This window comes from Pseudonocardia hispaniensis (assembly GCF_042658695.1).
Taxonomy (GTDB): Bacteria; Actinomycetota; Actinomycetes; order Mycobacteriales; family Pseudonocardiaceae; genus Pseudonocardia; species Pseudonocardia hispaniensis.
In genome coordinates this window covers 11,568-69,238 of the sequence record NZ_JBHSQW010000028.1, presented here as the reverse complement: position 1 = coordinate 69,238, position 57,671 = coordinate 11,568, and the positions used below count along the sequence as shown (strand labels likewise).

At 72.8% G+C, this 57,671-nt stretch carries 52 protein-coding genes (1 of these 52 only partly in view); 16 read left to right on the top strand and 36 right to left on the bottom strand.

The features are described 5' to 3' along the window. Together ACFQE5_RS13675 and ACFQE5_RS13670 are read left to right on the top strand one after the other, a co-directional pair. Positions 1–1,065: the 3' portion of an ATP-binding protein gene (locus ACFQE5_RS13675; RefSeq protein WP_379585283.1), read on the top strand. The gene continues 2,010 nt to the left of window position 1, outside the view; the window shows 1,065 of its 3,075 coding nt (coding positions 2,011–3,075); its start codon lies beyond the left edge, outside the window; its stop codon occupies positions 1,063–1,065. Positions 1,066–1,137: 72 nt separating this feature from the next. Next, complete coding sequence (locus ACFQE5_RS13670) at positions 1,138–2,511, top strand: FAD-binding oxidoreductase (protein ID WP_379585282.1); 1,374 nt, start codon at positions 1,138–1,140, stop codon at positions 2,509–2,511. A gap of 18 nt (positions 2,512–2,529) precedes the next feature. Here ACFQE5_RS13670 and ACFQE5_RS13665 read toward each other — a convergent pair whose 3' ends face one another. The 6 genes from ACFQE5_RS13665 to ACFQE5_RS13640 all read right to left on the bottom strand — a co-directional run bounded on the left by ACFQE5_RS13665 (position 2,530) and on the right by ACFQE5_RS13640 (position 12,385). Further along, a complete protein-coding gene (locus tag ACFQE5_RS13665; RefSeq protein WP_379585281.1) occupies positions 2,530–4,887 on the bottom strand; it encodes a [protein-PII] uridylyltransferase in 2,358 nt (785 codons plus the stop codon). After that, positions 4,887–5,225: a P-II family nitrogen regulator gene (locus ACFQE5_RS13660; RefSeq protein WP_379585280.1), complete on the bottom strand. Its 339-nt coding sequence runs from the start codon at positions 5,223–5,225 to the stop codon at positions 4,887–4,889. Before ACFQE5_RS13660 ends, ACFQE5_RS13665 begins: the two co-directional genes overlap by 1 nt. Before the next feature lie 3 nt (positions 5,226–5,228). After that, complete coding sequence (locus ACFQE5_RS13655) at positions 5,229–6,629, bottom strand: ammonium transporter (RefSeq protein ID WP_379585322.1); 1,401 nt, start codon at positions 6,627–6,629, stop codon at positions 5,229–5,231. Positions 6,630–6,886: 257 nt separating this feature from the next. Continuing rightward, positions 6,887–8,428 carry a signal recognition particle-docking protein FtsY gene (gene ftsY / locus ACFQE5_RS13650; protein ID WP_379585279.1) on the bottom strand — a complete coding sequence of 514 codons (1,542 nt, stop codon included), beginning with the start codon at positions 8,426–8,428 and terminating at the stop codon, positions 6,887–6,889. 51 nt (positions 8,429–8,479) lie between these two features. After that, positions 8,480–12,052 carry a chromosome segregation protein SMC gene (smc, locus tag ACFQE5_RS13645; protein WP_379585278.1) on the bottom strand — a complete coding sequence of 1,191 codons (3,573 nt, stop codon included), beginning with the start codon at positions 12,050–12,052 and terminating at the stop codon, positions 8,480–8,482. A gap of 42 nt (positions 12,053–12,094) precedes the next feature. Beyond that, positions 12,095–12,385, bottom strand: a complete 291-nt coding sequence (locus ACFQE5_RS13640) for an acylphosphatase (protein WP_379585277.1) — start codon at positions 12,383–12,385, stop codon at positions 12,095–12,097. A 22-nt stretch (positions 12,386–12,407) separates the two neighbouring features. On the opposite strand from ACFQE5_RS13640, the gene ACFQE5_RS13635 reads away from it, so the two are divergent. Both ACFQE5_RS13635 and ACFQE5_RS13630 read left to right on the top strand, forming a co-directional pair. After that, complete coding sequence (locus ACFQE5_RS13635; protein ID WP_379585276.1) at positions 12,408–13,106, top strand: CAP domain-containing protein; 699 nt, start codon at positions 12,408–12,410, stop codon at positions 13,104–13,106. 138 nt (positions 13,107–13,244) lie between these two features. Then, positions 13,245–14,276 (top strand): magnesium and cobalt transport protein CorA, encoded by a 1,032-nt coding sequence (locus ACFQE5_RS13630; RefSeq protein ID WP_379585275.1) that lies wholly within the window; start codon positions 13,245–13,247, stop codon positions 14,274–14,276. Here ACFQE5_RS13630 and ACFQE5_RS13625 read toward each other — a convergent pair. From ACFQE5_RS13625 to ACFQE5_RS13570, 12 genes are all read right to left on the bottom strand, one after another. Continuing rightward, positions 14,254–14,931: a TetR/AcrR family transcriptional regulator gene (locus ACFQE5_RS13625; protein ID WP_379585274.1), complete on the bottom strand. Its 678-nt coding sequence runs from the start codon at positions 14,929–14,931 to the stop codon at positions 14,254–14,256. The two genes, ACFQE5_RS13630 and ACFQE5_RS13625, sit on opposite strands and share 23 nt — an antisense overlap. A 38-nt stretch (positions 14,932–14,969) precedes the next feature. Next, positions 14,970–16,235 carry an MFS transporter gene (locus tag ACFQE5_RS13620; RefSeq protein WP_379585273.1) on the bottom strand — a complete coding sequence of 422 codons (1,266 nt, stop codon included), beginning with the start codon at positions 16,233–16,235 and terminating at the stop codon, positions 14,970–14,972. Beyond that, entirely contained in the window at positions 16,228–16,500 is a 273-nt protein-coding gene (locus tag ACFQE5_RS13615) for a hypothetical protein (protein ID WP_379585272.1), read from the bottom strand. The genes ACFQE5_RS13620 and ACFQE5_RS13615 overlap by 8 nt, the downstream gene beginning before the upstream one ends. 133 nt (positions 16,501–16,633) lie before the next feature. After that, positions 16,634–17,515: a bifunctional DNA-formamidopyrimidine glycosylase/DNA-(apurinic or apyrimidinic site) lyase gene (gene mutM, locus ACFQE5_RS13610; RefSeq protein ID WP_379585271.1), complete on the bottom strand. Its 882-nt coding sequence runs from the start codon at positions 17,513–17,515 to the stop codon at positions 16,634–16,636. 7 nt (positions 17,516–17,522) lie between these two features. Beyond that, positions 17,523–18,272 (bottom strand): ribonuclease III, encoded by a 750-nt coding sequence (gene rnc / locus ACFQE5_RS13605; RefSeq protein ID WP_379585270.1) that lies wholly within the window; start codon positions 18,270–18,272, stop codon positions 17,523–17,525. 12 nt (positions 18,273–18,284) lie between these two features. Beyond that, positions 18,285–18,467: a 50S ribosomal protein L32 gene (rpmF, locus tag ACFQE5_RS13600; protein WP_084795610.1), complete on the bottom strand. Its 183-nt coding sequence runs from the start codon at positions 18,465–18,467 to the stop codon at positions 18,285–18,287. 45 nt (positions 18,468–18,512) lie between these two features. After that, positions 18,513–19,091, bottom strand: coding sequence for a YceD family protein (locus ACFQE5_RS13595; RefSeq protein ID WP_379585269.1), 579 nt, complete (start codon positions 19,089–19,091; stop codon positions 18,513–18,515). A 25-nt stretch (positions 19,092–19,116) separates the two neighbouring features. Continuing rightward, positions 19,117–20,178, bottom strand: a complete 1,062-nt coding sequence (locus tag ACFQE5_RS13590) for a MinD/ParA family ATP-binding protein (RefSeq protein WP_379585268.1) — start codon at positions 20,176–20,178, stop codon at positions 19,117–19,119. 79 nt (positions 20,179–20,257) lie between these two features. Beyond that, positions 20,258–21,007, bottom strand: coding sequence for a DivIVA domain-containing protein (locus ACFQE5_RS13585; RefSeq protein ID WP_379585321.1), 750 nt, complete (start codon positions 21,005–21,007; stop codon positions 20,258–20,260). 119 nt (positions 21,008–21,126) lie between these two features. Continuing rightward, the gene (gene coaD, locus ACFQE5_RS13580) at positions 21,127–21,609 is read right to left on the bottom strand and encodes a pantetheine-phosphate adenylyltransferase (RefSeq protein ID WP_379585267.1); all 483 of its coding nucleotides are present in this window, start codon (positions 21,607–21,609) and stop codon (positions 21,127–21,129) included. A 25-nt stretch (positions 21,610–21,634) separates the two neighbouring features. Beyond that, positions 21,635–22,195, bottom strand: coding sequence for a 16S rRNA (guanine(966)-N(2))-methyltransferase RsmD (gene rsmD / locus ACFQE5_RS13575; RefSeq protein ID WP_379585266.1), 561 nt, complete (start codon positions 22,193–22,195; stop codon positions 21,635–21,637). A 64-nt stretch (positions 22,196–22,259) separates the two neighbouring features. Continuing rightward, a complete protein-coding gene (locus ACFQE5_RS13570; RefSeq protein ID WP_379585265.1) occupies positions 22,260–25,637 on the bottom strand; it encodes a pyruvate carboxylase in 3,378 nt (1,125 codons plus the stop codon). Positions 25,638–25,884: 247 nt separating this feature from the next. On the opposite strand from ACFQE5_RS13570, the gene ACFQE5_RS13565 reads away from it, so the two are divergent. Continuing rightward, on the top strand, positions 25,885–26,655 hold the full coding sequence (locus ACFQE5_RS13565; RefSeq protein ID WP_379585264.1) for a hypothetical protein: 771 nt from the start codon (positions 25,885–25,887) through the stop codon (positions 26,653–26,655). A gap of 13 nt (positions 26,656–26,668) precedes the next feature. Here ACFQE5_RS13565 and recG read toward each other — a convergent pair whose 3' ends face one another. Next, on the bottom strand, positions 26,669–28,888 hold the full coding sequence (gene recG / locus ACFQE5_RS13560; RefSeq protein ID WP_379585263.1) for an ATP-dependent DNA helicase RecG: 2,220 nt from the start codon (positions 28,886–28,888) through the stop codon (positions 26,669–26,671). Further along, a complete protein-coding gene (locus ACFQE5_RS13555) occupies positions 28,885–30,522 on the bottom strand; it encodes a DAK2 domain-containing protein (protein WP_379585262.1) in 1,638 nt (545 codons plus the stop codon). The genes recG and ACFQE5_RS13555 overlap by 4 nt, the downstream gene beginning before the upstream one ends. Before the next feature lie 123 nt (positions 30,523–30,645). Between ACFQE5_RS13555 and rpmB the strand changes: the two genes are divergently transcribed. Then, entirely contained in the window at positions 30,646–30,837 is a 192-nt protein-coding gene (rpmB, locus tag ACFQE5_RS13550) for a 50S ribosomal protein L28 (protein WP_379585261.1), read from the top strand. A 64-nt stretch (positions 30,838–30,901) separates the two neighbouring features. Here rpmB and ACFQE5_RS13545 read toward each other — a convergent pair whose 3' ends face one another. The 11 genes from ACFQE5_RS13545 to ACFQE5_RS13495 all read right to left on the bottom strand — a co-directional run bounded on the left by ACFQE5_RS13545 (position 30,902) and on the right by ACFQE5_RS13495 (position 41,086). Then, entirely contained in the window at positions 30,902–31,468 is a 567-nt protein-coding gene (locus ACFQE5_RS13545) for a DUF1707 domain-containing protein (protein ID WP_379585260.1), read from the bottom strand. Between the two features lie 92 nt (positions 31,469–31,560). Next, positions 31,561–32,241, bottom strand: a complete 681-nt coding sequence (locus tag ACFQE5_RS13540; RefSeq protein ID WP_379585259.1) for a uracil-DNA glycosylase — start codon at positions 32,239–32,241, stop codon at positions 31,561–31,563. 3 nt (positions 32,242–32,244) lie between these two features. Beyond that, entirely contained in the window at positions 32,245–32,769 is a 525-nt protein-coding gene (locus ACFQE5_RS13535; RefSeq protein ID WP_379585258.1) for a gamma carbonic anhydrase family protein, read from the bottom strand. A 10-nt stretch (positions 32,770–32,779) separates the two neighbouring features. Beyond that, on the bottom strand, positions 32,780–33,157 hold the full coding sequence (gene mnhG, locus ACFQE5_RS13530; RefSeq protein WP_379585257.1) for a monovalent cation/H(+) antiporter subunit G: 378 nt from the start codon (positions 33,155–33,157) through the stop codon (positions 32,780–32,782). Then, on the bottom strand, positions 33,154–33,420 hold the full coding sequence (locus ACFQE5_RS13525) for a monovalent cation/H+ antiporter complex subunit F (RefSeq protein WP_379585256.1): 267 nt from the start codon (positions 33,418–33,420) through the stop codon (positions 33,154–33,156). The genes mnhG and ACFQE5_RS13525 overlap by 4 nt, the downstream gene beginning before the upstream one ends. Then, entirely contained in the window at positions 33,417–33,962 is a 546-nt protein-coding gene (locus ACFQE5_RS13520; protein ID WP_379585255.1) for a Na+/H+ antiporter subunit E, read from the bottom strand. The genes ACFQE5_RS13525 and ACFQE5_RS13520 overlap by 4 nt, the downstream gene beginning before the upstream one ends. Then, positions 33,959–35,491 carry a Na+/H+ antiporter subunit D gene (locus ACFQE5_RS13515; RefSeq protein ID WP_379585254.1) on the bottom strand — a complete coding sequence of 511 codons (1,533 nt, stop codon included), beginning with the start codon at positions 35,489–35,491 and terminating at the stop codon, positions 33,959–33,961. Before ACFQE5_RS13515 ends, ACFQE5_RS13520 begins: the two co-directional genes overlap by 4 nt. Continuing rightward, positions 35,488–35,961, bottom strand: a complete 474-nt coding sequence (locus ACFQE5_RS13510) for a Na(+)/H(+) antiporter subunit C (protein ID WP_379585253.1) — start codon at positions 35,959–35,961, stop codon at positions 35,488–35,490. The genes ACFQE5_RS13515 and ACFQE5_RS13510 overlap by 4 nt, the downstream gene beginning before the upstream one ends. Continuing rightward, positions 35,958–36,506: an MnhB domain-containing protein gene (locus ACFQE5_RS13505; protein ID WP_379585252.1), complete on the bottom strand. Its 549-nt coding sequence runs from the start codon at positions 36,504–36,506 to the stop codon at positions 35,958–35,960. The genes ACFQE5_RS13510 and ACFQE5_RS13505 overlap by 4 nt, the downstream gene beginning before the upstream one ends. Beyond that, entirely contained in the window at positions 36,503–38,857 is a 2,355-nt protein-coding gene (gene mbhE, locus ACFQE5_RS13500; RefSeq protein WP_379585251.1) for a hydrogen gas-evolving membrane-bound hydrogenase subunit E, read from the bottom strand. Before mbhE ends, ACFQE5_RS13505 begins: the two co-directional genes overlap by 4 nt. A 45-nt stretch (positions 38,858–38,902) precedes the next feature. Beyond that, positions 38,903–41,086 (bottom strand): malate synthase G, encoded by a 2,184-nt coding sequence (locus ACFQE5_RS13495; RefSeq protein ID WP_379585250.1) that lies wholly within the window; start codon positions 41,084–41,086, stop codon positions 38,903–38,905. Between the two features lie 206 nt (positions 41,087–41,292). Here ACFQE5_RS13495 and ACFQE5_RS13490 point away from each other — a divergent pair, with 206 nt between their 5' ends. Genes ACFQE5_RS13490 through ACFQE5_RS13480 form a run of 3 tightly spaced genes read left to right on the top strand, consistent with a single transcriptional unit; the run spans position 41,293 to position 45,237 of the window. Next, the gene (locus ACFQE5_RS13490) at positions 41,293–42,747 is read left to right on the top strand and encodes an FAD-linked oxidase C-terminal domain-containing protein (RefSeq protein WP_379585249.1); all 1,455 of its coding nucleotides are present in this window, start codon (positions 41,293–41,295) and stop codon (positions 42,745–42,747) included. After that, positions 42,744–43,910 carry an FAD-binding oxidoreductase gene (locus tag ACFQE5_RS13485; protein ID WP_379585248.1) on the top strand — a complete coding sequence of 389 codons (1,167 nt, stop codon included), beginning with the start codon at positions 42,744–42,746 and terminating at the stop codon, positions 43,908–43,910. Before ACFQE5_RS13490 ends, ACFQE5_RS13485 begins: the two co-directional genes overlap by 4 nt. A 7-nt stretch (positions 43,911–43,917) precedes the next feature. Next, entirely contained in the window at positions 43,918–45,237 is a 1,320-nt protein-coding gene (locus ACFQE5_RS13480) for a (Fe-S)-binding protein (RefSeq protein ID WP_379585247.1), read from the top strand. Positions 45,238–45,332: 95 nt separating this feature from the next. Here the strand turns inward: ACFQE5_RS13480 and ACFQE5_RS13475 are convergent, their stop codons facing one another. Further along, positions 45,333–46,304, bottom strand: a complete 972-nt coding sequence (locus tag ACFQE5_RS13475) for a thiamine-phosphate kinase (RefSeq protein ID WP_379585246.1) — start codon at positions 46,302–46,304, stop codon at positions 45,333–45,335. A gap of 145 nt (positions 46,305–46,449) precedes the next feature. Between ACFQE5_RS13475 and ACFQE5_RS13470 the strand changes: the two genes are divergently transcribed. Then, on the top strand, positions 46,450–46,686 hold the full coding sequence (locus ACFQE5_RS13470) for an Lrp/AsnC ligand binding domain-containing protein (RefSeq protein WP_028928351.1): 237 nt from the start codon (positions 46,450–46,452) through the stop codon (positions 46,684–46,686). After that, positions 46,686–47,288 (top strand): DUF3515 domain-containing protein, encoded by a 603-nt coding sequence (locus ACFQE5_RS13465; protein WP_379585245.1) that lies wholly within the window; start codon positions 46,686–46,688, stop codon positions 47,286–47,288. The genes ACFQE5_RS13470 and ACFQE5_RS13465 overlap by 1 nt, the downstream gene beginning before the upstream one ends. 243 nt (positions 47,289–47,531) lie before the next feature. Here ACFQE5_RS13465 and ACFQE5_RS13460 read toward each other — a convergent pair whose 3' ends face one another. The 4 genes from ACFQE5_RS13460 to pdxR form a co-directional block, all read right to left on the bottom strand. Next, complete coding sequence (locus ACFQE5_RS13460; RefSeq protein ID WP_379585244.1) at positions 47,532–48,635, bottom strand: D-alanine--D-alanine ligase family protein; 1,104 nt, start codon at positions 48,633–48,635, stop codon at positions 47,532–47,534. Positions 48,636–48,887: 252 nt separating this feature from the next. Next, positions 48,888–49,751, bottom strand: a complete 864-nt coding sequence (locus tag ACFQE5_RS13455; protein WP_379585243.1) for a PaaX family transcriptional regulator — start codon at positions 49,749–49,751, stop codon at positions 48,888–48,890. Positions 49,752–49,829: 78 nt separating this feature from the next. Then, positions 49,830–50,189 (bottom strand): hypothetical protein, encoded by a 360-nt coding sequence (locus tag ACFQE5_RS13450; RefSeq protein WP_379585242.1) that lies wholly within the window; start codon positions 50,187–50,189, stop codon positions 49,830–49,832. A 108-nt stretch (positions 50,190–50,297) separates the two neighbouring features. Beyond that, positions 50,298–51,677: a MocR-like pyridoxine biosynthesis transcription factor PdxR gene (gene pdxR / locus ACFQE5_RS13445; protein WP_379585241.1), complete on the bottom strand. Its 1,380-nt coding sequence runs from the start codon at positions 51,675–51,677 to the stop codon at positions 50,298–50,300. Between the two features lie 76 nt (positions 51,678–51,753). Between pdxR and ACFQE5_RS13440 the strand changes: the two genes are divergently transcribed. From ACFQE5_RS13440 to ACFQE5_RS13420, 5 genes are all read left to right on the top strand, one after another. Then, positions 51,754–52,476, top strand: a complete 723-nt coding sequence (locus ACFQE5_RS13440) for a pyridoxamine 5'-phosphate oxidase family protein (protein WP_379585320.1) — start codon at positions 51,754–51,756, stop codon at positions 52,474–52,476. Positions 52,477–52,487: 11 nt separating this feature from the next. Further along, positions 52,488–54,653: a prolyl oligopeptidase family serine peptidase gene (locus ACFQE5_RS13435; protein WP_379585240.1), complete on the top strand. Its 2,166-nt coding sequence runs from the start codon at positions 52,488–52,490 to the stop codon at positions 54,651–54,653. Positions 54,654–54,655: 2 nt separating this feature from the next. After that, a complete protein-coding gene (locus tag ACFQE5_RS13430; protein WP_379585239.1) occupies positions 54,656–55,681 on the top strand; it encodes a mechanosensitive ion channel family protein in 1,026 nt (341 codons plus the stop codon). A gap of 84 nt (positions 55,682–55,765) precedes the next feature. Beyond that, positions 55,766–56,149, top strand: coding sequence for a globin (locus ACFQE5_RS13425; RefSeq protein ID WP_379585238.1), 384 nt, complete (start codon positions 55,766–55,768; stop codon positions 56,147–56,149). A gap of 15 nt (positions 56,150–56,164) precedes the next feature. Next, positions 56,165–57,671 (top strand): glycoside hydrolase family 13 protein (locus tag ACFQE5_RS13420; protein ID WP_379585237.1); only part of this gene is annotated, 1,507 nt, incomplete at its 3' end.

The window sequence follows — 57,671 nt, the reverse complement described above, 5'->3', positions numbered from 1 at the left end:
CTCGCCGACTGGCCGATCAGCGAGGTGCGCGACGCGATGGAGCTACGGCTGCGGTCGGCGCTCGGGGTCCCCCTCGTCGCCCGCCGCGGCTACGGGGCCGCCGCGGTCCAGCACAGCTACGAACGCGCGCTCACCTTGCACCGCAGGCTCGGGCGCCGCCCCAGCCCGGCGGTGCTGCGTGGCCTTGCCCTGCATGCGGTGGCCACCTGCCGGTTCGATCGGGCCGCCGAGATGGGCGGTGAGCTGGTGGCAGCGGGATCGGTCGACCACACGGCCCTCGTCGAGGGCGAGTACGTGCTGGGGGTCACGGGCTTCTGGCGGGGTGAGTTCGCCGCCGCCGAGCGCCACCTGACGGCGGCGATCGACGAGTACCGCCCCGAGGAGGCTCCGCTGCACATCGCCCGCTACGCCCAGGACCCGAAGGGCGTGTGCCTGTCCCGCCTGGCCCTCACCCGGTTCTTCCGCGGCGACCTCGGTGCCGCCGACCGGACGATGCGGGCGGCGCTGCGCTGCGCCGCCGAGCTCGGCCACCCGATGACCACGGGCTATGTCCGTGCCTTCGCCGCGATCCTCGCCACCCTCGCCCCCGAGGCGCACGACCTGCCCGCGTCGGTCGCCGCGCTGGCGGCGATCACCTCGACGATGCACATCGGCTACTTCGAGACCATCGCCCGGATGCTCGGGGGCTGGCGGGACGTCCTGGACGGGGATCTCGGCGGCATCCGGACGATCCGCGAGGTCACCGATCTGCTTCGCCGGGAGCAACGACTCCACCTGACGCTGGGGCTGAGCCTGCTCGCGCAAGGCTTCCTGCGGGCCGGCGACCCGGCGGGCGGCCGGTCGGCCATCGCCGACGCCCTGCACTGGACCACCCGCACCGGTCAGTGCTACCTGCTCCCCGAGCTGCTCCGCGTCGACGCCGAGCTACTGGCGCTGCGCGGCGAGCGGACCGCGGCCGTGGCGACGGCCCGCCGCGCGGTGGACGCGGCCACCGCCCAGGGCGCGCCATGGCTGGGCGCTCGCTCCCGGGCCACCCTCGTGCGGGTCGCGATGTCCAGCGGCTGATCGGGAACGCCCCGAGAACGCCCCGTCCGCCATCCTCCGCACCGGCAGTTGGTACCCGAAGCGGAGGCGATCATGACCACCATCACCGAGCTACGCGAGCAGGTGCGCGGTCCGATCCTCGAGCCGGGCGACGACGGCTACGACGAACACCGCCGCGTCCACAACGGCATGCACGACCGGCGGCCCGCGCTGATCGTGCGGGCCACCGCGACCGCCGATGCCGTTGCGGTCGTGAACCACGCCCGCGAGTCCGGGCTCGACCTCGCGGTCCGGGGCGGCGGGCACAGCGCCCCCGGGTTCGGCACCTGTGACGGCGGCGTCGTCCTCGACCTGTCGCTGATCAACAACGTGTTCGTGGACCCGGTCAAGAAGACCGCTCGCGCCGGGGGCGGCGCGACATGGGGAGATTTCAACCACGCGACCCACGCCTACGGTCTCGCCACCACCGGCGGGATCATCTCCACCACCGGGGTGGGCGGTCTGACGCTGGGCGGGGGCATCGGCTACCTCACCCGCGGCTGCGGCCTGTCCTGCGACAACCTGGTGAGCGCCGAGGTGGTCACCGCGGACGGTCGCATCCTCGTCGCGAGCGAGTACGAGAACGAGGACCTGTTCTGGGCGCTGCGCGGCGGCAGCGGGAACTTCGGCGTCGTCACCTCGCTCGAACTCGCCCTGCACGACGTCGAGACGATCTACGGCGGCCCGCTGCTGTACGAGGTCGAGGACGCGCCCGCCGTCATGCGGGCCTACGACACCTACATCCAGGACGCACCCGAGCAACTCGGGGCGTTCTTCGGCTGGCAGCTGGCCCCGCCGCTTCCGTTCATCCCCGAGGACCGCCACGGGGACGTGTTCTGCGCGATCGTGACGTGCTGGAGCGGCCGCCCGGAGCAGGGCGAGCAGGCGATCAAGCCGTTCCGCGACGTCGCCGAGGTCAAGGCCGAGATGGTGGGGCCCATGCCCTACCCCGTGCTGAACGCGGCCTTCGACGGGCTGTTCTTCAAGGGGATCCGGCAGTACTGGAAGGCGGACTTCGTCCGCGAACTGCCCGATGCGGCCATCGCGGCGCATCTCGAACACGGTCCCCGGACCCCGACCGTCGCCTCCACGATGCACCTCTACCCCATCAACGGCGCGGCAGCGCGGGTCGATCCGGACGAGACGGCGTTCGGCCACCGCGACGCGAGGTACGCGATGGTCATCGGTTCGTTCTGGCCGGAGCCCGGCGACGACGAGGCCGACATCCGGTGGGTCCGGGACTACTACGCCGCCGTCCATCCCTACTCCGGGACCGAGGGCGGCTACATCAACTTCATGGCGGCGGACGACGCGGCGCGGGCCCCGGAGAACTACGGCCGCACCTATCGGCGCCTGCAGCAGGTCAAGGCCACCTTCGACCCGGAGAACGTCTTCCACCTCAACCAGAACGTCGAACCGGCGGGCTGACGGTCCACCGGTACGGCGCTACCTCGGCTCGGCCGCGGCGGCCAGCACGGCCTGCTCCACCGCGCGGCGCTCCGTCCCCGCCGGCCCGTGGCCGGGCCGGCACCCGGCCACGCCGAACGAGTCGACGACCGACGAGCCCAGGGTCGACACGCGCGCCCAGCGCAGCTCGACCCCGCAGCCCTCGAGCGCCGCGGCCACCCGGTGCAGCAGCCCGATGCGGTCGGTCGCCCGCAGTTCGAGCACCACGACACCACTGGCCTCGTCGTCGAACCAGAGCACCCGCGGCGGGGCCGGGTCGTCGGCGTCCGGGACGGTCGGGGCGTAGTCGTGTTCCTTGCGGGCCAGGGCGTCGGCGAGCACGAGCGTGCCGTCGAGCACCCGGATCAGATCCGCGCGGATCAACGCGGGATCGGGCAGCCGACCGAACCGTGGGGACACCCGGAACTCGTGGACCGCCACGGTGCCCTCGGTTCGCAGCTCCGCCGCGTAGACCTCCAGCGAGTGCAGGGCCAGCACACCCGCGGCGGCCGAGAGCGGGCCCGGCCGACTCGGCCGGCTGATCGCGGGCGCCGCGACCACGACGCTGGCGGCCTCGGTGCCGCTCATCCGGACCTGGGGCCGCCCCTGGGCGAGCACCGTCGCGGCGAGCTCCCGGTTCGCGACGCTGAGCGGGCCCGGTTCCGGCAGCGGCTCCCCGGCCATCAGCGCCCGGGCGCGGTCGGTCAGGTCACGGATCAGCTTCTGCTTCCACGGGCTCCACACCCCGGGGCCGGTGGCGAGCGCGTCGGCCTCCGCGAGCGTGTCGAGCAGGTCCAGGACCAGACCGTTACCCGCCAAGGCGTCAACGACGCGCGTGACCGTCGCCGGGTCGTCGAGGTCGCGGCGGGTCGCGATGTGCGGCAGCAGCAGGTGATGCCGCACGACGGCGTCGAGGACGGCGACGTCCGGGCCGGGAAAGCCGAGCCGGCGCCCGATCTGGGTGGCCAGCGAGGCGCCGATCACCGAATGGTCGCCCCCACGACCCTTGCCAATGTCGTGCAGCAACGCCGCGACCAGCAGCAGATCGGGCCGCGCCACCCGGGTGGTGAGCCGGGCGGCCTGAGCGCAGGTCTCCACGAGGTGCCGGTCCACCGTCCACAGGTGCGCGCGGTCGCGCGGCGGCAGGTCGCGTACGGCTCCCCACTCGGGGAACAGCCTGCCCCACAGCCCGGTCCGGTCCAGCGCCTCGACCACCCCGACCATGCCGCGGCCCGCCCCCAGCAGCGCCAGCAGCTCGTCGAGCGCCGGGCGGGGCCACGGCTCGCGCAGCTCGGGGGCGGTCCCGGCCAGCCGGTGTAGGGTCCCGGCGGCCACCGGCAACCCGGTCCGGGCGGCGGCGGCCGCCACCCGCAACGTCAGGGCCGGATCACGCACCGCCGACGCGTCCCTGGCCAGCACGACCTCGCCGAGATGTTCGACCACCCCCGAGCCGAGGGGACGACGAACCGGGGTCCGGCGCAGGGCGGCGAGCCCGCGGCGGGGTAGCGCGCTGCGCGCGGCGCGCAGCGCGACCTCCGCGGCGAACGCCACCGAGCGAGCCGCCCCGGACAGCGCCCTGGCCAGCTCGAAACGGTCACCGAGCGCAAGGGCCACCGCGATCTCGTCGGCGTCCTGGGCCCGCATCACGTCGCGGGGCCGACCGGCGAGCCGGTGCAGCTCGGTACGCACATCGAGCAGCAGGGCGTGGGCCGCCGCGACCTCCCCCGTGGGCCGGTCGACCAGCTGCGCCGCGGCGAGCGCATCGAGGAGCTGGACGTCGCGCAACCCGCCGTGACCGTTCTTCAGGTCCGGCTCCACCCGGTGCGCGACGTCGCCCGCCGCCTGCCAGCGCCGCTCGACGGCCTCGGCGATCTCGTCGAAGCGGCCCCGGATGCCGGCCCGCCAGGACCGGCGGATTCCGGCGTGCAGCACGGCGAACAGCTCCGCGTCGCCGGCGATGTGCCGGGCCTCCAACAGCCCGAAGGCGGCGCGCAGATCACCGGCCGCAACCGCGACGGCCTGGTCCGGAGTGCGGACCGCGTGGTCGAGCCCGATCCCCGCGTTCCACAGCGGATACCAGATCCGTTCCGCCAGCGGTTCGATCTCGGACCGCCCGTCGTGCAGCAGCACCAGGTCGAGATCGGAATGCGGGGCGAGCTCGCGGCGACCGAGCGCGCCGACCGCCACCAGCGCCGCGCCCGTACCCAGCCCGGCCGCAGCGCCCCGGGCGGACAACCAGAAGTCGTGCAGGTCCACCAGCGCGGCGCGCAGGGCCTCCGGGCCGAGCCGACGCCTGCCGCCCCGCGGGCGTAGCAATGCGGCCTTCGCCGCGACGAGGTCGTCCGCCGAGCCGAGCATCAGACCGCGTCGCCGCCCCGCTCACCGGTACGGACCCGGACCACGGTGTCGACGGGGGTCATCCAGACCTTGCCGTCACCGATCTTGCCGGTCCGCGCCGCCTCGACGACCGCGTCGACCACCTTGTCCGCGAGGGCGTCGTCGGCCAGGACCTCCACCCGGATCTTCGGCACGAAGTCGACGGCGTACTCCGCGCCCCGGTAGACCTCGGTGTGGCCCTTCTGCCTGCCGTACCCCTGCACCTCGCTGATCGTCATCCCCAGCACCCCGATCTGCTCGAGGGCCGTCTTGACGTCCTCCAGGACGAAGGGCTTGACGATCGCCGTGACCAGCTTCATGACTCAGTTCTCCTTGCCTGCGATGGCCCGGGCCGGGCCGTCGGACGTCGCGAGCCGCGGCCGGGGCGACCCCAACCCGCCGGCCCCACCGAGGCCCGAGTAGTCGTAGCCGGTCTCGGCGTGCTCGGACTCGTCGATACCGATCACCTCGGCGTCGTCGTCGACCCGGAAACCGATGGTGGCCTTGATGAGGTAACCAAGGATCAGCGCGATGAGGAAGGAGTAGAGCATCACGGCACCCGCGGCCAGTGCCTGACGACCGAGCTGGGTGAGACCGCCGCCGTAGAACAGGCCGTTCTCCCCGGGCGCGGCGGCGTTCACGCTGCTGGTGCCGAACAGGCCGATGAGCAGGGTGCCGACGAGCCCGCCGACCAGGTGGACACCGACGACGTCGAGCGAGTCGTCGAAGCCGAACCGGTACTTGAGCCCGACGGCCAGCGCGCAGAGCGCACCGGCGATGACCCCGATGGCCAACGCGCCGAGCGGCGTGACGAACCCACAGGCCGGGGTGATCGCGACCAGTCCCGCCACCGCGCCCGAGGCCGCGCCCAAGGTGGTCGGCTTACCGTCGCGCACCTGCTCGACGACCAGCCAGCCGAGGACGGCGGTGCCGGTCGCGAGTGTGGTGTTGGTGAAGGCGAGCCCGGCGAGGTCGCCGGCGCCCAGCGCCGACCCGGCGTTGAAGCCGTACCAGCCGAACCACAGCAGGCTCGCGCCGAGCAGCACGAACGGGAGGTTGTGCGGACGCATGCGCTCGCGCGGCCAGCCCTTGCGCCGGCCGAGCACGATCGCCAGGGCCAACGCGGCGGCGCCGGCGTTGATGTGGACCGCGGTGCCTCCCGCGAAGTCCTCGGCCTTGAGGACGTTGGCGATCCAGCCGCCGGTGTTGTCCGGCCCGGTGAACCCGTCGAACGCGAACACCCAGTGGGCCACCGGGAAGTAGCACAGGGTCACCCAGCCCGCGACGAACGCCGTCCACGCCCAGAACTTCGTCCGGTCGGCGATCGCGCCCGAGATCAGCGCAGGCGTGATCACCGCGAACATCAGCTGGAACATGACGAACGCGGTGGTGGGCAACGCGTCGTTGCCCGGCCACGGGGTGACCGCGCCCGTCGCCGGGTCGGTCGCCGCGTACCCGACGAGATGCCCGATCGTGTTGGCCAGTCCCGCGAACTCGTTGCCGCCGATGAGGCCGCCGAACGCGTCGTTCCCGAAGGCCCAGCTGTAGCCGAACAGGGCCCACAGGACACCCACGACGGCGAGGCAGATGAAGTTCATCATCAGCATGTTCAGCACGTTCTTGCTGCGGACCATCCCGCCGTAGAAGAACGCCAGGCCGGGCGTCATGAGCATCACGAGCGCGGCGCTCACGAGTACCCAGGCAGTGTTACCTGCGTTGACCACGATTCCCTCCAGCTTCTCGACCAGGCTGGAGGGAATCGTCGGCGCGGTGTGTTTCGGCAACGGGCGCCCGTTGTTTCCGCCGGGTGAACGCACACCGCCCGTCGGTTACGAGGGTATTACGCGGTGCCCGCCCCGTCCCCGGCCGTGATCGACGATTGGGAGCCCGCAGCCGCGCGGATCGCGGCCCGCGCCGCCGAAACGGCGATCATGGGCGGACGCCGGGAGGCGAGACGCCGGAGGCCGAGACCGTTCCCGGGTCAGTTCAGCAGCGCGTCGACGAACGCGGCGGGCTCGAACGGCGCCAGGTCGTCCGGGCCCTCGCCGAGGCCGACGAGCTTCACCGGGACGCCCAGCTCGCGCTGCACCCGGAACACGATGCCGCCCTTGGCGGTGCCGTCCAGCTTGGTGAGCACGATCCCGGTCACCTTGACGACATCGGCGAACACCCGGGCCTGCATCAGGCCGTTCTGGCCGGTCGTGGCGTCCAGGACCAGCAGCACCTCATCGACCTCGGCCTGCTTCTCCACGACGCGCTTGACCTTGCCCAGCTCGTCCATCAGCCCGGTCTTGGTGTGCAGCCGTCCCGCGGTGTCGAGCAGCACGGCGTCCACGCCGTCGGCGGCGGCGCGTTTGACGGCGTCGAACGCGACGCTCGCCGGGTCCGAGCCCTCGGGTCCACGCACGACCGCGGCCCCGGCGCGTTCACCCCAGGTGACGAGCTGCTCGGTGGCGGCGGCCCGGAACGTGTCGGCTGCCCCGAGCACGACGGTGCGGCCGTCGGCCACGAGCACGCGGGCGAGCTTGCCCGTGGTCGTGGTCTTCCCGGTGCCGTTGACCCCGACGATGAGCACCACGGCCGGCCGGCCGTCGTGCGGCAGCGCCCGCACCGACCGGTCCAGTTCGGTGTGCAACTCCGTGGTCAGTACCTCTTTGAGCAGCGCACGGGCCTGGTCGGCGGTGCGCACGCCGCGGGCGGCCAGTTCGGTGCGCAGGGTCTCGACGAGCTCCAGTGTGGTCTCCGGGCCGAGGTCGGCCTGCAGGAGAGTGGCCTCGACGTCCTCCCACGACTCCTCGTCGAGCTCACCCGCGCCGAGCAGGCCGAGCAGGCTCTGCCCGAACCCGGTGCGGGAGCGGGCCAGTCGTCCGCGGAGCCGCTCGAGACGGCCCGCGGTGGGGGCGATGGGTTCGGTGGGAGCGGGTGGGGCCGCGACGGCGGGTGCCGCACCGTTGCCGCTGATCTCCGGGGCCGGGGCGGGAGGGGCCTGCGGGGCGGGTTCGGCCGGGCGTTCCGGCGCGGTGGGTTCCGGGGCAGCAGGCTTCGGCGCGGGCGGGGCCTGCGGGGCGGGTTCGGCCGGGCGTTCCGGCGCGGTGGGTTCCGGGGCAGCAGGCTTCGGCGCGGGCGGGGCCTCCGGCTCGGCGACGGCCTGCTCCGGCTCGGCAACCGGCTCCGGCTCGGCAACCGGCTCCGCGGGCCGGCTCGGCGGCACCTCCACCGGCGGCGCGGAGTCCACCGGCGGCGCGGAGTCCACCGGCGGCACCTCCACCGGCGGCGGCGCGGTGTCGGCCGGTTCCGGCAGGGTCGCGGTCCCCGTCCCGGCGGAGAAGCTGAACCCGCGGTCGGTCTGGTACGTACCGCCGCGCCGCGGCGGGAGCGCCTCCGGACCCTCCTCCGGTCTGAGCTGCTCGGATTCGCGCAGGCTGATCCGGCGGCGCCGGCCGATGACGAGGCCGAGCACGAGGACGATCAACAGGACCGCCGCGACCACCGCCACGACGATCCACAGGGTCTCCGTGGTCACCCGACAAGCCTGTCATGCCGCCCGCTCGGCGCCTCCTCCAGACCGGCGATGCTACGAGGCCGGGCGCAGCCGCTGGGAGATGACGGCGGTGATCCCGTCCCCGCGCATCGACACGCCGTACAGTGCGTCGGCGACCTCCATCGTCGGCTTCTGGTGGGTGATGACGATCAGCTGCGAGGTGCTGCGCAGCTCCTCCATCAGGCCGATCAGCCGCCGAAGGTTGACCTCGTCGAGCGCGGCCTCGATCTCGTCGAGGATGTAGAACGGCGACGGCCGGGCCCGAAAGATCGCGACGAGCAGCGCGACCGCCGTCAGCGACCGCTCACCGCCCGAGAGCAGCGACAGCCGCTTGATCTTCTTGCCCGGTGGGCGCGCCTCCACCTCGATGCCGGTGGCCAGCAGGTCATCGGGATCGGTGAGCTGCAGCCGCCCCTGCCCGCCCGGGAACAGGGTGGCGAAGACGATCTCGAACTCGCGGGCGACGTCGGCGTACGCGGCGGTGAATACCTCGAGGATCTTGTCGTCGACCTCGCGAACCACCGTCAGGAGGTCGCGCCGGGTGTTCTTCAGGTCCTCCAGCTGCGTGGACAGGAACCGGTACCGCTCCTCCAGCGCCGCGAACTCCTCCAGCGCCAGCGGGTTGACCTTGCCCAACAGCGACAGGTCCTTCTCCGCGCGGGTGACCCGCCGCTGTTGGGTGGCCCGGTCATAGGGCATCGCGGGCGGCGCCACGACGTCCTCGCCGCGCTCCTTGGCCGTCTCGTACTCGGCCAGCTCCGCCGCCGACGGCGGGACCGGCACGTGCGGCCCGTACTCGGCGACGAGGTCGTCGACCGCCAGTCCGTACTCGCTGAGGGCCTTCTCGGTGAGCTGCTCGAGACGCAGCCGGGACTGGGCGCGCAACACCTCGTCGCGGTGCACGGCATCGGTGAGCTTCTCCAGCAGCTCGGTCAGCCGTCCGGCGGTGGTACGCGCCTTCTCCAGCGCCTCCTCCCGCTCGGTCCGGGCCGCCGCCGCGGCGTCGCGCTCGGCCGCCGCACCGGCCAGCGAGACCTCCAGCCGCCCGAGGGCGTTCTCCCCCGCCTCGGCGACGACCGCCGCGACCGCCGCGGCACGCTCGCGTTGCGCCCGCGCCTCGGCCGCCCGGGCCCGGGCCTGCCGCTCCGACACGGCCTGCCTGCGCAGCGACTCGGCCCGGCCCGCGATCGCCCTGGCCCGCTCCTCGGCCGTGCGCAGGGTCAGCCGCGCCTCGACCTCCGCCGAACGGGCCTGCGCCAGCGCCTCGGCCGCGGTGTCGCGGACCTCGGTGTCGGGCTCCTCCTCCAACGGCTCACCCTCGGCCACCGCGAGCTGGTGTTCGGCCGCCTCGAGCGCAAGAAGAGCGTCCGACCGGCGCGCCTCCACGGCGTCGCGACGCTCCCGCAGCCGACCCGCCTCCGCCTCCGCCGAGCGCACGACCTGCTCCAGCCGCCCGAGCTGCGCACTCGCGGCCGCCCGCCGCGCCTCGGCGGCGCGGCGCGCCTGCTTGGCGCCGTCGAGCTCGGCCAGCCGCGCGGCCTCCTCGGCACGGGCCCCCTCGAGCGCCGGGCGCAGCCGGGCCAGCTCCTGTTCCGCCGCCTCGCGCGCCTCGACGGCACCGTCGATGGCCGCCTGCAAATCCAGTGCGCTCGCGCCCGCGCCGGAACCGCCACGGGCACGGCCCGCGGCCAGAACGTCGCCGTCGGTGGTGACCGCGGTGAGCGAGGGCGACGCCTCGACGACGGCGCGCGCGGCGTCCAACCCCTCGACGACCACGACGTCGTGCAGCAGCCCGGACACCGTGTCGCTCAGCGGCGGCGGGGCACTGACCAACGATGTCGCCCACCGCCCCGCGGGAGGCTCGCCGCGTCGAACGCCGTTGGGTGCGCCGCCGACCAGCAGCGCGGCGGTCCCGGCATCGGCGTCGCGCAGCGCCCGCAAGGCGGCGACCGCGCTCACCGCCGAGTCGACCGCAACCCCGTCGGCGAGCTCGCCGAGCACCGCGGCGATCGCCGTCCGCGCCTCGGGAAGCACGGAGAGCAGCCCGGACACCGGGCCGAGCACCCCGGCATGGTCGCCGTGCAGCAGCGTGCCGGAACCGTCCTTACGCGCCAGACCCACCGACAGCGCGTCCACCCTGGCCCGCCAGTGCGTTCGCTGCCGCTCGACCTCGCGCTCCCGTTCGGCCAGCTCCGCGACCCGGGCACGCGAGCTCTCGTGCGCCTCGACGGCGGCGGCGACCCGTCCCTGGAGGGCGTCGCCGGAGATGTCCTCGGCGAGTATCCCCAGCTCGTCGCGCGCCGCCTCCAGTTCGAGGGCGGCCTGCGCGGTGCGGTCCAGGGCCTCGGACAGCGCCTCGGACAGCCGCTCGATCTCCTCGGCGGTGGCCGCGACGCCGCTGCGCAGCGCCTCGGCCTTCCCGGCCAGCGTCGCGATCCCGGCCTTGCGGTCGGCGATCGCGCGGACCGCGGCCAGATGCGCGCGTTCGGCCGCAGCCAGGGTGCGCTCGTGCTCGGCGCGCTCCTCCAGGATCTCCGACAGCCGCCGCCGCGCCTGCGCCACCACCGCGACCAGCTCGTCCTCCTGCTCGGCGACGAGGTCGGCCTCGCGTTCGAGATCGTCCGGATCGCGGCCCTGGGCGCGGCCCCCATCGGGCTCGGAGCCGAGGTGCCGGACGCGTTCCTGGGCCAGCCGCACCATGCCCCGCAACCGTTCCGCCAGCGCGGAGAGCCGATACCAGACGTCCTGCGCGGCGGCCAGCCGGGGCGCGTCCGTGGCCAGCGCCGCCTCCAGCCCGGACTGCTGCTCACGGGCCGCGATGAGCTGCTCGGAGACCGCGGCGCGCTGGGCTCGCGCCGCCGCCTCGTCGGCCTCCTCGCGGGCGATCGCGTCGCGCAGGGTCACCAGGTCGTCGGCGGTGAGCCGCAGCCGGGCGTCCCGCAGCTCGGCCTGGACGGCCTGCGCGCGCCGCGCGATCTCGGCCTGGCGCCCGAGGGGTTTGAGCTGGCGACGCAGCTCGCCGGTGAGGTCGGTGAGACGGGTGAGGTTGGCCTGCATCGCGTCGAGCTTGCGAAGCGCCTTCTCCTTGCGTTTGCGGTGTTTGAGGACGCCGGCCGCCTCCTCGATGTAGGCGCGCCGGTCCTCCGGTTTGGACTGCAGGATGGAATCGAGTTGACCCTGACCGACCACGACATGCATCTCGCGGCCGATCCCGGAGTCCGACAGCAACTCCTGGATGTCCAGCAGCCGGCAGGACGAGCCGTTGATCTCGTACTCACCCGCGCCGTCGCGAAACATCCGCCGGGTGATCGAGACCTCGGAGTACTCGATGGGCAGCGCGCCGTCGGAGTTGTCGATGGTGAGCGTGACCTCGGCGCGCCCCAACGGTGGCCGGCCGGACGTGCCGGCGAAGATCACGTCCTCCATCTTGCCGCCACGCAGCGCCTTGGCCCCCTGCTCGCCGAGGACCCAGCTGATGGCGTCGACGACGTTGGACTTACCCGAACCGTTGGGGCCCACCACGCAGGTGATCCCTGGCTCCAGCCGCAGCGTGGTCGACGAGGCGAATGACTTGAAACCCTTCAGCGTCAGGCTCTTCAGATGCACGGCGGACGGCTCCCGGGAATGTGGTGATCTCGAGGCTACCGGTCAGTGCTCGGTGAACCCGTCGAACCCGCCGCGGGCCTCGGTCCATTGCTCCACGACCCGGTCGACGCGCCCGGGCGTCCGGCCGCCGCGCAGGGCGTGCAGCAGCCGTTCGCAGTCGGCACGCAGGCCTTCCGCCACGACGGCGACCCGCCCGTCAGAGAGGTTCTCGACCCGCCCGACCAGCCCGAGCTCGAGCGCTCGCGACCGGGTCCACCAGCGGAATCCGACCCCCTGCACCCTCCCGTGCACCCACGCCGTGAGCCGAACGGCGGATCCGAAGTTGATACTCACAATGCTGCTACGTTACCGCGACGTGATCCGCTGGAGGCGTCGGAACGGCACGGTGCTGCTGGTCGGCTTGGTGACCGGCGGGCTGCTCGCGGGTTTCGGCACCGCGGTCGGCGGATCCGCGCAGCCGACCGCCGCGATCTCCCCACCGGGGAACGCCGCCGCCCTCGGCGAACACGTCCCCGCCACGTCCACCGCGAACCGAACGACACCGGCCGCACCGGCCCCGGCCGGCACCGTCTCGGCGATCCCGGTGCCATCGACCACACCTGCGGTCCCCACTCCCCTGTCCACCTCGGTGCCGCCGACGCGCGAGCGGTTGTCGTCCCCTACCCCGTCCACCGCCGCGCCGGCCCCGGGGCCGGCGGCGCAGGTCGTCGCGCTGACCAACCAGGAACGCGCCCGGCACGGCTGCACACCGCTGCGCGTCGACCTCCGGATCGCCGCGGTCGCGCAGCAGCACAGCAGCGAGATGGCCGAGACCGGCCACTTCGCCCACACCAGCCCCGACGGCACCCGCTTCGACCAGCGGATCCGCGCGCAGGGTTACCCCGCCCCCGGCGCGGAGAACATCGCGCGGGGCCAACCGGACGCCAAGACCGTCGTCGCGGCCTGGATGGCCTCCCCCGGCCATCGGGCCAACATCCTCAACTGCTCGCTCGTCGCCGTCGGCGTCGGGCACGATCCGCGCGGGAACTACTGGACTCAGGACTTCGGCCGCTGACCGGAGATCCTTCCTGATGGTCGGCCGCCCCTGTGAGTGCGTAACAGTGTTAGAACACTGTTACGCACTCACAGGTGGTTGGGACGTGCGGTTACGCTGCGGTACCGGGCAACCACGCGAGTGAACGGAGATCCCGCAGTGACCGTCGTCGACAACGCGGTCTACGTCGATGGAACCCGCGTCGCGTCGCCGACCTCGCTCGACCAGACCTTCGCCGAGCTGCGCCGCTGCCCGGACGGGCGCAGCTTCGGCTGGATCGGGCTGCTGCGACCCGATCGCGACGAGATCGACGTGGTGGCCAAGGAGTTCCAGTTCCACGAGCTCGCCATCGAGGACACCGTGAACGCCCACCAGCGCCCCAAGCTGGAGTGGTACGGCGACACGATGTTCGTGGTCCTGCGCCCCGCCCGCTACGTCGACCCGGTCGAGATCATCGAGCTCGGCGAGATCCACCTGTTCCTCGGTCCCGAGTTCGTGGTCACCGTCCGGCACGCCGCCGAGCCCGACCTCAGCGAGGTCCGCCTCCGGATGGAGGCCGATCCCGAACTGCTCGCCCATGGGCCGTTCGCCGTGCTGTACGCGGTGCTGGACAAGGTCGTCGACGACTACGGGCCGGTGCTCTCCGGCCTGCAGGACGACATCGACCAGATCGAGACCCAGGTCTTCGACGGTGACCCGAGCGTCTCGAAGCGGATCTACCAGCTCAGCCGCGAGGTGATCGCCTTCCAGCGCGCCGTGCAGCCGCTGCAGGACCTCATCGCCGCGCTGCACCAGCGGGTGGGCAGCGAAGGCGCCACCCCCGACCTGGAGCTGAGCCGGGCGCTGCGCGACGTCGCCGACCACGCCGTCAGGGCGCTGGAACGCACGGAGGGTTTTCGCCAGCTGCTCAGCGACATCCTCGTGGTCAACTCCACGCTGGTCGCCCAGCGACAGAACGAGGAGATGGCCCGGCTCGCCCAGGCGGGCTACGACCAGAACGAGCAGCTCAAGCGCATTTCATCGTGGGCCGCAATCCTGTTCGCGCCGACCGTGGTGGCCGGGATCTACGGGATGAACTTCACGCTCATGCCCGAACTGGCCTGGCCACTCGGGTATCCGTTCGCCCTGGCGCTCATGTTCGGGTTGGCGCTGGTGCTGTACCTGCTGTTCAAGCGTCGCGGCTGGCTGTGACGCTGCCCGGCAGCACCCCGTCGAGCAGCCGCCGCAGGTTCTGGTCGAAGTGGTCGGTGACGACGTCCGGCAGGTCCCGGACCGCCGCCGCGAGCGCCGGGTACTGCTCACTCGACGCGTTGTGCACCATCTGCCGGGCGAAGGTGGCCGGCCGGTCGTGGTGGGTCCACAACAGCTCGCCGTAGACGAACTGCCACAGCAACTGGTTGACGGCCACCACGTCCCGACCGGCCACTCCGGCCCGAGCAAGCGCCACGAAGACCCGTTCGACGAGCGGCAGGATCCGCGGGCTGGCCAGCCGCTCGATGACCAGCGGGAGAACCGCCCAGTGCTCGACGGCGAGCGCCGCATGCACGGCGGTCAGCACGGCGACGAGCTCGGCGCGCGGCTCGGTCACCGGGGGCGGGACCTCGATGCCGGCGGCGACCACGTCGAGCATCTCGAGCACCAGCGCATCGCGGTCGGCGACGTGCCGGTACAGCGACATCGGCCCGCAGCCCAGCTCGTCGGCGATGCGCCGCATGGTGACCGCGGACAGCCCCTCGGTCCGGGCCACGGCAATGGCCGCGGCCACGATCGTGGGGCGGTCCAGCCGACCGCGCCCCTTACGCATCGGGCTGCCCCGCCCCGCACGAACCTCCACCACGGTTCTCATCCTGGCTCGTCCTCGGCAGCACCGCGCGCCCGGGCACGTCACGGCCGCGGCACGACCGAGGCCGCCGCCACCACACACAGCACGGCGCACACCCAGATCGGGTGGCCGGGCCCGAACTGGTACAGCCAGGTCCCGACCAGCGGGCCGACGATGAACGTGGCGCCGTTCGTCGCGTTCACCAGGCCGGCCACCGCGCCCTGCTCGGTCGGGCGCAGCCGCAGCGTGGCACCGGTGGTGTAGCCAGGCATCGCCAGCCCGAGGCCGAGCGCGACGACCATCAGACCCGCCGTCATCGACCAGAACGTGTCTCCGAGGGCCAGCACCACGAAACCGACCGCCGCCAGCGGCGTCCCGACCCGCAGCAACCGAACCGGCCCCCAGCCGATCCGCGGCACCAGGACCCCCTGCACGGCGACGAGCACCAGACCGGTCGCGAACCCGGCCGCGCCGACGGTGCCCGCGGCGGCTGTGGCATCGAGCCCGAGCCGGTCCTGGAACAGGAAGCCGAGGACGATCTGCATCACGCCGAGGGACAGGAAGATCAGGAAGCCGGCGAGGAGGTATCGACGCAACCGCTGATCGAACGGGCTCAGCCCGCCGGGCCGCTTCGCATCCCGGTCGGCTGCGGGCGGCCCGCCCGACCGCGCCGGGCGCGGCACCGCGATCGCCACCGCGACCGTGATCACGGCGAGCACCGCGGGTGCGAGGTACAGCGGCGCGAGCAGCGTGACCACGGCCAGCGCCCCGCCCAGTCCCGGCCCGAGGACCAGGGCCAGCGCCGACGCCGCCCCGACCCTCGACACCGCCTTGGTGCGCGCCGCCTCTCCGGCGGTCGCCCGGCTGACATACGCCAGCACCGCCACCGGGACCGCACCGATCCCGGCCCCGAACAGCAGGCTCCGAGTGAGGATCATCGCGGTGAGCACCGCGGGGATCGGCCGCGGCCCGGCGAGCGCCCAGGCAGCGACCGCCGCGAACGCGGCGAGCCCGAGCGCGCTGAGCACCAGTCCGGTCAGCAGCACCACCCGATGTCCCCAGCGATCGCACATCCGCCCCCAGATCAAGCTGGCCAGGGTGAACGCCACCGCCGCCGCGGTGATCACCAGCCCGAGCTGGAACTCGCTGAGGTGGACCTCCCGCGAGAGGGGGGCCAGTACCGGGTTGAGCAGCTGCTGGGCGGTGAACCCGGCGAGCACCGCGCCGAGCAGCAGCGCGATCACCCCGCGGCGCACCGGGCTCGCGGCTGCGGCGCCCGCTCCCTCCGCGGGCGCCGCGGCCTGCGGCCCCGGCGAGGGCTCAGCCACGGCCGCTCACCCCGGCCGCGGCGCCGACCCGCCGGGCCCGGGTCCGTGCCGCCCACATCGCCGCGTAGCGGAACTCGCCCGGTCCCCGCCCGGCGACGGCGGCCCACAGCACCCCACCGCGGGCCGGGGTCGCCGCCGAGCCGACCGAGACCCCCGCGGCATCGGTGCGGGAAGGGCCGCAGGCGGCGATCGCGGGTGCGGTCGCGGGCAGGCCGAACGCGGCCCCGGTATGACGCAGGAACCCCCGCCGGGACCACACCGCCATAGCGTCACCTCGATTGATGAGTATTATGTACGCATTGAGCGAGGTAACCCTAAATCACTACTGGGAGCGATTGTCAATAGCGCTGAGGAGACGGGCTCATGAGACGCGGCCGGGACGGCCCGGCTCGCGCGAACTACCCGTGGGCCCGGCGCGGACGAGGCTGGCAGCGTGGGCAGCTGAACGACGAGCGGTTCATGAACGGCTCGCGCCGGATCGGAGTGCCGCAGCGGCGGCAGGCCCGGTCGGCCTGGCCGTAGACGTTGAGCGATCGGTCGAAGTACCCCGATGCCCCGTTCACGTTGACGTACAGCGCGTCGAACGACGTGCCGCCCTGCTCCAGTGCCTCGGCCATCACCTCGGCGGCGGCCGAGAGCACCGCGCGGCCCTGGGCGCGGGTCAGCGTCTCGGTCGGCCGGGCCCAGTGCAGTCGCGCCCGCCACAGCGCCTCGTCGGCGTAGATGTTGCCGATCCCGGAGACCAGGGTCTGGTCGAGCAGGGCGCGCTTGAGCCCGGTGCGTCGGCGCCGGATCGCCGCCACGGCGTCGTCGAGGCGAAACGACGGGTCCATCGGATCGCGCGCGATATGGGCGACCGGCTCGGGCAGCAGCCCGCCGTCGGCGGCGGGGGTCAACGGGTGCACCGAGAGCCCGCCGAATGTGCGCTGGTCAACGAACCGCAGCTCAGGACCGTCGTCGTCGAAGGCGATGCGCACCCGCAGGTGCTTCTCGCCCGCACGACCGGAGTCCGCGACCAGCAGCTGCCCACTCATCCCCAGATGGGCGAGAACGGCGTCGTCCCCCGCGGCCGAGACGTCCAACTCGAGCCAGAGGTACTTGCCGCGACGGCGGACACCGGTGATGGTGCGCCCGGCGAGCCGGCCCGCGAAGTCGGCCACGCCACCGACATGGCGGCGGACGGCACGGGGATGCCACACCGTGACGGCGGCGATCCGCCGGTGGAGCACATGGTCGGCGAGTCCCCGGCGGACGACCTCGACCTCGGGAAGTTCGGGCACGGTGGGCTCAGCCGGGACCGGACTCGCCGATCCGGCCGTCGGCCTCGGCGGTCAGCGTCCGCCAGGCCAGCTCCGCGGCCTTCTGCTCCGCTTCCTTCTTGGTGCGCCCGTCGCCCGAACCGAGCTCGCGGCCGCCGACGATGGCCGTGGCCGTGAACACCTTGAGGTGGTCGGGGCCGTCCTCGGCGATCCGGTACTCGGGCACGCCGAGGTCGGACGCGGCGGTGAGCTCCTGCAGGCTGGTCTTCCAGTCGAGACCGGCGCCCAGCAGGGGCGCGGAGCGCAGCAGCCCGTCGAACAGTCGGTGCACCAGCCCCCGCGCGGCCTCGAGACCGTGCTCCAGATACACCGCGCCGATCAGGGCCTCGGTCGCATCGGCGAGGATGCTCGCCTTCGACCGGCCACCGGTCAGCTCCTCGCCGCGGCCGAGGTAGAGATAGGCGCCCAGCCCGGCCGGGCTCAGCTCGGCGGCCACCCCGGCCAGCGCGTGCATGTTGACCACGCTGGCGCGCAGCTTGGCGAGCTGCCCCTCGGGCAGCTCCGGGTGGTCCCGGTACAGCCGTTCGGTGACGATGACGCCGAGCACCGAGTCACCCAGGAACTCCAGCCGCTCGTTGGTCGGCAACCCGCCGCGCTCGTAGGCGTACGAACGGTGAGTGAGCGCGAGCGTGAGCAGATCGTCGGCGATCTCCACGCCGAGTGCGCTCAGCAGCGGCCCGCGGTCCTGCACGGTGCCCTGCACGCTTCGTTCCGCCACGCGGACGCGCGATCAGGCCGGGCGGACGACCTGACGGCCGTCGTAGGTTCCACAGGTCGGGCAGGCCACGTGCGGCGGCTTCGGGGCCCGGCAGGCGCGGTTCGAGCAGGCGGCGAGGGTCGGCGCAGCCGCCTTCCATTGCGCCCGGCGCGAGCGCGTGTTGGACCGCGACATCCGGCGCTTGGGTACGGCCACAGCGAAACTCCTCGATGGTGCGTGGGTGTCGGTCGGACGACCGGGTCATTCCGACGGCAGGTGCTCGCGCAGAGCGGCCCACCGAGGGTCCAGTCTCTCATGCCCGTGGTCGGGCCCGAGATCGGCCCGGCGCCCCCCGCAGCCGGGGCACAGGCCGAGGCAGTCCGGCGAGCACAGCGGCGCGAGCGGGAGCTCCAGGATGATCGTGTCCCGCACGGTCGGCTCGAGGTCGATGAGCTCGTCCACCAGCCGCGGAACCTCATCGGCGTCGGTGGTCTCCTCGGTGATGCTGTCCGGGTAGGCGAACAGCTCCGCGACGGCGACCTCGAGGGCGTCATTCATCGGGTCGAGGCAACGGGCGCATTCGCCGGCGAGCTCCGCCGAGACCGTTCCCGAGACGTAGACGCCCTCGGTGACGGCCTCGAGCCGCAGCTCGAGCCGCATCGGCGAGCCCGCCGGAACGGCGATGACGCCCTCGATACCGATCACCCCCGGCGCGTCGGGCGCGACGATGCTGCGGGAGACGGTGCGCATGGCCCCCGGCCTGCGGCCGAGCTCCCTGGTGCTGAATACCCACGGGCTCGCCGCTTCCGGGCGATGCGTGGGGGTGCGGTGCGTAGTCATGACCGCAGCCAGGATAGCCCTCGGCTCAGCCGTCCGGGTCGGCGGTGAACCGGTCGGCGATGAGCGCCGCGAGCTCGAGGAACGCGTCGTGGGTCGGGCGCCGCAGCCGCGACAGCTCGACGCGGCCCCCGGTGGCCAGGTGGGGATCGTGCGGCACCGCGACAACCGCCCGGCAGCGAGCCATGAAGTGGTCCCAGACCCGGCCTCGGTCGACCTCGGCGCTGCTGCGATCGCAGGAGAGGACCACGACGGCGTCGGCGGCCAGTTCGGCGTAGCCGTGCGCGACAAGCCAGTCCAGGGTCTTGGCGGCCCGGCTCGCCCCGTCGACGGTCGGTGACCCGACGACGATCAGGCTGTCGGCCAGCTCGAGCGTGCCCTGCATCGCCGAGTGCACCAACCCGGTGCCGGAGTCGGTGATGATGATGTCGAAGAAGCGGGCGAGCAGCGCGCACACCTGCTCGTACTCCTGACGGCTGAACGCATCGCTCGACGCCGGGTCCTGCGCCGAGGCGAGTACCTGCAAGCGCCCGGCCAGGCTGGTGTAGCGGGAAACGTCGGCCCAGGAACCGATCCGGTCGACGTCGCGCACCAGTTCGCGAACCGTCACCGACGTCTCCCCGGTCAGCCGGTCCGCGAGCGTGCCGGCATCGGGGTTCGCGTCCAGCACGATGGCGCGGTCGCCGCGGTTCTCGGCCAGCGCGAGGCCGACGCCGGTGGCCACCGTGGTCTTGCCGACCCCGCCCTTGAGCGACGTGACCGCCACCCGATGCGTCCCGGCGAGCGCCGCGCGGATCCGGCGCAGCCGGACGCGGCGGTGCCGCTCCGCCTCACTCGGCCCCGGGTTGACCAGCCCCCGGCTACCCGCGAAGACCAGCCGCCGCCAGCCCTCCCCGGGCCGATCGGTGCGGTTGCGGACGATCGTGTCCTCGGTCAGCTCCGCGGCGGTCTCCGGACCGGCCCGCCGCATCGTCCGCTCCCCCACCCGACCCGCCGAGTCGCCGTCGTGAGCCGGGACGGGCGGGGCGGAGAGCCGATGACCGTACCGCTCCCACCAGGTGGTCGGATCAGGCTCGACGCTGCGTGCCACGCACGTACAGTAGCGTGACGAACACGTAGCGTCAGCTCGTCACGGACACGTCGTCTGGATCGAGCCGACAGCGACGGCCTCAGTCGATGAGGTCCATCCCGGTGCCGGAGCGCCCGTGCAGTGCGGACGCGGGCGCGGGCGCGCCGCCCTGCGCGCCGCGCCAGAGTTGGCTGCGGCCCCGGCTGACCGTGCGCAACGCCTTCGAGAGCGTGTCCTCGAACTCGGCGAGCTTCGCGTCGACATAGCCGTCGCATTCCACGCGCAGCCGGTCGGACTCGGTGGTGGCGGCGTCGAGGATCCGGGCCGCCTCGGCGCGCGCGGCGTGGACCACCTCGGTCTGCGCGACGAGCCGGGCCTGTTCGGCCTGCCCGTCGGCGAGGTAGCGGTCGTGTGCCGCGCGGCCGGCCTCGGCGAGCCGTTCGGCCTCGGCGCGGGCCCGTTCGGTCAGGTCGGTGCTCTGCCGGCGGGCTTCCGCCAGGGTGCGTTCGGCCTCGCGCCGGGCCTCGGCGAGGGTCCGCTCGGCTTCGGCGCGGGCCTCGGTCACCGCCTGGTCGGCCTCGGCGCGGGCCTGCGCGCGGAGCCGATCGGTCTCCTCGGTGGCGGTCGAGCGGGCCTCGTCCGCCTCCTGCTCGGCGGCTGAGATGATCTCGTCACGCCGGTCGAGGACGTCCTGGGCGTCGTCGAGCTCGCCCGGGATCGCCTCCCGGATGTCGTCGAGCAGTTCGAGGACGTCGCCGCGGGGGACAACGCAGTTGGCGGTCATCGGGACGCTCCGCGCCTCCTCGACGACCGTGACCAGCGCGTCTAGCGACTCGAAGACCCGGTACACGAGACGCATCCTCGCACCAGGACGCACACAATCGCCGTATTGCCGCGTCGCCCGCGTGTCAAGTTCCGACCGGGTGATTCATGATCACCGACGATGCACGCGGACCGCTGGCGAGCCTGCTACGAACGCTCGGCGATCCGGTCCAGCAGCTGGCGGTGGACGGTCTCCGGCAGCAGGTGGGCGACGTCGCCCCCGTAGGTGGCGACCTCCTTGACCAGCGAGCTGGACAGGAAGCTGTACTCCGGGTTCGTCGAGACGAACAGGGTGTCGATACCCGAAAGCCGCTGGTTCATCTGCGCCATCTGCAGCTCGTAGTCGAAGTCGGTGACCGCCCGCAGCCCCTTGACGATGGCGCGCACGTCGTGGCCCGTGCAGTAGTCGACGAGCAACCCGTGAAACGAGTCGACCGACACGTTCGGCATGTCCGTGGTGGTCTCGCGCAGCATCGACATGCGCTCCTCCACGGTGAACAGGCCCTTCTTGTTCTTGTTGATCAGGACCGCGACGATGACCTCGTCGAACAGTCCGGCCGCGCGGCGGATGATGTCGAGGTGCCCGAGGGTCACCGGATCGAACGAACCGGGACAGACCGCGCGTCTCACCGCCGCACCGCCTTCGCGAATGGCCTCACACGCCGGGACCGTACCGGAGTGCGACGTGCAGCGCCGTGTCTCCGTAATGTCGCTCACGCACACCGCGTAGCGGCTCCGGCCATGCGAACGGGCCCGACCGCACGTCTCGCTCGACCACGACGGTCGCCTCCGGGGCGAGCCAGCCGCCGCGGTCGGCGAGGACCAGCCAGGTCGCGACCTCGTCGTCGCCGACGGCGTACGGCGGGTCGACCAGCACGATGTCGTAGCCGCGGTCGGCGGTACCGGCGAGCACCGTGGCCGCCGGGGCGGCGCGGACCACGCCCCCCAACCCGAGCGCGGCGACGTTGCGCCGCAGCACCGCCGCCGCGCGCCGGTCGGACTCCACGAACAGCGCGGCCGCGGCGCCCCGCGACAGGGCCTCCAGCCCGAGCGCGCCCGAACCCGCACACAGGTCGAGCACGGCGGCGCCCGCCAGCCCCGGACCGGCCTCCAGCGCGCTGAACAGCGCCTCGCGGACCCGATCCGGCGTCGGGCGGGTGCCCCGGGCCGGCACCTCCAGTCGCCTGCCGCCCGCCAGTCCGGCGATGATCCTCATATCCGCTCCGCTGTGAGTGCGTAACAGTGTTCTAACACTGTTACGCACTCACAGGCCGTGCTGATCAGGCCAGTTCCACGAGCAGGTCGCCGCCCTCGACCTGTTGGACCGCACCGATCGCCACCCGGGCGACGGTGCCCGCCCGCTGGGTGGTGATCGAGGCCTCCATCTTCATCGCCTCGATCGTGGCGACGGTCTGACCGGCCGTGACGGTGTCCCCCTCCCTGACCTGGAGGGTCACCACCCCGGCGAACGGCGCGGCGATGTGCCGGTCGTTGCCGCGGTCGGCCTTCTCGGCGGCCTTGACATCGGTGGCGACCGAACGGTCGCGGACGGTGATCGGACGCAGCTGACCGTTCAGCATCGTCAGCACGGTCCGGAACCCGCGCTCGTCGGGCTCGGAGATCGCCTCCAGCTCGATGAGCAGGGTGACCCCCGGTTCGAGCTGCGCGGTGTGCTCGAGTTCGGGCTCGAGGCCGTAGAAGAAGTCCTTGCTCGACAGCACCGAGGTGTCGCCGTAGGTCTCACGGTGAGCCTCGAACTCGGCGGCGGGACCGGGGAACAGCAGCCGGTTGAGCGTGGCCCGCCGGGCTTCGCGAAGGCCGCGGCGGTCCTCGATGCTCAACTCGGACGTCTGCCTCTCCGCGGGGCGGCCGTCCAGCGCCCGGGTGCGGAACGGCTCGGGCCAGCCGCCGGGGGGGTCGCCGAGCTCGCCACGCAGGAACCCGATCACCGAGTCGGGCACGTCGAAACTGCCCGGGTCGGCCTCGAAGTCGGCGGGTTTCACCCCGGCGCCCACGAGGTGCAGCGCGAGGTCGCCGACCACCTTCGACGACGGCGTCACCTTGACCAGTCGCCCGAGCATCCGGTCTGCGGCGGCGTAACAGTCCTCGATCAGTTCGAACCGGTCGCCGAGGCCGAGCGCGATCGCCTGCTGGCGCAGGTTCGACAGCTGCCCGCCGGGAATCTCGTGGTGGTAGACCCGCCCCGTCGGCGAGGCGAGCCCGGACTCGAACGGCGCGTAGACCTTGCGCACCGCCTCCCAGTACGGCTCGAGATCGGAGACGGCCTGCAGGTCCAGACCGGTTGCCCGGTCGGTGTGGTCGGTGGCGGCGACCAGCGCCGACAGCGACGGCTGGCTGGTGGTCCCGGCCATGCTGGCGACGGCCGCATCGACCGCGTCGACCCCGGCCTCGATCGCCGCGACCAACGTGGCGAGCTGGCCCCCCGCGGTGTCATGGGTGTGCAGGTGCACGGGAAGGTCGAAGCGCTCACGCAGCGCCGTCACCAGCGCACGCGCCGCGGGGGGGCGCAGCAGCCCGGCCATGTCCTTGATCGCCAGCACATGCGCACCCGCCTCGACGATCTGCTCGGCCAGCCGCAGGTAGTAGTCGAGGGTGTAGAGCCTCTCCGCGGGGTTGGCCAGGTCGCCGGTGTAGCAGAGCGCGACTTCGGCGAGGGCCGTCCCGGTGGCCCGGACCGCGTCGATCGCCGGGCGCATCTGCTCGACGTCGTTGAGCGCGTCGAAGATCCGGAAGATGTCCATCCCGGTCTCCGCCGCCTCCGCCACGAACGCGTCGGTCACCTCGACCGGGTACGGCGTGTAGCCGACCGTGTTGCGCCCGCGCAGCAGCATCTGGGTGCAGATGTTCGGCACCGCCGCCGACAGCGCGGCCAGCCGCTCCCACGGGTCCTCGGCCAGGAATCGCAGCGCCACGTCGTAGGTCGCCCCGCCCCAGCACTCCAGCGACAGCAGCTGCGGCGCCATCGACGCCAGGTGCGGCGCGACCGCCAGCAGGTCGCGGGTGCGGACCCGGGTGGCCAGCAGCGACTGGTGCGCGTCGCGGAAGGTCGTGTCGGTCACCGCGACGGCCGTCTGGGCACGCAGCCGGGCGGCGAACTCCTCGGGGCCCACCGCGCGCAGCAACTGCCGGGAACCCGAGGAGGGCGCGGTACCCAGGCCGACGATGGGCAGCTTCTCCACCGGCTCGACGACCGCGGGCCGCCGCCCGTTGGGCTTGTTGACCGTGACGTCGGCGAGATAGGTGAGCAACCGGGTGCCGCGGTCGGCGGGCTGCCGGGCGCGCAGCAGCTCGGGGCGCTCATCGATGAAACTGGTCGTCACCTTGCCGGCCTGGAAATCCGGATCGGCCAGCACCGCCGAGAGGAACGGCAGGTTCGTCGCCACGCCACGGATCCGGAACTCGGCGATCGCGCGCCGGGCCCTGCGGACGGCGTTGGCGAAGTCGTGGCCATGGCAGGTCAGCTTCACCAGCATGGAGTCGAAGTGCGCGCTGACCTCGGCACCGGTGTGGGTGGTGCCGCCGTCCAGGCGCACCCCCGGTCCGCCCGGCGACCGGTAGTTGCTGATGATCCCGGTGTCGGGACGGAACCCGTTTGCCGGGTCCTCGGTCGTCACCCGGCACTGCAGCGCGGACCCGAAGAGCTGCACGTCCTGCTGGTTCAGCCGCAGCTGCGGCAGGGTCATCCCGGACGCGATGCGCAGCTGCGCGATCACCAGGTCGCGTTCGGTCACCTGCTCGGTGACCGTGTGCTCGACCTGGATCCGCGGGTTCATCTCGATGAACACGTGGTTGCCGCGCTCGTCGAGCAGGAACTCCACGGTGCCCGCGTTGACATAGCCGATATGGCGAGCGAACGCCACCGCGTCGTTGCAGATCCGTTCACGCAGCGCCGGGTCGAGGTTCGGCGCCGGGGCGATCTCGATGACCTTCTGGTGACGGCGCTGTACCGAGCAGTCCCGCTCGTACAGGTGCACGACATTGCCCTCGGCGTCGGCGAGGATCTGCACCTCGATGTGGCGCGGGTTGACCACCGCCTGCTCGAGGAACACGGTCGGGTCACCGAACGACGACTCCGCCTCACGCATCGCCGCCTCGATGGCCTCGCGCAGCTCACCCGGATCGGCGACCCGGCGCATGCCACGCCCGCCACCGCCCGCGACGGCCTTCACGAACAGCGGGAATCCGACGTCGTCCGCGGCGGCGAGGAGCGTGTCGACGGTGGCGGAGGGCCGCGACGAGCGCAGCACGGCGACGCCGGCCTCCCGCGCGGCCGCCACCGCACGGGCCTTGTTGCCCGTCAGATGCAGGACAGGCTGCGGCGGACCGACGAAGACGATGCCGGCGTCCGCACAGGCCTCGGCCAGGTCCGGGTTCTCGGACAGGAAGCCGTAGCCCGGATAGATGGCATCCGCACCCGCCTTGCGCGCCGCCTTGATCACCTCGTCGACCGAGAGGTACGCGCGCACGGGGTGGCCCGGCTCGCCGATCTGGTACGACTCGTCCGCCTTCGCCCGGTGTAGTGAGTTGCGGTCCTCGTACGGGAAGACGGCGACCGTGGAGATTCCTAGCTCGGACGCCGCCCGGAACGCTCGGATCGCGATCTCGCCGCGGTTGGCGACCAATACCTTGCGGAACATCGGGCTCCCTGGATCTGTCAGGAATGAAGTGCGGGCGTGATAGTTGCATGACCCTAGGCAGGCTCCGACCGCGGGAAGGCGTGCGCGCCTGGATACCCGGCCAGGATTCCCGGCTCTGGCCGATGCGAACCCACCCCCGATCGGGTACCAAGGAGGAATGAGGCGCCCTCTCCGACCAGCAGGATCGTCCGGTCGCGCCCGCCCGCGGTCTCGCCACACCGGCCACATGGGCCGGCCGGGGTTGACGGTGACGCGGGTTCGCCGGCGCTACCCGGCGTGGGGCACCGAGTGGTCGCCGATGCCCGGTCGGTCCCGGGCCCCGATGGTGTGGCTGCTGGCCCCGGCCGCCATCATCGTGATCGGAGGCTCCGCGTTGTTCACGATGCTCGCCTTCGTCCTGTCAGTGGTGTTGTCGATGGCGTTGCCCGCCCTGGTCCTGTTCGCGGCGGCCGGGCTGCTCGCCCGGCGCCGCGCGGCGCTGCACCGCAACCGCGCCGCCGGGCCGGCGCCGATCCCCCGACGCCCCGCCGAGCCGCCGTGGCCGCAGGCCCGAGCCCGGTTCGACGCGCTGCGCCAGCAGTACGCGGCCTACGAGTGCGACCCGATGGAGGTGCTGCGGCTGCCCGCGCTCTCGGATGTGTCGGTGGCCAGCACCGGCCGGTTCGTCGAGGCCTTCGCCGAGGCGCAGGCGCTGGAGACCGACGCCCGGCCGCCGCGCGAGCACGCGGAGGCGTTCATCGCGGCCGTGAACCGGGCCGAGCGGGCCTGGCTGGCCGCGCGGGACGCCGCCGAGCGCATCCGGCTCTCCGGGCTTTCGCCGACCGAACGCAGCAGCGTCGAGCGGGTGATCAAACTGCTGACCACCGCTCGCGACTCCGACAGCGACGCCGAACGGCTGACCGCCTACGCGATGGCCCGCTCCGAGCTGGCTCGCCTGGAACGGGCCGGGGTGATCCACGTGCCGCGGACCGCTCAGGCCGTCCTGGACGCTGCCAGCCGGGGTCAGCTGCCCGCCTAGCCACGGCGCGCGCTCAGACCTTGGAGAGGTATTCGGCCTGGCTCTCACCGACGATCTCGTCGACGAGCCCTCGGAGGTCGGGATGGCCGGCGAGCCCCGGGTCCTGCGCGACGATGTCCGACGCGTACCCGCGCGCGGTGGAGATGATCTCCTCGTGATGCAGCAGTGACAGCAGCCGCAACCCGGACCGCCGGCCGGCCTGCATCGCGCCGAGCACGTCGCCCTCCCGGCGCAGCTCCAGGTCGAGCCGAGCGAGTTCGAAGCCGTCGGTGGTACTGGCGACCGCGTCAAGCCGTTCCCGGGCGCGGGTACCCGCCGGGGCATCGGTCACCAGCAGGCAGACCCCGGGCGCCGAGCCACGCCCCACCCGTCCGCGCAGCTGGTGCAGCTGGGACAGGCCGAACCGGTCGGCGTCGAGAATGACCATGCCGGTGGCGTTGGGGACGTCGACACCGACCTCGATCACCGTCGTGGCCACCAGCACGTCGAGCTCGCCCGCATCGAACGACCGCATGACGGTGTCCTTGTCCTCCGGTGGCAGCTTCCCGTGCAGAACGCCCAGCCGCAGCCCGGCCAGCGGCCCCTCGGCCAGCCCGGGCGCGACGTCGAGCACCGCGTGTGGGGGGCGGCGCACCGCGCCGTCGTCCGCGCCGTCGTCCGCGTCGGCGCCGAGGTCCGGATCGGTGAGGTCGATCAGCTCGGCGTCCTCGTCGTCCGGGGCGCCGCCCTTTCGCGCCGCGTCCCCGCCCACCCGGGGGCACACGACGAAGACCTGGTGCCCGGCCGCGACCTCCTCGTGGATCCGCTGCCACACCCGCTGCAGCCAGGCCGGCTTCTCCCCGGCCGGGACGACCGTCGTGCCGATCGGCGACCGGCCCCGCGGCAGCTCCCGCAACGCGGAGACCTCCAGATCGCCGTAGACGGTCATCGCGACGGTGCGGGGGATCGGGGTCGCGGTCATCACCAGCAGGTGGGGGGTGCGCTCCCCTCGACCGCGCAGGACGTCGCGCTGCTCGACCCCGAACCGATGCTGCTCGTCGACGACGACCAGCCCCAGATCCGCGAACTCGACCTGATCCTGGATCAGCGCATGCGTCCCGACCACGATGCCTGCCGCCCCGGACCGTGCGTCGAGCAGCGCCTGGCGCCGCGCGGTCGTGGACAGGGACCCGGTCAGCAAGGTGACGCGGGTGGCCTGCTCGGCCGAGTCGAGCTCGCCGGCCCGGCCGAGCGGACCCAGGAGGGCGCGCAGCGACCGGGCGTGCTGCGCGGCGAGCACCTCGGTGGGCGCCAGCATCGCCGCCTGCCGCCCGCCGTCGAGGACCTGCAGCATCGCCCGCAGCGCGACAACGGTCTTGCCGGCGCCGACATCGCCCTGCACCAGGCGGTTCATCGGCAGCTCGCGAGCCAGGTCGGCGGCGATCTCGGCGCCGACCTGCTGCTGGCCCTCGGTGAGCGGGAACGGCAGCGCGGCGTCGAACTCGTCGAGCAGGCCGCCGGACGTGGCCGGGCAGGCCGCCGCGGGCCGCTCCAGGGACTGCTGGCGGCGCAGCGCGAGCGCCAGCTGCACCCCCAGCGCCTCGTCCCAGACCAGCCTGGCGCGGGCGGCGCGGTACTCGGCCTCCGTCTCGGGCAGGTGGATCCGGCGCAACGCCCGCCCGAGCTCGGGCAGTCGTTCGGCGCGCCGGAGGTAGCCGGGCAACGGGTCGGCCGGGTCGTCGAGCAGGTCGAGCACGTGCCGGACACAGCGTGCGATGACCGCCGACCCCAGCTTCTCGGCGGCCGGGTAGACCGACACGAAGGGCCGGATGTCCTCCCCTTCCTCGAGGGGATCGAACTCGGGATGGGTGAGCTGCAGCTCCGTGCGGAACCGGGAGACCTTGCCGGCGAACAGCGCGCGCCGTCCCGGGGTGATCAGATGCGCCAGCTTGTGCGGGTTGAAGAACGTACAGCTCAGCCTGCCGCCGCGATCGTCACGGAGAACGACGTTCATCAGCCTGCCCGGCCGGTTGCGCATCGGGCGCACGGTCGCCTTCTCCACCCGGGCGACGACGGTGGCGTGCTCGCCGACGGTGAGCTCGGCGATGGGGGTGAGGGCCCCGCGCGGGACGTAGCGGCGCGGATAGTGCCGCACCAGATCGCCGACGGTGTGCAGGTCGAGCTTGTTCGCCAACGCGTCGGCCGACCGCTTCCCGAGGACGTCCGGCAACCGCGTGCCCAGATCGATGCTCACTCCACCCCCAGCATGAGCGGGTAGTCCGTCTGGCCACCCCGATAGAGCAGCACGTCGACCTCCGGGTGGGTGCGCCGCAGGTCCTCGGCCAGCCGCTCGCCCAGCTCGTCGTGGGCGTCGGCCCCCAGGAGGGCGGTGACGAGTTCGCCGCCAGGTGCCAGCATGCGGTGAGCCAACCACAGCGCACCGACAGCCAGGTCGGGGGCGATGAGCACCACCTCCCCGTCGGACAGACCCAGGACCTCCCCCGGCTGGCAGCGTCCCACCCAGGTCAGCGCCTCGGACTCGGCCACCAGCAGACCACCGGTGCGGGTGGCCGCCGCCGCCTCGGCCATCGCCGCGACGTCATCGTCCGCGTGGCGTCCGGGATCGTGCACGGCCAGCGCCGACAGCCCCTGCAGCACCGACGACGACCGCACCACGACGACCTCCTGACCGGCGCGGCGCGCCTCGGCGGCGGCTCGCTCGGCCGTCATGATGAGCCCGGCGTCACCGGGCAGCAGTGCGACGTGCCGGGCCCTGGTCCCGGCCAGCGCGGCGGCGACCTCGTCCTCGCCGGGAGGCAGACCCGCGCTGAACCTCAGCACGTCGGCACCGGCCTCGCGGGCCAGCTCCGCCGCCTGCGGGGCGGCCACCAACATCAGCACGGCACGCTCGCGCACGAACCGTCCGGGCAGGGCCGCGGCCGCCATCTGGTCAGCGAACCGCAGCACGGTGATCCGGTGCGGCCGTCCGGCTCTGATACCGGCCTCCATCGCCGCGCCGATATCCGTGCAGTGCACGTGCACATGCCACAGCCCGGCGCTGTCCCCGACCACCACCACCGAGTCCCCGACCCGCGCGAGCTCGTTGCGCAGCACGGCCACCCGCGCGTCGTCGCTGCCGTCGAGCAGATACATCACCTCGTAGTCGAACTCCTCCGACCCGCTCTCCCGCCCGGTCAGCAACGCGTCACCGCACCGCGCCGGGCCACCCGCGGCGTCGGCCGCGGGCCGGGTCGACGGTGTACGACCGGTGAGCACCTCGACGAGCGCGTCGAGCAGCACCACCAGCCCCAGCCCGCCCGCATCGACGACGTCGGCCTCGGCCAGCTCCGGAAGCTGGGTGGTGGTGGCGCGCAACGCAGCGGCAGCGGCCTCGGCCGCGGCGGACGCGACCTCCTCCACCGACTCCGATCCGGTTTCGGCCGCGGCCCGCGCGGCCGCGGACAGCACGGACAGCACGGTGCCCGCCCTGGGCCGCGCGACCGCCGCCGTGGCCAACCGTCGGCCCCGCTCCAGACCCGCGTGCAACGCCATCCCGCGGATCGGGTGGGCGGCCTCGGTGAACGCCTCGGACAATCCGCGGAACACCTGTGAGAGGATCATCCCGGAGTTGCCACGGGCGCCGACCAGCGCGCCGCGGGCCAGGGCCGCGGCCGCCGCCGGGCAGGACAGCCCCTGATCGCCGTTGCGCAGCCCACGGTGCAGCTCGTCGTTCGCGGCGCGCATGGTGAGCAGCATGTTCGTGCCGGTGTCCCGGTCGGCGACCGGGAAGACGTTGATCCGGTCGATCTCGGCGCATCGATACTCCAGGGCCGCCGTCGAGGCCGCCGTCCACCGGGTGATCAGGGTGGTGTCGATGATCCGGGCCACACTGCGAGAGGGTAGCGACCGGGCGGTGTTCGGGACGCCGCACGCGCTCGGTACGCTGAAGTCCACTGGCTGGGGCCGATGCCTCGCCTTGAACTGCTCGTCTACCCGCTAGGAGTGACCGACGTGGCTGCCGTCTGTGACGTCTGCGGCAAGGGTCCGGGCTTCGGCATGTCCGTCTCGCACTCGCACCGCCGCACCCACCGCCGCTGGAACCCGAACATTCAGACCGTGCGCGCCCGCCAGGACGGGGGCAACCGCCGCCGGCTGAACGTGTGCACCTCGTGCCTGAAGGCCGGCAAGGTGACACGCGCCTGACGCCGCGGCTCGATTCGGGGCGGCCCCATCGGGGTCGCCCCGTTGTCGTTTCCCCGCCCGCCGCTCAGGACGACCGGCGGCGCCACCAGGACCGCCGCGGATGGCGGATGACGAGGGTGCCCATCCCGGCGCTGCCCACCACGACCAGATGCGGGCCGGAACCCGTCGGCTGCGCCGACACCGTGGTGCTCACCGAGCCCCACGCACTCCGAACCCCGTCGACGTCGGCGGAGCCGCTCTCCGGCAGCACGATCGTGATCGAGCCCATCCCGGTGGCGACGTCGACGTCGATTCGCGGCGGCAACGCGGCCGACTCGCTCAGGTCGAGGTGGATCGAGCCCAGGCTGGTGGTGAGCCGCAGCCGCGGTGGCACCACCCAGTCGCCCGAGCGTTTGATGGAACCCACCTCGGTGCTCAGGTGCACGAAATCCCGGGACGGGACGGGCTCCGGCGCGGCGACGCCGCCGGGCGCGGGCAGATCCGCCAGCGGCACGTCGAGTTCGGCGTACGTCTTCGCGTCGTAGACGGCGGTGAGCCGCTCCTGGAGCTCGGTCAGGGTGATCCGGCCCTCGCCCAGCGCAACGTGCAGCCGCTGCGCGGCGGCTTCCCGGTCGGCATCCGAGGCGCGCAAGCCCTACCCCCCCTGTGCATGCGTAACGGTGTCGGAGCACGGTATCGCGCTCACGACCCGGGTTGAGCTGCGACGTCCGGCGACGACACGGGTCAGGGCAGCGTCCAGTCGACCGGCTCGCCACCCAGCTCGGCGAGCACGTCGTTGGCCCGGCTGAACGGTCGCGAGCCGAAGAACCCCCGGTCGGCCGACATCGGGCTCGGATGCGCCGAGCAGATGCACGGCACGTCCGCGAGCAGCGGCTCCAGGCTGCGCGCGTCGCGGCCCCACAGGATCGCCACCAGCGGCGCGGCGTCCCGGGCCACCAGCGCGCGGATGGCCTGCTCGGTCACGGCCTCCCAGCCCTTGTTCCGGTGTGAGCCCGGTGCCCCCGGCGCCACCGTGAGCACCCTGTTGAGCAGCAGTACCCCCTGCTCGGTCCACGGCGTCAGGTCCCCCGTCGACGGCATCGGATGGCCGAGATCCTCGCGGTACTCGCGGAAGATGTTGACCAGTGACCGCGGCAGCGGCCGGGTCCCGGGCGAGACCGAGAACGACAGCCCGACCGCATGCCCGGGGGTGGGGTACGGGTCCTGCCCGACGATGAGCACCCGGACGTCATCGAACGGCTGGGTGAAGGCGCGCAGCACGTTCGCCCCGGCCGGCAGGTAGCGCCGACCGGCCGCGAGTTCGGCGCGCAGGAAATCCCCCATCTCCGCGATGTCGGAGGCGACCGGCGCCAGCGCCCGAGCCCACCCCGCCTCGACCACCTCGTGCAGTGGTCTACCGGCCACGACTCAGCCCTCCACCAGCCGAAGCTCGGCGCGGAACCGCTTGCCGCGCTGGAGGTAGGACTCCACCGCGGGGAGGCTGTATCCCTCCGGGACCTGGTAGCCCTCCCGGACGCGGGCCGGGACGCCCAGCACCATCGTCCGCGCCGGGATCTGCGTTCCGGGCGAGACCACCGCACCCGCCGCGACGACCGCGCCCTCGCCGACGCCGACCCCGTTCAGCACGACCGAACCGGACGAGATGAGGCATCGGTCGGCGATCGTCGCGCCCTCGATGTGCACGTTGTGCCCGATCGTGCAGTCCTCGCCGACGATCGTCGGCTCGGTGAGCGTGCAGTGCACGATCGTGCCGTCCTGCACACTGGTGCGGGCCCCGATGCGGATGTAGCCGTCATCCCCGCGCAGCACGGCGGTGGGCCACACCGACGCCTGCGGGCCGATCCGCACGTCGCCGATCACCACGGCGTCGGGGTGGACGTAGGCGTCGGGATGGATATCCGGTTCGATGTCACCGAGGGCGTAGATGGGCACGCGGCCGAGCCTACGGCGGCCGCGGTCGCTCGGGCGGACGGGACTCGCCGCCGTCCCCGCCCATCCGCTTCCCCAGCTCGTCGACGATCAGCGTGTCGCGGCGCAGGGTTCCCGTCGAGTATGCCGAACGCCCGACGATCTGGGAGATCACCGGCGAGGTCAGCATCTGGAACAGCACCACCAGGATCAACGTGGACGCGCTCACGAACTCCAGCCGCACGCCGGTGCCGAGCAGGATGAGCATGACGCCGAGCGTCTGCGGTTTGGTCCCCGCCTGCAGCCGGGCGGGCAGGTCGGGCAGTCGCAGCAACCCCAGCGCCCCGAGCAGGCACGAGGTCGCCCCGGCGAGCAGCAGCACGGCCGAGAGGAGGTCGAGGGCGTCGTTCACCGGTGCCGCTCCCACCGCTCCACCAGGCGGGCCGCGGTGGCGGACCCGACGAACCCGACGAGCGCGACCGCGAGCAGCAGCGGGAGGTTCGAGCCGTCCCGATGGATGGCCACGTAGATGGCCGTGGCGGCGACGATCAGGATGACCAGGACGTCCAGCGCCGCGACCCGATCGAGGGTGCCGGGCCCGCGCAACAGCCGCACCAGCGTCAGCAGTCCGGCCAGGCAGAGCATGCCCAGCGCGACGGCGAAGACCGCGGTCATCGGCCGCTCCTTTCGAGGGCACGTTCGCAGGCGAGCAGCTCGTCGGCGGTCCCGAGCGCGGCGATCACCCGCAGCTGCAGCCTGAGGATCTGCCGCCGGGCCCGCTCGGCGTCGGCCACGCTGCGCAGCCCCAGGGTGTAGACGTAGGCGACGCCGCCGCGCTGGTCGATCTGCAGGACATAGCTGCCCGGGGTGAGCACGACGCCGCCTGCCATGACCGTCACCACCCGCCCGGACCGCGACAGCAGGGGCACGACGATGATCCCGGCCCGCGCCCGTGGCCCGTAGCGCAGCGTCTCCCAGCTGACCTGCACCCCGGAGATCACCAGGTCGACGACCAGATAGCCGGCCAGCTGCAGCAGCCGCCACGGGCGGACCGGCATCGCCGGATGCTCCACGGGCAGCGGGAACAGGTAGGCGACCGCGGACCCGACGAGCAGCCCGCCCAGCACGATCTTCACCGACACCGTGCCCCACAGCAGCACCCACACGACCGTGAGCAGGAGAACCTGCGGCACGCGCCGGACCCACGCCGCGTTCATCGCGGTGACTCCGCGCCGAGCACCGCGGTCCGGTAGGGCCCGCGGTCGAGCAGGTCGTGGCCGGCCCGGGCGGTGATCGCGGACAGCGGCCCGGCCGCGACCGCGATCGCGATGCTGACCCCGACCAGCGCCCCGGTGGCGAGGTACATCGGCCTGGCCGTGCGCGCGGTCCCGACGACGAGATCGTCGGTGGGATCGGGATCCGTCAGTGGTGGCCTGGCCGAGCCCCAGAACACCCGCACCCACACCCGCGCCATCGCGTACACGGTGAGCAGGCTGGCGACGATCAGGACGCCGGCCGCCACCACGGCGAGCGTCCCGGCCCCCGCTCCGGCCTGCAGCAGCGCGAGCTTGGCCACGAACCCGGACGTCGGCGGAATTCCGGCGAGGGTCAGCGCCGGGATCGAGAACAGCACCGCCAGCCCCGGTGCCATCCGCGCGAGCCCACCCATCGACTCGATCGACACCGTGCCGGTCCGCCGCGTGATCAGGCCGCTGACCAGGAATAATGTCGCTTGCACCGTGATGTGGTGGACGATGTAGAGCGCGGTTGCGGCCACGGCGTCGGCGTCGAACACCGCGAGCCCGAACAGCATGAACCCGATGTGACTGACGAGCAGGAACGACAGCAGGCGGTTGAGGTCGTTCTGGGCGAGCGCACCGAGCGCGCCGACGATCATCGTGAGCGCGGCGAGCGCGAGCAGCAGCGTCGAGGAGCGGTCATCCGGAAAGATCAACGTCTGGGTCCGCAGCAGCGCGTAGATACCGACCTTGGTCAGCAGTCCCGCGAACAGCGCGGTGACCGGGGCGGGCGCGTTGGGGTAGCTGTCGGGCAACCAGAAATGCAGCGGCACGATCGCGGCCTTGATCCCGAACACGACCAGGGTCAGCAACCCGAACACGGCCTGCAGCCCGGTGGGGAGCTCACCGATGCGGGTTGCCAGATCGGCCAGGTTGACGGTTCCGGTGGCCCCGTAGACCAGTGCGATCGTGGTGAGGAACAGCAAGGACGACATCAGGCTGACCGTCACATAGGTCATCCCGGAGCGGATCCGGGACGCGGTGGTGCGCCAGGTGATGAGCACGTAGGAGGCGGCGAGCATGATCTCGAACGCGACGAAGAGGTTGAACAGGTCACCGGTCAGGTAGGCCAGCGAGACCCCGGCCGACAGCAGCAGGAACACGGGGTGGAAGGTGGTGCTGGCGGCGTCCGGGCCGTAGTCGGCGATGCGCTGGTCGATCGCGTAGATCAGCACCGCGAGCGTCACCAGCGTCGAGATGAGCAACAGCAGCGCCGAGAGCCGGTCGGCGACGAGCACGATGCCCACCGGGGCGGGCCAGCCACCCATCTGGGCGACCACCGGTCCGCCGCGGTCCGCCGCGACGAGCAGGGCCACCGCCACCGCCGACACGGCAGCCAGCACGACGACCCCGATCACCCGCTGCACGCGGGCCGACCGACCGGCCAGAACGGTGAGCGCGGAGCCGAGAATCGGCAGCAGTACCGGCAGGGTCACCAGAGCGTTCACCGCGCACCGCCGTCCGCCACCGGGTCGATCGGGTCGCCGGAGGCCGCGGCGGAGCCGGGATCCTCGGTGTCGTCGTCGCCGGAGGCCTCCTCCTCCATCCCGGCCTCGGGCCGCTCGCGCCGCGCGATCCGACGGTCCTCGAGGTCGTCCTGCACCTCGTCGTGGCCCAGCAGCGCCCAGGATCGGTAACCCAGCGCCAGCAGGTAGGTGGTCAGCGCGAAGGTGATGACGATGGCGGTCAGCGCCAGCGCCTGCGGCAGCGGGTCGGTGAACTCCGATGGCGGGACGATGCCCAGGATCGGGGCCCGGCCGGGCGGGCTGCCGATCAGCTGCAGCAGCAGGTTCGTGCCGTGGCCGAGCACCACGATGCCCAGCAACACCCGCATCAGGGAGCGCTGCAGCAGCAGGTAGAACCCGACCGAGTAGAGCACGGCCAGCACCACCGCCATGCTGAGGTTGACGGTGTTCACCGAGCCGTTTCCTCCGCCTCATGGGCGTCGCGTTCGATCCCGGTGCCCAGCGAGCGGATCAGCTCGAGCACGACACCGACGATGAGCAGGTAGACCCCGACGTCCAGGACGAGGCTCGTCACCAGGTCGAGCTGTCCGAGCACCGGTACCTGCACGCCGAGCTTCGCGCTGGTCAGCGTCGGCAGCCCGAACAGGGTCGGGACCAGCGCGGTGAGAACGGCCAGCGTCAACCCGGCCCCGGCGAGCTGCCGGGGCCGGACGCGCAGGCGCGTACCGATCCGGGCGGCCTCGGAGTCGCCGCCCGCGATATGCCGCAGGACGAACGCCAGCCCGGCCACCAGCCCGCCGGAGAACCCCCCGCCGGGGCTGTAGTGCCCGGCCAGCAGCAGGTAGACCGAGAAGACGAGCACCGTTGGGAACAGCACCCGGGTCGCCATCTCCAGCATCAGCGTGCGACCGGTACCCACCGGGGGCTTACCGGGCAACGCCGGATCCTCGTCGGGGGTGTCCCCCAGCGGCAGACCGGCGTGTTCCGGGCTACTCATCCGAGTAGTTCCTCCTCATGCTCCGGGGTGTCCGCGCCGCCGGTGACCCTGCCGCCGCGCCTGCGGTCGCGGCGGGTGGCCAGCACCAGGCTCACGGTGCCCGCGACCGCGATGAGCAGCACCGTGATCTCGCCGACGGTATCCAGGGCTCGGAAGTCGACGAGGATCGCGTTGACGACGTTGGTGGCGCCCGCCTCCGGAGCGAGCCGGGCGAACTGCTCACTGGCCGTTGCGGGCGCTTCCCGCGCCCCGCTGGCCACCACGCCGAGGGTGGCGACCAGGATCCCGGCGGCCGTGGCGAGCACCGCCTTGGGCACGACCACCCAGCGCGGCGACCGCTTCTGCACGAAATGCGCGGGCAGTCGGCGCAGCACGAACACGAACGCGACGAGGGTCAGCGTCTCGACGAGGAACTGGGCGAGGGCGAGGTCCGGTGCGCCGTCGACGATGAACAGCCCTCCGATTCCGTAGCCGATCGCGCCGACCAGCAGCACCGCGGTGAACCGATGGTGGACCCGCACCAGGGCCAGGGCCGCGATGACGACGATCAGGCCCAGCGGCAGCTGGATCGCCGTGTGGAACACGGCCTGTCCGGCTGGCCGGCGATCACCGGCCAGCAGCGCCCCGCCGGGTAGCGCCAGCACGGTGAGCAGGATGAACCCGAGGTAGGTCGGAAGGGAGCCGACCTGGAGCCGACCGGTCACCCGCATCGCCACCCGCTCCAGGGCCGCGACGGCGAGCTCGTAACCGCGCTGCGCGCTGACCGGGTGGCCGAGCCGCCGGTGCAGCGTGGTGAGCGCGTCGCGGCGCAGGTGCGCCAGCACGCCGAGCCCGAGCGCGATGCCGGAGAACAGCAGCGGCAGGTTCAGCCCGTGCCAGAGCGCGAGATGGTAGTCGCGCTCGACGGCGTCGTGGGCGGGGTAGGCCGCACCGTAGCGGCTCGCGGGCCCGTCGACGATCGCGGTGACCGAACCCAGCACGAGCCCGGCCAGCGCGGTGATCCACACCGGCACGGTGAGCCCGTAGGACGGTCGCTCGGCCGGGACGGCCGGCACCCCCGGCTTGGTGGCGAACGCACCCCACAGGAACCGGGCGCTGTAGCCCACAGTCAGCGTCGAGCCGACGAGCAGGGTGAGGGCGACGAGCCAGCCGCGGGCCCCGCCGTCGTGCAGGAACGCCTCGAACGCGGCCTCCTTGGCGAGGAAACCGAGCAGCAGCGGCAGCCCCGCCATCGACGCCGCCGCCAGGGCCGAGGCCGCCGCGAGGGACGGCACCCGGCGGCCGAGCCCGGAGAGCTTTCCCACGTCCCGGGTCCCGGTGATCGTGTCGACGATCCCGACGACCAGGAACAGCGGCGCCTTGAACAACCCGTGCCCGAGCAGCAGGGCCAGTCCGGCCATCGCGGCGATCCGTCCGCCGGCACCGAACAGCACCATGAGAAAGCCCAGCTGGCTGACGGTCCCGAAGGCGAGCAGCCGCTTGAGGTCGGTTTCGTGCAGCGCGCGCCATCCCCCGACCAGCATCGTGCAAAGCCCGAGCACCACGATCGGCACCCACCACACGGCCCGCTCGGCGAACGCGGGCGACAGCCGCGCCACCAGGAACACACCGGCCTTGACCATCGACGCCGCGTGCAGGTAGGCGCTGACCGGTGTCGGCGCCGCCATCGCCGCGGGCAGCCACGGGTGGAACGGCAGCTGCGCCGACTTGGTCAGCGCGCCGAGCAGGATCAGCACCAGCGCGGCGGTGACGGTGGGGCCCGTGGGCGGGACGGCGACGATCTCGGAGATCCGGTAGGTGCCCGCGGCGTCGCCGAGCAGCACGATGCCCAGCAGCATCGCCAGCCCCCCGAACACGGTGACCAGCAGCGCCTGTACCGCCGCGCGCCGGTTGGCGCGGTGCTCCCCGCTCTGCCCGACGAGCAGGAACGACGCGATCGAGGTCAGCTCCCAGAACACGTAGAGGGTCAGCAGGTCGTCGGCGAGAACGAGCCCGAGCATCACACCCGCGAAGAACAGCAGCAGAGCCGCGGTGCGGGGCGCGTCACGGCTCTTGCGCCCGAAGTACGAACCGCTGTAGGCGAGGATCAGTGCCCCGAGCCCGGATACCAGCACCACCATCACCAGGCCCAGCGCGTCGAGCCGGAGATCGAACGCGAGGCCCAGCTCGGGTGCCCACGACGTCGTCGAGCTCAGGCCCGGCCCGAGTGCCTGCCCGGCGTTGCCCAGCGCCCAGAGCAGCGTCACCGCGGGGAGCAGCGCGGCCACCCGGAATGCGGCTCGCCGGTTTCGCGCCGACACCGCGGGCAGGACTGCGGCCATCACCAGATGCGCGAGGACGAGCCCGAGCACGCACACCTCCCCCACCTGTGAGTGCGTAACAGTGTTTGAACACTGTTACGCACTCACAGGCCTCGACTTCTTGGCCTTCTGCCGCCAGTTGGTCAGGATCCGTTCGGTGTAGCCGTTGGGTTCGGTGCGGCCGGCGAAGACCAGCTCGAGGGCGGCCTGGAAGGACTCGCTGCCCTGCAGATCGGCACTCATCGGCCGGTAGCCGGGCTCGCCGGCGTTCTGCCGGTCGACCAGCGCGGCCATCCGGGCGAAGGTCTCGCGGACGGTCTGGGCGTCGACCAGACCGTGGTGCAGCCAGTTGGCGATGTGCTGGCTGGAGATCCGCAGCGTCGCGCGGTCCTCCATCAGCCCGACATCGTCCAGATCGGGCACCGTGGAGCAGCCGATGCCCAGCCCCACCCACCGCACCACGTAGCCGAGGATCGACTGCGCGTTGGTCTCCAGCTCACGGCGCCGCTCCGGCCCGGTCAGCGCGGCAACAGCCTCCGGGGTGAGCAGCGGCAGTTCCAGCAGCTCGCGGCGCGGTGTCAGGGGACGGGCGCCGATCTCGCGTTGCCGGGCCCGCACGTCGACGCGGTGGTAGTGCAGCGCGTGCAGCGTCGCGGCGGTCGGCGAGGGCACCCAGGCGGTGTTCGCGCCCGCCCGGGGGTGGACGATCTTCTCCTCGAGCATGTCGGCCATCGCCGCGGGCTTGGTCCACATACCCTTGCCGATCTGTGCCCGACCGGCGAACCCGGCGCGCAGGGCGACGTCGACGTTGCGGTCCTCATAGGCGCCCAGCCAGGTCGTCGACCTCATGTCGGCCTTGCGTACGACCGGGCCCGCGGCGAAGCAGGTGTGGATCTCATCCCCGGTGCGGTCGAGGAACCCGGTGTTGACGAAGATGACGCGGTCCGCGGCCGCGGCGATACAGGCCTCCAGGTTGACCGATGTCCGCTTCTCCTCGTCCATGATGCCCACCTTGAGGGTGCGGGGCACCAGAGCCAGCTCCTGCTCGACGGCGGCGAAGATCTCGACGGTCAGCGCGACCTCGTCCGGACCGTGCTGCTTGGGCTTGACGAGATACACGCTCCCGGCGCGGGAGTTGCGGTGCCGACCGAGCCGATTCAGGTCGTACCGCGCGGCGACGGCTCCGACCAGCGTGTCGAGCAGCCCCTCGGCGATCTCGGTGCCCTCGGCGGTGCGCACCGCGGACGTGGTCATGTGATGACCGACGGTCCGCAGCAGCAGCAGCGACCGGCCCGCCAGCGTGAGCGGCGAGCCGTCCGGCGCGCGATAGTCCCGGTCGGGATGCATCCGCCGGCGGATCCTGCGGCCACCCTTGTCGAACTCGGCGACGAGCTCGCCGGTCATCAGCCCCAGCCAGGTGCGGTAGGCCGCGGCCTTGTCCGCGCCGTCGACGGTCGCGACGGAGTCCTCCAGGTCGACGATCGTGGTGACCGCGGCCTCCAGCACCACGTCGGCCACCCCGGCGTGGTGCTGCCGGCCGACCCGATGCTCGCGGTCGAGGGTCAGCTCGACGTGCAGGCCGTGCCGGACCAGCAGCACGGCGGCCGGCTCGGCACCGGTCGCGACGCGGTACCCGGCGAACTGCTCAGGGTCGGCGAGCGCGGTGCGCCCGGACGCCGTCTCGGCGACGAGCCCTCCGTCTGCGACGGTGTAGGCGGTGACCTCCGCGTGGCGGCCCCGCGCCAGCGGGAACAGCTCGTCGAGCACCCGGTCGGCCTCGGCGATCACCTGGGCGCCGCGCCGCTCGTCGTACCCGGGCGTCAGCTCGTGGTCCAGCGGCAGCACGTCGGTGCCGTAGAGGGCGTCATACAGCGAGCCCCAGCGCGCGTTCGCGGCGTTGAGCGCGTACCGCGGGACGGTGGCGGGCACCACGAGTTGCGGCCCGGCCACCTCGGCGATCTCGGGGTCGACCCCGCTGACCTGCACCCGCGCCTCGACCGGCGGCACCAGATAGCCGAGTTCGGTGAGGAACGCCTCGTAGGCCGCCATGTCGGTGGTTCCCGGGTTCGCCGCGTGCCAGTCATCGATTCGCGCCTGGAACTCGTCACGGCGCGCCAGCAGCTCGCCGATCCGCCCGGAGAAGCGCCGCTGCAACCGAGCCAGCGCCGCCCAGAACCACTCGGCCGAGGGCTCGTCCAGCCCCGCCAACAGCTCGTCCTCCACGAAGGCCCGCAGCACAGGGTCGACCCGAAGCCCGCCGGTCGTCTGGTCCGTGCTCACCGCATCCACCTCCCTCGATCGCCGTCCGCTGAGCAGCTACTTTCTATCAGCACGGCGTCGCGATTCCGAATCGTGGAATTCAGCGCCCACGACCTGTCGAATCGGTGACGGCCTTCGCGCGGCTCCGCCTCCGGTCGCCGTCCGCTGCACCGGCCGAACCAGCAGGGACTACGTTGGGCGTCGGCCGTGAGAGTGGAGGTGTACCGGTGACGCTCGACGAAGGGGTCCGCGGCGCGTTCGCCCGCGCGATCGGGGCCGAGAACGTGATCGACGACCCGGTGCGCTGCCGAGCCTACGAATGCGACGGGCTGACCGGCTACCGCGTGGTGCCCGACCTGGTGCTGCTGCCCCGCGACGCCGCGGCGGTGGCGGCCGCGGTGCGCGTGTGCGCCCAGCACGGGGTGCCGTTCGTGGCGCGCGGCGCCGGGACCGGGCTGTCCGGCGGCGCGCTGCCGGTGGCCGACGGCGTGGTGATCTCGCTGTCGCGGCTGCGCCGGATCCTGGACGTCGACCCGGTGAACCGGCGTGCGGTCGTCGAGCCCGGGGTGACGAACCTCGAGATCACCGCCGCGGCCGCGCCGCACGGCCTCTACTACGCGCCCGACCCGTCCAGCCAGCAGGTGTGCACCATCGGTGGGAACGTCGCGGAGAACGCAGGTGGCGCGCACTGCCTCAAGTACGGCTTCACCACCAACCATGTGCTCGCGACCGAGGTCGTGCTGCCCGACGGCGCAACGGTGACGCTCGGCGGCGACTCGCCCGAGCAGGCGGGACCCGACCTGCGCGGGGCGTTCGTCGGCTCCGAGGGCACCCTCGGCATCACCACCAAGATCACCGTTCGGTTGCTGCCGACTCCGGAGACGGTGCGCACGCTGCTCGCCGACTTCGGATCGATCAGTGCGGCGGGCGACGTGGTCAGCGACATCGTCGCCGCCGGAATAGTCCCGGCCGCGGTCGAGATGATGGACACCCTCGCGATCGAGGCCGCCGAACAGGCGGTGCACGCGGGCTACACGGTCGGGGTGGCGGCCGCGCTCGTCGTCGAACTCGACGGGCCGGTCGAGGAGTGTGAGGTCCAGTTCGAGCAGGTCAAACGGATCTGCGACCGGCATGGCTGCACCCGGCTGCACATCGCGGGCTCGGCCGCGGAGCGAGCGGCGATCTGGCGGGGGCGCAAGGCGGCCTTCGCCGCGGTCGGGCGCATCTCGCCGGACTACTTCGTCCAGGACGGTGTGGTCCCCCGCACCCGGCTCGGCGAGGTGCTCGACCGGATCGCCGCGATGGGCGAGGCGGCCGGGTTGCGGGTCGCGAACGTCTTTCACGCGGGCGACGGCAACCTGCACCCGTTGGTCCTGTACAACGCCGCGGCCGGCGAGACCGAGCGGGCCGAGAAGCTCACCGCCAAGATCGCCGAGCTGTGCGTCGAGCTGGGCGGTTCCCTGTCCGGCGAGCACGGCATCGGGACGGACAAGGCGTGCTCGATGCCCAAGATGTTCTCCCGCGACGATCTGGCCGTCATGCAGCGCATCCGGGACGCCTTCGACCCCGACGGCATCTGCAACCCCGGCAAGGTGCTGCCGACACCGCGGCTGTGCGGCGAGCGCCCGGGCCGCTACCGGCCCCACCCCCTCGAGGAAGCTGGAGTGATCGAACGCCTGTGACCGCACCCGCCCCCACCCCGTTGCGCCCCACGGATCTGCGCTCGGTACGCGACGCGGTCCTCGAGACCACGGGCACGCTGGCGATCGCCGGTGCCCGTACCGCCGCCTCGTGGGGCGGCGACCTGCACGCCATCGACGCCGTGCTCGATACGACCGGGCTGGCCGGAGTGATCACCCACAACCCCGGCGACATGACCGTCTCGGCGTACGCCGGCACCCCGTTACGAGATCTCAACGAGACGCTTGCGGCACACGGGCAGCAGGTGGCCTTCGACGCCGCCAGGGTCGCGTGCGGCGCGACGCTCGGCGGACTCGTCGCCACCGCCGACGCCGGCCCGGCCGCGCTGGCCCGCGGCTCGATGCGCGATCTCGTCATCGGCGCCACCGTGGTGCTGGCCGACGGCACCGTTGCCCGCAGCGGCGGGCACGTGATCAAGAACGTGGCCGGTTACGACCTGGCCAAGCTGATGCACGGCTCCTACGGCACTCTCGGGGTGTTGGTCGAGGTCGTGCTTCGGCTGCACCCGGTGCCCAGGAAGGCGGCCACGCTCGCCCTGGACTGTTCGCTCGCCGAGGCAGCCGGATACGCCGCGCCGGTCCTCGACGGCCCGTACGAGGCGGTGGCCGTGGAATGGCGATCGCATTCTCGCGGCGACGGTTCGGGACCGGGCGCGACCGAGTCGGGCAGGCTCCTGGTGCGCGTCGAGGCTACCCCGGACGCGCTCGGCGGGCGGGTGCAGCGGCTGCTGGGCGCACTGGGCTCCGGCGCGGCCGAGGCCGAGCCCGAGGAATGGGCGGCGCACGCCGAACGGGTACGGGGGCGGCCCGGGCAGGCCGTCCTGCGCATCGGCGCCCGGCCCTCGATGCTCCCGGGCCTGCTCGCCGCGTTGCCCGGGGCGGCTACCAACTCCGCCGCCCTCACCGTGGGGCTGGGCACCGGCGTGGCCACCGCGGCCCTGCCCGCCTCCGCCGCGGGCGTGGTGGCCGCGCACCAGGCGGTGCACGCCGCCGGCGGGACATCCACGCTGCGGGAGCGGCCCGCCGGGCTCGGCGCGCCCGCGTGGGGCCCGCCGCCGTCCGCGGTGCGCGTGTTCAAGGCCGTCAAGACCGCACTCGACCCCAAGGCCCGCCTCGGGCCCGGCCGCTTCGACCCGTGGATGTGATCCGTTCGTGACCACCGCCCCCGCCGGCCCCGGTGCCTTCGACGCGCACCGCCCGCCCGAGCGCGACCTGCTCGACGACTGCGTGCACTGCGGGTTCTGCCTGCCCACCTGCCCCACCTACCAGCTGTGGGGCGAGGAGATGGACTCCCCGCGCGGCCGGATCTACCTGATGAACCTCGCCGAGAAGGGCGAGATCCCGCTGCAGGGCCCGTTCCACGAACACATCGATCGCTGCCTGGGCTGCATGGCCTGCGTGACGGCCTGCCCGTCCGGCGTGCAGTACGACCGGCTGCTGGAGTCGGTGCGCCCGCAACTCGAGCGCAACGTCGAACGATCCCGGGCCGACCGGCTCTTCCGGGACGCGATCTTCGCGCTGTTCCCGTACAAACGCAGGCTGCGCGCGGCGGCGCTGCCCGGGGCGCTCTACCAGAGGCTGCGCCGGGTGCCCGCGGTGCGCAGGCTCGCGACGCGGCTGCCCGGGCGGCTCGGCGCCCTGGAGTCGCTGCTGCCGCCGGTGACCGTGCGCGACGCCTTCGCGCGCCTGCCGGTCTTCACCCCGGCCGTCGGCGAACGGCGTTCCCGGGTCGCGCTGCTGTCCGGCTGTGTGCAGGACGTGTTCTTCCACCGGGTCAACGAGGCCACCGTGCGGGTGCTCGCCGCGGAGGGTTGCGACGTGCTGGTACCGCGGGACCAGCAGTGCTGCGGGGCGCTGGAACTGCACGCGGGTCGCGAACCCGACGCGGTGGCCAGGGCCCGGCAGACGATCGCCCGGTTCGACGCCCTGGAGGTCGACGCGATCGTCACCAACGTCGCGGGGTGCGGGTCGTCGATGAAGGAGTACGTCCACCTGCTCGCCGACGACCCGGTGTGGGCCGAGCGTGCGAAGGCGTTCAGCGCCCGGGTGCGCGACGTGCACGAGGTGCTGGCCGACCTGCTCGACGACGGCGGACCGCGGGCGCCTCGGCACCCGTTCCGCGGTCGGGTCGCCTACCACGACGCCTGCCATCTGGGGCACGCCCAGCGGGTCCGCGCCCAGCCGAGGGCGGTGCTGCGTTCCATTCCGGAGCTGGAGCTCGTCGACCTCCCCGAGGCCGAGCTGTGCTGCGGCTCGGCGGGCATCTACAACCTGGTCGAGCCGGACGCCGCGGCGCAGCTGGGCGAGCGCAAGGCGGCCAACGTGCGATCGGTGGCGCCGCGGGTGGTCGTCACCGCCAACCCGGGGTGCCTGCTGCAGATCGGCAAGTACCTCGACGACGACCTGGCGCTGCTGCACCCGGTGCAGCTGCTGGATGCCTCGATCCGGGGAACGCCCGTGCCGCGGCGCTGAACCGGTGGTGGAATGCCCACGCTCGGCTGCGCCGGCACCGCGGCCGAGGCCCGGCTCGACGGGCTGATCCGGCATACGCGGGGTGAGCGCCGCGCTCAGCCTCGTGCGAAGTGGTCCCAGCCCCCCGAACCCGCGTACGGGCGACCGTCGACGAGCACGGCGGGGGCACCCTCGCGAACCGCACCGATCACGGTCCAGCCGGACGGCAGCGCACCCCCCGGCGGGAAGGTCGCGACCAGCGCATGATCCTCGCCGCCGGTGAGCAGCCAGTGCAGCGGATCGGTGCCCAGCGCGGACGCCACCTCGCGCAGCCGCATCGGCACCTCGAGCGCGCCGCTGTGCACGTCGACGAGAACCCCGGAGGCCTCCGCGACGTGTCCGAGGTCGGCGAGCAGCCCGTCCGAGACATCGATCATCGCGGTGGCCCCGGCCAGCGCCGCGGCAGGCCCGGCGGCGTAGGGTGGCTCGGGAACTCGATGAGCCCCGACGACCGCCACCGGCGAGCGGAACCCGCGATGCAGGACGGCCAGTCCGGCGGCGGCCCAGCCGATCCGCCCGCACAGCGCGACGACGTCACCGGGGCGGGCACCCGCGCGGGTCACCGGTTCGCGGCCCTCCAGTGAACCGAGCGCCGTGACGGAGATCACGAGCGTGGCCGACGCCGCCACGTCCCCGCCGACCACGCCGATCCCCGACGCCCTGGCCTCGGCCCAGAGCCCGTCGGCCAGGCCCTCCAGGGTCGCGACCGGCGTCGAGGCCGGGCAGGCCAGCCCGACCAGCAGCGCCGTCGGCACCGCACCCATTGCCGCCACATCGGCCAGGTTCGCCGCCGCGACCTTGCGACCTGCCTGTTCCGGAGTGGACCAGTCGAATCGGAAGTGCACGCCCTCGACGAGCACATCGGTGCAGGCGACGACCCGGCCGTCCGGCGCCGCGACGACCGCGGCGTCGTCACCGGGGCCGAGCAACGTCCCTGGCGACAGCGGCCGACCGGCGGTGACCCGATCGATGAGGCTGAACTCCCCCAGCTCGGCGAGCGTCTCCGGCTGGGTGGTCGCGGGATTCACCCCCTCGGCTCCCCCGGATGAGGCCCTCGACGATATAGGCACAGCGGCCACCTCCGGTACGTTCGGCTTCCGACTTTCCTACCCGACACGACCGCCGCGCCATCGGGATGACGCGACGGACATCCCGACATGGAAGGGGCACGCCGTGGTTCACGCTTACATCCTGGTCCAGACGGAGGTCGGCAAGGCGGCCGCCGTGGCGGCTTCGATCGCCGGCATTCCCGGGGTCATCTCGGCCGAGGACGTCACCGGACCATACGACGTGGTCGTCCGGGCCGAGGCGGACGACGTCGACAAGCTCGGGCAGCTCGTGGTGGCCCAGGTGCAGGGGGTCAGTGGTATCACCCGCACCCTCACCTGCCCCGTCGTCAAGCTGAGCTGATGCCTGTGGCAGCGCCCGAGAGCCGTACCGGACGATGGGAGCGACCCCGGCCGGCGGTCATTGTCGCGATCACGCTACCGGTCCTGCTGGCGGTCGTGGTCGCGGCGATCGCGATCGTCGTCCGGGTCCGCGGCATCGGCGGCCCGGACGCCGCCGCCCCGGCCCCGGCCGAGACCGGGCCGCTGGCGGTGGCCCCGGTCGACGCACCCGGTGCCGGCTCCCCCGAGTGCACCTCCGTGCTGGGTGCCGTCCCGGCCGAGCTGCCGGGCCCCGAGGAGCCGCTCCCCGAGCGTCCGCTGTCGGCTCCGGCCCCGGCCGGGGTGCGTGCCTGGGTGGCCGCGCCGCGCCCCGTCGTGCTGCGCTGTGGGCTGCCGCGGCCCGTGGAGCTCACCCCGTCCTCGCCGCTCATCGAGATCAACGGGGTGAACTGGCTGCAGCTCACCGACATCGCCCCGGATCCGACCCTGAGCAGCTACGTCGCGGTCGATCGGCCGGTCTATGTGGTCCTCACCATGCCTTCCACGGTCGGCAGCGGGCCGCTGCAGGCGGTGTCGGACGCGGTCCGCACAACCCTGCCCCCGACCCCGATCGCCGTCCGCTGACCGCCGTCCCCCTCCCCGCGAGTCGGGGTATTTCCGAGCGCGAGTCGGGGTATTTCCGAGCGCGAGTCGGGGGGACCTTCAGTTCACTCCTCACCCGAGGTCGTGATCATCATTGTGGCGGCGCGAGCCGCGCAGAACGCGGTGGTAGCCACCGAATCGCCGATCACGGTCCCGCCCGGGGCGACCTCCGGGCCCGGGCGCCACTGGCCCACCTCTCGGTCAGTACGCCCGGGCCACGTCGGCTCAGCGCAATCCGGTCCCGCGGGCGAGCGCCGTGTCAACCAGCGTGGACAGCAGCGTCGGGTAGTCCACCCCCGTGACCGCCCACATCCGCGGGTACATCGAGATCGGGGTGAACCCCGGCATAGTGTTGATCTCGTTGATCGTCAGCTCGCCGCGTGGCCCCACGAAGAAGTCGACGCGTGCGAGCCCCTGGCAGTCCAACGCCCGGAACGCGGCCACCGCGAGCTCGCGCACCCGCTCGGTGACCGCGTCGTCGAGCTTCGCCGGGATGTCGAACTCGCAGACGTCGTCGAGGTACTTCGCCTCGAAGTCGTAGAACTCCGGGCCGGGCCCCACGATCCGGATCTCGGCCGGAACGCTGGCCCGCACCGCACCATCGGGGAACTCGAGCACCCCGCATTCGACCTCACGACCGACGATCGCCGCCTCGACCAGCACCTTGGGGTCGTGCACCCGCGCGGCCTCGACCGCGGCACCGAGAGCGGCCCAGTCCGAGACCTTCGTGATCCCGACCGACGAACCGGCCCGGGCCGGCTTGACGAAGACCGGCAGCCCCAGCCGCTCGCGCTCGGTGTCGGTGAGGGTGGCGGTGCCGGGTCGCAGCACGACCCGGTCGCCGACCGGCAGGCCCTCCGCGGCGAGCAGTTTCTTGGTGAACTCCTTGTCCATGCCGGCGGCGCTGGACAGTACGCCCGCCCCGACGTACGGGACGCCGGCCATCTCCAGCAGCCCCTGCACCGTCCCGTCCTCACCGTAGGGGCCGTGCAGAACCGGGAACACGACGTCGACCTGCGCGAAGAGCTCCCCGCGGCGGTCGGCGTCGAGACGCACCAGCCCCCCTCGGGTGGGGTCCCCGGGCAACGCGAGCGCTGTGCCCGAGGCGTCGACGGCGGGCAGCCGCCGCTCGCTGATCGTCAACCGCGCCGGGTCGCGCGAACCGAGTACCCAGGCACCGTCGCGGGTGATGCCGACCGGGAGGATCTCGAAGCGTTCGCTGTCCAGGTGCGACAGCACGCTCCCGGCCGAGACGCACGAGATCGCGTGCTCGCTGCTGCGGCCACCGAAGACGACGGCCACCCGCACCTTTCGATCCGTTGCGCTCATGAACGCCGAGGGTAGCGGCGTCACCGGCACAGGACCCGACGTGCCGCTCCCGCAGGTCGATTTTCGGGGGCCCGCTCGCTCGGTGAACCGACGGTCGGCAGGTAGCCGGCGGCCCGTCCGGCGCATCGTCTCCAGCAGCTCCCGGATGCCCGGCGTCACGGCGAGCCGTGCCGACATGCGTCCTCGGCACCCGGCGACCAGTGGCGAGATCGGCCACGACACCGCACCCCGCCGCGGACCTGCACCCGGCGGCTAGGCCCGGACGGGCCGCACCAGCACCGCGCCGGCGTGCTCGCGTGCCGGACCGGCCAGCCGTTCGCGCAGCGCCGCGAACACGTTCTCGGCCTCCAACCCGTTCCAGTCCGCCGGCAGCAGTGCCAGCGGGAGGCCGGGGTCGGCGTACGGCAACCTGCGCCAGGCGGTCAGTACCTGCACATAGTCGGCGAACGCCCGCGCCGCGTCGCGCTCGACTCCGGACGACCAGCGCTCCCGGACCGGCCGGTACCGCTCGACGAAGTCGGTGTAGAGCTCACGCAGAGCTTCGAGGTCCCACCAGCCTCGCACGTTCTCCCGGGGGTCGCGGAAGGCGAGGTGCTGCGCGCGGAAGACCTCGGCGTACACCGTGAGCCCGCGCCGTTCCAGGACCTCGCGCACCTCGGTCTCCAGGTGCCCGGGTGCCACCCAGACCCCCGGCGCCACGGTGCCGAACCCGAGCCGGGTGAGCTGCGAGCGCAGCTGGTGGCGCTTGTCGCGCTCCGACTCCGGAACCGAGAAGACGACGAGCAGCCATCCGTCGTCGAGCGTCGCCCGCCGCCGTCCGAAGATGCGGGCGTCGCCCTCGTCGAGAATCTGCCGGGCGGTCGGCGACAGCGTGTAGCCTGCGGTCCCGCCGACCTTCTCGGCGATCAGCAGACCCCGCCGTTTGAGCCGGTAGATCGACGACCGGACCGCCTGTCCGTCAACTCCGAGGTCGGCCATCAGCCGCACCACCGACGCGATGGACAGCCAGCCCTCGTTCTGGCGGGCATAGAGTCCGTAGAGAGTCACGATCAGCTGCCGTGGCTGGGCCGCGGCGAAGGGGCGTCCGCCGCGCACCGGATCCTCGACGACGGTCACCGATCCACGATAGCCGTCCCGGTGCCTGTCTCGGCGCGTCGGCGTTCATCCGCCGGCGCCTGCGGAGGTGGGCGCTCGCTAGACCGGGGCGGGCACCTCGAACGGCTCGAAGGCGAACCGCACCGTTCCGCTGCGTTCGGTCTTCGCCGTCAGGACGCCGCACGCGGTGCTGGTTCCCAGCTCCGCCAGGAGCTTGGCCAGCTCGACGGGCGCGTCGGTGGCCTCGGTCGAGGATTGTGCGAGCGTTCGGTGCAGCGCGGTGACGTCCCAGCCGTTCCGATCGCCGCTGCCCGTCGGCACCGCCAGCACCACGTTCAACAGCCAATGTGGCGGTTTACCGGCGAGCTCGGGCGTACTGTGCGACTCGATGCCGATGACCTGGTCGGCACGGACCAGCCCATCGTGCAGAGTCCTGATCCACAGTCCGGTCAGACCCATGCCGTCCTCCTCACAGCCGCCGCTGTCCGGCCGCGTCGCTGCACCAGACCGACCATTGTCGGGCCATCCGGGCTCCGGACCAACAACCCCGACAGGGCCCGCGGCCGATCAACGGCGCAGAACATCGGCGACGACGTCCAACGCCGGCTCCAGGTCTGCCCGGGCGGGCCCGGCGTAGCCGAGCACCAGACCCGCGCGTGGCGCGGACCCGCCGTAATGGCGGGTCAGACCGTCAAGGGCCACCCCGCGGGCGGCGGCCGCGGCCAGCGCCGCGTGTTCGGTGTCGCGCCGCGGGAGCGGGACGACCAGGTGGGCGCCCGCCGCGTCCCCGCGCACCGGGAGTCCAGCACCGGCGAGGGCGGTGACGACCCGGACCCGCCGGTTCGCCAGTTCGCACCGCAGTCGCCGCAGGTGGCGCGAGAGGTCGCCGTGCGCCGCCAGTGCGGCGAGCACCCGCTGCCCGGCGGGTGACGGGCGCACGCCGGTGCGGTCGCGGTGGTCCAGCACGGCGGCCCGTACGGCGGGCGGGGCAACCATCCAGCCGGCACCCAGTGTCGGGGTGAGCAGCTTGCTCGCCGTGCCCAGATGCACCACCACGTCCGGTCCGAGCGCGGCGAGCAGGGGCAGCGGGGCGACGTCGTAGCGCAACTCGCCGTCGTAGTCGTCCTCGATGATGAGCATGCCCTCGGCGCGCGCCCGCTCCACCAGCGCGACCCGGCGGTTCGCCGGGAGCCGCGCACCGAGCGGGAACTGGTGGGCCGGGGTGCAGTAGACGGCGACGAGGCCGGTCGGCAGGGCTTCGACATCGAGGCCGTGCTCGTCGACCCGCACCGGGACGACATCGAGCCCGCCGGCCGCCAGCGCCGCGGCGGCCCGCCGGTATCCGGGTTCCTCGACGGCGACCGCGCCGCCGCGCGGCAGGACGCGGGCGAGCTCCGCGATCGCGGCGGTGCTGCCCGCGGTGGCGAGGACCTCGGCAGGATCGGCGGGCAGCCCGCGGTGCCGCAGCAGATGGTCGACGACCGCCGTGCGAAACGCCTGGTCCCCCTCGGGCCGTGGGTAGGCGTCGGCGGGGAGGTCGGCCCCCGCCCGCCAGGCCCGGCGCCAGGCCGAACGGTCCAACGCCTCGATGCACGGTGACCCCGCCCGCAGGTCGACCAGGCCTTCGCGCCCGGCCGCCGACGGTGCCCGGGGTGCCGGTCGCGGCGGCACGGACGGTGGCACGGACGGTGGCGCGGCCGTGACGTAGGTGCCCGATCCCCGCCGCCCGGCGACCCAGCCCTCGGCCAGCAGCTGGTCATACGCCGCGGCAGTGACGGTCCTGCTGATCCCGAGCGTCACCGCCAGCGCCCGGGTGGAGGGAAGCCGGTCGCCCACCCGCAGCACCCCCGTCGCCGCCGCCGCGCGCAGCGCCGTGGCCAGTTGAACGCCGAGCGGCACGGCACCGGAGCGATCGAGGGCGATCGGCGGGATCTCCGGATCGCCCATCGGATCGGCCCTCCGGTTTCCGCACGAATTGGCCCTGCCAGAGTGCCACTTCGGGAGTCAGGCTGGGCCCGTGACCATCTCGGACCGACCGCTGTCCCCCACTGCCCGCAGCACGCTCAAGCGGGGCAGGCGCCGCGCGCGCATCGACCGCGCCGATCTGCACGCCGTCCTCGACGCCGGCCTGGTCTGTCACCTGGGTGTGGTTCTTCGGGGCGCACCGGTCGTGCTCCCCACCGGCTACGGACGCGTCGACGACGTGCTCTACCTCCATGGCTCCACGGGCGCGGCCACACTGCGCGCCGCCGCGGCGGGCGCCCCGGTCTGCGTCACCGTGACGCTCCTGGACGGGATCGTCTACGCCCGATCGGTGTTTCACCATTCGATGAACTACCGCAGCGCCGTCGTGCACGGCACCGCCCGGCCGGTCACCGACCGTGGCGAGCAGTTGACCGGGCTTCGCGCCATCGTCGAGCACCTGGCGCCGGGATCGTGGAGCCACGCCCGGCTCCCCGACGGAAAGGAGATGGCGGCGACCGCGGTGCTGGCGGTCGACCTGGCCGAGGCCAGCGTCAAGATCCGTACCGGGCCGCCCGGCGACGAGGACCGCGACATCGCCGACCCGGCGTACTGGGCGGGCGTGCTGCCGCTGCACACCCACTGGGGCGCCCCTGAGCCGTGTCCGCGACTCGCGCCCGGCACCCCGGTCCCGGCGCATGTGCACACCCGCTCGGCCACGAGGACAACCTCATCGCCCCCGGACGCGGCTGGGGGCCGGAACCCGTCCGAGACCGTACCGTAATCTCCTGGCGCGTGAGCGAGCGAAGCCAGCGAACCGGACCTCCGAGCACCGCAGCTCCGCCCCCTCCGGTCTACCCCGGAGCCGAGCGCCTCGACCTCGTCGAACGGCTGCACGGCCACGACGTCGCCGACCCCTATCGATGGCTCGAGGACCCCGAGGACCCGCGCACCCGAGCCTGGTCGGCCGCGCAGGACGTGCTGGCCCGCGAACACCTTGACGCGTTGCCGGGCCGCGCGCGGTTCACCGCGACGGTGCGGGCGCTCCTGTCGTCGGGTTCCGTGTCGGCGCCGCTGTGGCGGGCCGGCCGGGCGTTCTTCGTCCGGCGCCTGCCCGACCAGGAGCACGCCGCCGTGCTGGTCCGCGAACCCGACGGCACGGGCGGGTTCCGTGAGCGGGTGCTGCTGGACCCCCTCGAGCTCGACCCGACCGGTCTCACCACCCTGGACGCCTGGACGCCCAGCCTGGAGGGGACCCTGCTGGCCTATCAGGTCTCCCGCGGCGGAGACGAGCAGTCGATCCTGTATGTCCTCGACGTCACGACCGGTGAACCGGTCGACGGCCCGATCGACCGCTGCCGCTACTCCGATATCGCCTGGCTGCCCGGCGGCGAGGAGCTGTACTTCGTGCGCAAGGTCGCCCCGGGCGAGGTGCCCGCGGGCGAGGAGGACTTCCACCGCCGCATCTGGCGGCACCGCATCGGCACCGATCCCGTCGCCGACGAGCTCGTCGAGGGTCCCGGTCTCTACGACGAGCACACCTACTACGGGGTGCGGGCCTCCCGCGACGGACGCTGGCTCGTCGTGACCGCCAATGTCGGCACCGCGCGGCGCGACAGCATCTGGATCGCCGAGCTGACCGACGGCAAACCCGGCCCGCTCACCCCGGTGCTGACCCAGGACGACGACGTGCAGGCGACCGCATGGGTGGAGCGCGATGGGCGGCTCTACCTGCGCACCACCGACGGTGCCCCGCGCTGGCGGCTGTGCGTCACCGACCCGCGTACCCCGCAGCGCGAGCATTGGCGCGAACTGGTCGCCGAGGACCCGGGCTCCGTACTGGAGGGCGTGCGCTGGCTGGAACCCACCGACGGGGACGGCCCGCTGCTCGTGCTCGCCCGTTCCCGGCATGCCGTGGCCGAGGTGGCGCTGCACCACGCGGTCGACGGCACTCCGCGCGGCACCGTCCCGCTGCCCGGCACCGGGTCGCTCACCGGGCTGAGCACGGCCGACCTGGACACCCCCGAGCAGCGCGGGCGGCTCTGGATCGGCTGGACCGACCTCCTCACCCCGCCTCAGGTACACCGCTTCGACCTTGCCCGGAACACGACCCGGCTCGAGACCGCGGCACCGGGGACCGTCGAGGTCCCCCCGACGCGCACCGAGCAGCGCACGTTCCGTTCCCTGGACGGCACCACGGTGCGGATGTTCGTACTCACCCCGGCCGGGGACACTCCCGCACGCCCGGTCCCGGCGCTGGTGACCGGATACGGCGGGTTCGGGCTCAGCCGCGAGCCGGCCTACACCCCGTCGGCGTTGGCCTGGGTCGCCGCGGGTGGGGCGTTCGCCCTGGTGTCGCTGCGCGGCGGCGGCGAGGAGGGCGAGCAGTGGCACCTCGCAGGCAACCGCGCCAACAAGCAGAACGTGTTCGACGACCTGCACGCCGCCGCGGCGGCGCTGATCGAGGCCGGTACCACGAGTGCCGAGCAGCTCGCCCTGATCGGTGGCTCGAACGGCGGACTGCTCGTCGGCGCCGCGCTGGTGCAGCGGCCGGAGCGCTACCGCGCCGTCGTCTGCTCCGCTCCGCTGCTGGACATGGTGCGCTACGAGGAGTTCGCGCTGGGCCGGACCTGGAACGACGAGTACGGCACCGCGGCGGACCCGACCGAGCTGGGCTGGTTGCTGTCCTACTCCCCCTACCATCACGTCCGGCCGGGCACCCGCTACCCCGCGGTGCTGTTCACCGTGTTCGAGTCCGACACCCGGGTCGACCCGCTGCACGCCCGCAAGATGTGTGCCGCCCTTCAGTCCGCGACGACCGGTGCGGTCGCCGACCGCCCGGTTCTGCTCCGTCGGGAGACCGATGTCGGGCACGGCGGCCGCTCCGTTTCCCGGACCGTCGACCTGACCGTCGACCAGTTGTCGTTCCTCGCCGCACACACCGGGTTGGAGCTGCGCTGACCATGGATCTGGTCCCCGTGCCCCCGGGGCTGCTGCCCGCACAGCCCTCCTGCGCCGGCGAAGCCGGCACCTGGTGCGCCCGGTTCTACCGGTGGACGAACAACGATTTCCTGGCCGCGTCCGCCGACGCGATCATGAGCAAGGGCTCCGCGATCGCGCTCATCATCGTGTTGTCGTTGCTGGTTCGCTGGCTCATCCACCGGGCGATCAACCGGTTGATCGAGGGCGCCACGAACGGCCGGGTGACGCGGCTGCTGCTGCGCGGTGCGCCGGCCCGGCTTCGGGCCGCGACCACACCGGTCACCGCCCAGCGGCGAACCCAGCGGGCCCGCACGATCGGCTCGGTGCTGCGCTCGTTCACCTCCGCGGTCGTGCTGCTGGTCGCCTCGGCGATGGTGCTCGGCGAGTTCGGGGTGGCGCTCGGCCCCATCCTGGCCTCGGCCGGGATCGTCGGTATCGCCATCGGTTTCGGCGCGCAGAACCTCGTGCGCGACTTCCTGTCCGGCATGTTCATGTTGCTGGAGGACCAGTACGGGGTCGGCGACGTCGTCGATCTCGGCGGGGTGAACGGCACCGTCGAGGCGGTCGGGCTGCGGATCACGACGGTGCGCGACATCAAGGGCACCGTCTGGTACGTGCGCAATGGCGAGATCCTGCGCGTCGGGAACATGAGCCAGGGCTACGCCGTCGCCGTCGTCGACGTGCCGCTCGCGCACACCGCCGACACCGCGCAGGCGATCGAGCTCGCCGACCGTATCGCCGGCGAACGCCTGCAGCAGCAGGACGTGGCCGAGGACGTGATCGAGCCGCCGCAGGTGCTCGGCGTCGACAAGGTCACCACCGAGGGCGTGGTGCTGCGGCTGACCGTCCGGGTCAACCCCGGCCGGCAGTTCGCGGTACAGCGCGCGCTCAACGCGGCCATCTCCGACGCCTTCGACGAGGCGGGCATCCCCCGCCCGCTCGGTTCGCTGTCCCTGCTGGACCCGCAGGGCCCGGCGGGCGCCGAGAAGGGTTCGGTCCAGGGATAGTGCAAGAATGAGGCAACAGGGGCATTGTCGGCCGGCAGCGCGACCCGGCCACGCCGCCCCCACGAACGTCGACAGGGAGTCCGTGTGAGCAGTCCGCAGAACTTCTACGCTGAGGTGGGCGGCGCTCCGGTATTCGCCAAGATCGTCTCGCGGTTCTACGAGCAGGTGGCCGAGGACGAGGTGCTCCGCCCCCTCTACCCCGAGGAGGACCTCGGCCCGGCCGAGGACCGGCTGCGGATGTTCCTTGAGCAGTACTGGGGCGGCCCGCGCACCTACTCCGAGCGACGGGGGCACCCGCGGCTGCGGATGCGCCACGCCCCGTTCCGGATCGGACCGATCGAGCGCGACGCGTGGTTGCGCTGTATGCGCGTCGCGGTCGACGAGGCGGGACTGGACGACGCTCACCGCGATCAGCTCTGGACCTACCTGACCTACGCCGCGGCCAGCATGGTCAATTCCGACTTCTGAGGATCCACGCCGCGGATGGCAGGATTGCGCCCCGTGGAGTGGTGGCGTGATGCGGTCATTTACCAGATCTACGTCCGCAGCTTCTGTGACTCCGACGCCGACGGCGTCGGAGATCTCGACGGGGTCCGGAGCCGGCTCGGCTACCTCGAGTTGCTGGGCGTCGACGCGGTGTGGCTGACGCCGTTCTACCCCTCCCCGATGGCCGACCACGGCTACGACGTGGCCGATCCGCGCGATGTCGACCCGGTGTTCGGCGATCTGGCCGCGTTCGACGCGCTCGTCGAGGACGCGCACCAGCACGGGATCCGCGTGACCATCGACCTGGTGCCCAACCACACCTCCAGCGAGCACGAGTGGTTCCGGGCGGCGTTCGACTCGCCCCCCGGGAGCCCGGAGCGGGCGCGCTACCACTTCCGACCCGGCCGCGACCCCGATGGCTCCGAGCCGCCGAACAACTGGCAGAGCGTGTTCGGCGGACCGGCCTGGACCCGGCTGTCGGATCCGGACGGCACGGACGGGGAGTGGTATCTGCACCTGTTCGCCCCCGAACAGCCGGATCTGAACTGGACCAACCCCGAGGTCTGGGCCGATCTGGAGAAGACGCTGCGGTTCTGGTGCGAGCGCGGGGTCGACGGGTTCCGGATCGATGTCGCGCACGGCATGGCGAAACCGGAGGGACTGCCCGACGACACCGGGGCCCACGCCCGGTTGCTCGGGGACACCGGCGGCGACCCCCGGTTCGACGACGACGGTGTCCACGACGTCCATCGGATGATCCGTGCGATGCTCGACCACTACCCGGGGCGGATGGCGATCGGCGAGGTCTGGGTCCGTGACGACGAGCGCTTCGCCCGCTACGTGCGCCCCGACGAGCTGCATCTCGGCTTCAACTTCCGGTTGCTGCAGACCCCATTCGACGCCGCCGAGGTGCGGGCGGCGATCGAGCATTCGATCGCGGCGGTCGATTCGGTCGGGGCGCGTCCGACGTGGACACTGTCCAACCACGACGTCTCCCGTCCGGTCACCCGCTTCGGTGGCGGCGCGCTCGGGCTGGCCAGGGCGCGGGCGATGGCGCTGGTGACCCTCGCCCTGCCCGGGGTCGTCTATCTCTACAACGGCGAGGAGCTCGGGCTGCCCGATGTCGATCTGCCCGACTGGGCGCTGCAGGATCCGGTGTGGGAGCGGTCGGGGCATACCGAACGCGGCCGCGACGGTTATCGGATACCGGTGCCCTGGGAGGGCGGCCCACCCGGGTACGGGTTCAGCGAGGGCAAACCGTGGCTGCCGATGCCGGACGACTGGTCCGGGCTGACCGCCGAGGTCCAACTGGAGGACACGGCGTCGACGTTGTCGATGTTCCGGCGCGCCCTTGAGCTGCGGCACAGCCACGCGGGGTTCGCGACGGACCAGATCAGCCTCGAATGGTACGGCGCCCCGCCGGGGTGCCTGGCTTTCCGCCGGCCGGGCAGCACGCTGGTGTGTGCGCTCAACGCCTCGGAGACGCCGGTTCCGCTGCCCCCCG

Bases quoted from the DNA above. Each gene is read 5' to 3' on its own strand.
- ACFQE5_RS13460 (WP_379585244.1), bottom strand. From the start codon at position 48,635: ATGAGCGCAACGGATCGAAAGGTGCGGGTGGCCGTCGTCTTCGGTGGC.
- ACFQE5_RS13570 (WP_379585265.1), bottom strand. From the start codon at position 25,637: ATGTTCCGCAAGGTATTGGTCGCCAACCGCGGCGAGATCGCGATCCGA.
- ACFQE5_RS13660 (WP_379585280.1), bottom strand. From the start codon at position 5,225: ATGAAGCTGGTCACGGCGATCGTCAAGCCCTTCGTCCTGGAGGACGTC.
- ACFQE5_RS13625 (WP_379585274.1), bottom strand. From the start codon at position 14,931: ATGAGAACCGTGGTGGAGGTTCGTGCGGGGCGGGGCAGCCCGATGCGT.
- ACFQE5_RS13450 (WP_379585242.1), bottom strand. From the start codon at position 50,189: ATGGGTCTGACCGGACTGTGGATCAGGACTCTGCACGATGGGCTGGTC.
- rsmD (WP_379585266.1), bottom strand. From the start codon at position 22,195: ATGAGGATCATCGCCGGACTGGCGGGCGGCAGGCGACTGGAGGTGCCG.
- ACFQE5_RS13595 (WP_379585269.1), bottom strand. From the start codon at position 19,091: ATGACTACGCACCGCACCCCCACGCATCGCCCGGAAGCGGCGAGCCCG.
- ACFQE5_RS13520 (WP_379585255.1), bottom strand. From the start codon at position 33,962: ATGAACGCGGCGTGGGTCCGGCGCGTGCCGCAGGTTCTCCTGCTCACG.
- ACFQE5_RS13665 (WP_379585281.1), bottom strand. From the start codon at position 4,887: ATGCTCGGCTCGGCGGACGACCTCGTCGCGGCGAAGGCCGCATTGCTA.
- ACFQE5_RS13525 (WP_379585256.1), bottom strand. From the start codon at position 33,420: ATGACCGCGGTCTTCGCCGTCGCGCTGGGCATGCTCTGCCTGGCCGGA.
- ACFQE5_RS13615 (WP_379585272.1), bottom strand. From the start codon at position 16,500: ATGGCGGTGTGGTCCCGGCGGGGGTTCCTGCGTCATACCGGGGCCGCG.
- pdxR (WP_379585241.1), bottom strand. From the start codon at position 51,677: ATGGGCGATCCGGAGATCCCGCCGATCGCCCTCGATCGCTCCGGTGCC.
- ACFQE5_RS13430 (WP_379585239.1), top strand. From the start codon at position 54,656: ATGGATCTGGTCCCCGTGCCCCCGGGGCTGCTGCCCGCACAGCCCTCC.
- ACFQE5_RS13465 (WP_379585245.1), top strand. From the start codon at position 46,686: ATGCCTGTGGCAGCGCCCGAGAGCCGTACCGGACGATGGGAGCGACCC.
- ACFQE5_RS13670 (WP_379585282.1), top strand. From the start codon at position 1,138: ATGACCACCATCACCGAGCTACGCGAGCAGGTGCGCGGTCCGATCCTC.
- ACFQE5_RS13505 (WP_379585252.1), bottom strand. From the start codon at position 36,506: ATGAGTAGCCCGGAACACGCCGGTCTGCCGCTGGGGGACACCCCCGAC.